Annotated in this window: 51 protein-coding genes and 1 pseudogene (1 of these 52 cut by a window edge); 17 read left to right on the top strand and 35 right to left on the bottom strand. The window is 53.2% G+C overall.

The genetic code is table 11. The annotated features are described in order from the left end of the window. From F3J40_RS20095 to F3J40_RS20085, 3 genes are all read left to right on the top strand, one after another. On the top strand, positions 1 to 92 hold the final stretch of the coding sequence (locus tag F3J40_RS20095) for a GNAT family N-acetyltransferase (protein WP_017348636.1). The gene continues 457 nt to the left of window position 1, outside the view; 92 of the gene's 549 nt are visible here — the last part of the coding sequence; its start codon lies beyond the left edge, outside the window; the stop codon is at positions 90 to 92. A gap of 174 nt (positions 93 to 266) precedes the next feature. Continuing rightward, positions 267 to 905, top strand: a complete 639-nt coding sequence (locus F3J40_RS20090; RefSeq protein WP_167017489.1) for a bifunctional 4-hydroxy-2-oxoglutarate aldolase/2-dehydro-3-deoxy-phosphogluconate aldolase — start codon at positions 267 to 269, stop codon at positions 903 to 905. Between the two features lie 368 nt (positions 906 to 1,273). Further along, complete coding sequence (locus tag F3J40_RS20085) at positions 1,274 to 1,687, top strand: DoxX family protein (RefSeq protein ID WP_167017487.1); 414 nt, start codon at positions 1,274 to 1,276, stop codon at positions 1,685 to 1,687. A 156-nt stretch (positions 1,688 to 1,843) separates the two neighbouring features. Here F3J40_RS20085 and F3J40_RS20080 read toward each other — a convergent pair whose 3' ends face one another. Genes F3J40_RS20080 through F3J40_RS20070 form a run of 3 tightly spaced genes read right to left on the bottom strand, consistent with a single transcriptional unit; the run spans position 1,844 to position 4,409 of the window. Then, positions 1,844 to 2,947: an NADH:flavin oxidoreductase/NADH oxidase gene (locus F3J40_RS20080; RefSeq protein ID WP_167017485.1), complete on the bottom strand. Its 1,104-nt coding sequence runs from the start codon at positions 2,945 to 2,947 to the stop codon at positions 1,844 to 1,846. Between the two features lie 18 nt (positions 2,948 to 2,965). Then, positions 2,966 to 3,916 (bottom strand): alcohol dehydrogenase catalytic domain-containing protein, encoded by a 951-nt coding sequence (locus F3J40_RS20075; protein WP_205297458.1) that lies wholly within the window; start codon positions 3,914 to 3,916, stop codon positions 2,966 to 2,968. Beyond that, positions 3,909 to 4,409: a lactoylglutathione lyase family protein gene (locus F3J40_RS20070; RefSeq protein WP_167017483.1), complete on the bottom strand. Its 501-nt coding sequence runs from the start codon at positions 4,407 to 4,409 to the stop codon at positions 3,909 to 3,911. The genes F3J40_RS20075 and F3J40_RS20070 overlap by 8 nt, the downstream gene beginning before the upstream one ends. Before the next feature lie 93 nt (positions 4,410 to 4,502). Between F3J40_RS20070 and F3J40_RS20065 the strand changes: the two genes are divergently transcribed. Next, complete coding sequence (locus F3J40_RS20065; RefSeq protein WP_167017481.1) at positions 4,503 to 5,369, top strand: LysR family transcriptional regulator; 867 nt, start codon at positions 4,503 to 4,505, stop codon at positions 5,367 to 5,369. A gap of 47 nt (positions 5,370 to 5,416) precedes the next feature. Here the strand turns inward: F3J40_RS20065 and F3J40_RS20060 are convergent, their stop codons facing one another. From F3J40_RS20060 to F3J40_RS20050, 3 genes are all read right to left on the bottom strand, one after another. Further along, positions 5,417 to 6,733, bottom strand: coding sequence for an MFS transporter (locus F3J40_RS20060; protein ID WP_167017479.1), 1,317 nt, complete (start codon positions 6,731 to 6,733; stop codon positions 5,417 to 5,419). 82 nt (positions 6,734 to 6,815) lie between these two features. Beyond that, positions 6,816 to 7,763 (bottom strand): 2-hydroxyacid dehydrogenase, encoded by a 948-nt coding sequence (locus F3J40_RS20055; protein ID WP_167017477.1) that lies wholly within the window; start codon positions 7,761 to 7,763, stop codon positions 6,816 to 6,818. Between the two features lie 153 nt (positions 7,764 to 7,916). Next, on the bottom strand, positions 7,917 to 8,909 hold the full coding sequence (locus F3J40_RS20050; protein ID WP_017348645.1) for a LacI family DNA-binding transcriptional regulator: 993 nt from the start codon (positions 8,907 to 8,909) through the stop codon (positions 7,917 to 7,919). A 260-nt stretch (positions 8,910 to 9,169) separates the two neighbouring features. On the opposite strand from F3J40_RS20050, the gene F3J40_RS20045 reads away from it, so the two are divergent. Further along, positions 9,170 to 9,640, top strand: a complete 471-nt coding sequence (locus tag F3J40_RS20045) for a NanQ anomerase/TabA/YiaL family protein (RefSeq protein WP_167017475.1) — start codon at positions 9,170 to 9,172, stop codon at positions 9,638 to 9,640. A 40-nt stretch (positions 9,641 to 9,680) separates the two neighbouring features. On the opposite strand, the gene F3J40_RS20040 is transcribed toward F3J40_RS20045, so the two are convergent. The 4 genes from F3J40_RS20040 to F3J40_RS20025 form a co-directional block, all read right to left on the bottom strand. After that, positions 9,681 to 11,072 carry a cytochrome c gene (locus F3J40_RS20040; RefSeq protein WP_167017473.1) on the bottom strand — a complete coding sequence of 464 codons (1,392 nt, stop codon included), beginning with the start codon at positions 11,070 to 11,072 and terminating at the stop codon, positions 9,681 to 9,683. Further along, positions 11,069 to 12,727 (bottom strand): GMC family oxidoreductase, encoded by a 1,659-nt coding sequence (locus F3J40_RS20035; RefSeq protein WP_167017471.1) that lies wholly within the window; start codon positions 12,725 to 12,727, stop codon positions 11,069 to 11,071. The genes F3J40_RS20040 and F3J40_RS20035 overlap by 4 nt, the downstream gene beginning before the upstream one ends. Before the next feature lie 16 nt (positions 12,728 to 12,743). Next, positions 12,744 to 13,310, bottom strand: a complete 567-nt coding sequence (locus tag F3J40_RS20030) for a sugar dehydrogenase complex small subunit (protein WP_167017469.1) — start codon at positions 13,308 to 13,310, stop codon at positions 12,744 to 12,746. Between the two features lie 221 nt (positions 13,311 to 13,531). Continuing rightward, positions 13,532 to 14,374: an SDR family oxidoreductase gene (locus F3J40_RS20025; protein WP_167017550.1), complete on the bottom strand. Its 843-nt coding sequence runs from the start codon at positions 14,372 to 14,374 to the stop codon at positions 13,532 to 13,534. A gap of 94 nt (positions 14,375 to 14,468) precedes the next feature. Here F3J40_RS20025 and F3J40_RS20020 point away from each other — a divergent pair, with 94 nt between their 5' ends. Then, on the top strand, positions 14,469 to 14,861 hold the full coding sequence (locus tag F3J40_RS20020; RefSeq protein ID WP_167017467.1) for a winged helix-turn-helix transcriptional regulator: 393 nt from the start codon (positions 14,469 to 14,471) through the stop codon (positions 14,859 to 14,861). A gap of 99 nt (positions 14,862 to 14,960) precedes the next feature. On the opposite strand, the gene F3J40_RS20015 is transcribed toward F3J40_RS20020, so the two are convergent. Beyond that, positions 14,961 to 15,578, bottom strand: coding sequence for a LysE family translocator (locus tag F3J40_RS20015; protein ID WP_167017465.1), 618 nt, complete (start codon positions 15,576 to 15,578; stop codon positions 14,961 to 14,963). An 801-nt stretch (positions 15,579 to 16,379) separates the two neighbouring features. On the opposite strand from F3J40_RS20015, the gene F3J40_RS20010 reads away from it, so the two are divergent. Beyond that, positions 16,380 to 17,075, top strand: a complete 696-nt coding sequence (locus F3J40_RS20010) for a hypothetical protein (protein WP_167017463.1) — start codon at positions 16,380 to 16,382, stop codon at positions 17,073 to 17,075. Positions 17,076 to 17,359: 284 nt separating this feature from the next. Here the strand turns inward: F3J40_RS20010 and F3J40_RS25235 are convergent. From F3J40_RS25235 to F3J40_RS19995, 3 genes and pseudogenes are all read right to left on the bottom strand, one after another. Further along, positions 17,360 to 17,523, bottom strand: a pseudogene (locus F3J40_RS25235) (RHS repeat-associated core domain-containing protein); the annotation flags it as partial. Positions 17,524 to 17,994: 471 nt separating this feature from the next. Then, entirely contained in the window at positions 17,995 to 18,444 is a 450-nt protein-coding gene (locus tag F3J40_RS20000) for a hypothetical protein (protein WP_167017461.1), read from the bottom strand. Beyond that, on the bottom strand, positions 18,444 to 22,943 hold the full coding sequence (locus F3J40_RS19995) for a toxin C-terminal domain-containing protein (protein ID WP_167017459.1): 4,500 nt from the start codon (positions 22,941 to 22,943) through the stop codon (positions 18,444 to 18,446). Before F3J40_RS19995 ends, F3J40_RS20000 begins: the two co-directional genes overlap by 1 nt. 491 nt (positions 22,944 to 23,434) lie before the next feature. Between F3J40_RS19995 and F3J40_RS19990 the strand changes: the two genes are divergently transcribed. Beyond that, positions 23,435 to 23,905: a GNAT family N-acetyltransferase gene (locus F3J40_RS19990; RefSeq protein WP_167017457.1), complete on the top strand. Its 471-nt coding sequence runs from the start codon at positions 23,435 to 23,437 to the stop codon at positions 23,903 to 23,905. Positions 23,906 to 24,287: 382 nt separating this feature from the next. Continuing rightward, positions 24,288 to 25,610, top strand: coding sequence for a hypothetical protein (locus tag F3J40_RS19985; protein WP_240155545.1), 1,323 nt, complete (start codon positions 24,288 to 24,290; stop codon positions 25,608 to 25,610). A gap of 45 nt (positions 25,611 to 25,655) precedes the next feature. On the opposite strand, the gene F3J40_RS19980 is transcribed toward F3J40_RS19985, so the two are convergent. After that, positions 25,656 to 26,015: a cupin domain-containing protein gene (locus F3J40_RS19980; RefSeq protein WP_167017455.1), complete on the bottom strand. Its 360-nt coding sequence runs from the start codon at positions 26,013 to 26,015 to the stop codon at positions 25,656 to 25,658. A 242-nt stretch (positions 26,016 to 26,257) separates the two neighbouring features. Here F3J40_RS19980 and F3J40_RS19975 point away from each other — a divergent pair, with 242 nt between their 5' ends. Continuing rightward, positions 26,258 to 27,316 carry a YeiH family protein gene (locus tag F3J40_RS19975; RefSeq protein WP_167017453.1) on the top strand — a complete coding sequence of 353 codons (1,059 nt, stop codon included), beginning with the start codon at positions 26,258 to 26,260 and terminating at the stop codon, positions 27,314 to 27,316. A gap of 40 nt (positions 27,317 to 27,356) precedes the next feature. Here the strand turns inward: F3J40_RS19975 and F3J40_RS19970 are convergent, their stop codons facing one another. From F3J40_RS19970 to nac, 6 genes are all read right to left on the bottom strand, one after another. Further along, entirely contained in the window at positions 27,357 to 28,094 is a 738-nt protein-coding gene (locus F3J40_RS19970) for an amino acid ABC transporter ATP-binding protein (protein WP_304623119.1), read from the bottom strand. Between the two features lie 9 nt (positions 28,095 to 28,103). Beyond that, positions 28,104 to 28,859: an amino acid ABC transporter permease gene (locus F3J40_RS19965; RefSeq protein ID WP_167017451.1), complete on the bottom strand. Its 756-nt coding sequence runs from the start codon at positions 28,857 to 28,859 to the stop codon at positions 28,104 to 28,106. 6 nt (positions 28,860 to 28,865) lie between these two features. Continuing rightward, positions 28,866 to 29,561, bottom strand: coding sequence for an amino acid ABC transporter permease (locus tag F3J40_RS19960; RefSeq protein ID WP_167017449.1), 696 nt, complete (start codon positions 29,559 to 29,561; stop codon positions 28,866 to 28,868). 17 nt (positions 29,562 to 29,578) lie between these two features. Next, positions 29,579 to 30,331, bottom strand: a complete 753-nt coding sequence (locus F3J40_RS19955; protein WP_167017447.1) for an SDR family oxidoreductase — start codon at positions 30,329 to 30,331, stop codon at positions 29,579 to 29,581. A 130-nt stretch (positions 30,332 to 30,461) separates the two neighbouring features. Further along, positions 30,462 to 30,878 carry an acetyl-CoA carboxylase biotin carboxyl carrier protein gene (locus F3J40_RS19950; protein WP_167017445.1) on the bottom strand — a complete coding sequence of 139 codons (417 nt, stop codon included), beginning with the start codon at positions 30,876 to 30,878 and terminating at the stop codon, positions 30,462 to 30,464. A 123-nt stretch (positions 30,879 to 31,001) separates the two neighbouring features. Then, positions 31,002 to 31,925, bottom strand: coding sequence for a nitrogen assimilation transcriptional regulator NAC (gene nac / locus F3J40_RS19945; protein ID WP_167017443.1), 924 nt, complete (start codon positions 31,923 to 31,925; stop codon positions 31,002 to 31,004). A gap of 292 nt (positions 31,926 to 32,217) precedes the next feature. Between nac and F3J40_RS19940 the strand changes: the two genes are divergently transcribed. Then, a complete protein-coding gene (locus F3J40_RS19940) occupies positions 32,218 to 33,420 on the top strand; it encodes a pyridoxal phosphate-dependent aminotransferase (RefSeq protein WP_167017441.1) in 1,203 nt (400 codons plus the stop codon). Between the two features lie 31 nt (positions 33,421 to 33,451). Here the strand turns inward: F3J40_RS19940 and F3J40_RS19935 are convergent, their stop codons facing one another. Continuing rightward, positions 33,452 to 34,459, bottom strand: a complete 1,008-nt coding sequence (locus tag F3J40_RS19935; protein WP_167017439.1) for a LacI family DNA-binding transcriptional regulator — start codon at positions 34,457 to 34,459, stop codon at positions 33,452 to 33,454. Positions 34,460 to 34,834: 375 nt separating this feature from the next. On the opposite strand from F3J40_RS19935, the gene F3J40_RS19930 reads away from it, so the two are divergent. Then, positions 34,835 to 37,228 (top strand): membrane-bound PQQ-dependent dehydrogenase, glucose/quinate/shikimate family, encoded by a 2,394-nt coding sequence (locus F3J40_RS19930; protein ID WP_167017437.1) that lies wholly within the window; start codon positions 34,835 to 34,837, stop codon positions 37,226 to 37,228. A gap of 63 nt (positions 37,229 to 37,291) precedes the next feature. Here F3J40_RS19930 and F3J40_RS19925 read toward each other — a convergent pair whose 3' ends face one another. From F3J40_RS19925 to F3J40_RS19880, 10 genes are all read right to left on the bottom strand, one after another. Then, complete coding sequence (locus F3J40_RS19925; RefSeq protein WP_167017435.1) at positions 37,292 to 38,437, bottom strand: phytanoyl-CoA dioxygenase family protein; 1,146 nt, start codon at positions 38,435 to 38,437, stop codon at positions 37,292 to 37,294. A 184-nt stretch (positions 38,438 to 38,621) separates the two neighbouring features. Next, on the bottom strand, positions 38,622 to 40,079 hold the full coding sequence (locus F3J40_RS19920) for a sugar porter family MFS transporter (protein ID WP_167017433.1): 1,458 nt from the start codon (positions 40,077 to 40,079) through the stop codon (positions 38,622 to 38,624). 80 nt (positions 40,080 to 40,159) lie between these two features. After that, on the bottom strand, positions 40,160 to 41,329 hold the full coding sequence (locus tag F3J40_RS19915; protein WP_205297457.1) for a Gfo/Idh/MocA family protein: 1,170 nt from the start codon (positions 41,327 to 41,329) through the stop codon (positions 40,160 to 40,162). A gap of 10 nt (positions 41,330 to 41,339) precedes the next feature. Then, entirely contained in the window at positions 41,340 to 42,392 is a 1,053-nt protein-coding gene (locus F3J40_RS19910; protein ID WP_167017431.1) for a sugar phosphate isomerase/epimerase family protein, read from the bottom strand. 69 nt (positions 42,393 to 42,461) lie between these two features. Beyond that, entirely contained in the window at positions 42,462 to 43,388 is a 927-nt protein-coding gene (locus tag F3J40_RS19905) for a substrate-binding domain-containing protein (RefSeq protein ID WP_167017429.1), read from the bottom strand. Positions 43,389 to 43,584: 196 nt separating this feature from the next. Beyond that, positions 43,585 to 44,700 (bottom strand): Gfo/Idh/MocA family protein, encoded by a 1,116-nt coding sequence (locus F3J40_RS19900; RefSeq protein WP_167017427.1) that lies wholly within the window; start codon positions 44,698 to 44,700, stop codon positions 43,585 to 43,587. Beyond that, positions 44,693 to 45,706, bottom strand: a complete 1,014-nt coding sequence (gene iolG, locus F3J40_RS19895; RefSeq protein WP_167017425.1) for an inositol 2-dehydrogenase — start codon at positions 45,704 to 45,706, stop codon at positions 44,693 to 44,695. The genes F3J40_RS19900 and iolG overlap by 8 nt, the downstream gene beginning before the upstream one ends. Before the next feature lie 31 nt (positions 45,707 to 45,737). Beyond that, positions 45,738 to 46,730: a hydroxyacid dehydrogenase gene (locus F3J40_RS19890; protein ID WP_167017423.1), complete on the bottom strand. Its 993-nt coding sequence runs from the start codon at positions 46,728 to 46,730 to the stop codon at positions 45,738 to 45,740. A 1-nt stretch (position 46,731) separates the two neighbouring features. Beyond that, positions 46,732 to 47,550, bottom strand: a complete 819-nt coding sequence (locus F3J40_RS19885) for an HpcH/HpaI aldolase family protein (protein WP_167017421.1) — start codon at positions 47,548 to 47,550, stop codon at positions 46,732 to 46,734. Positions 47,551 to 47,559: 9 nt separating this feature from the next. After that, positions 47,560 to 48,996, bottom strand: a complete 1,437-nt coding sequence (locus F3J40_RS19880) for an NAD-dependent succinate-semialdehyde dehydrogenase (RefSeq protein ID WP_167017419.1) — start codon at positions 48,994 to 48,996, stop codon at positions 47,560 to 47,562. Positions 48,997 to 49,408: 412 nt separating this feature from the next. Between F3J40_RS19880 and F3J40_RS19875 the strand changes: the two genes are divergently transcribed. From F3J40_RS19875 to F3J40_RS19855, 5 genes are all read left to right on the top strand, one after another. Then, positions 49,409 to 50,347, top strand: a complete 939-nt coding sequence (locus F3J40_RS19875; RefSeq protein ID WP_167017417.1) for a MurR/RpiR family transcriptional regulator — start codon at positions 49,409 to 49,411, stop codon at positions 50,345 to 50,347. A gap of 148 nt (positions 50,348 to 50,495) precedes the next feature. After that, the gene (gene iolD, locus F3J40_RS19870; protein ID WP_167017415.1) at positions 50,496 to 52,340 is read left to right on the top strand and encodes a 3D-(3,5/4)-trihydroxycyclohexane-1,2-dione acylhydrolase (decyclizing); all 1,845 of its coding nucleotides are present in this window, start codon (positions 50,496 to 50,498) and stop codon (positions 52,338 to 52,340) included. A gap of 14 nt (positions 52,341 to 52,354) precedes the next feature. Then, positions 52,355 to 53,269 carry a myo-inosose-2 dehydratase gene (iolE, locus tag F3J40_RS19865; RefSeq protein WP_167017413.1) on the top strand — a complete coding sequence of 305 codons (915 nt, stop codon included), beginning with the start codon at positions 52,355 to 52,357 and terminating at the stop codon, positions 53,267 to 53,269. Beyond that, a complete protein-coding gene (locus F3J40_RS19860) occupies positions 53,266 to 54,075 on the top strand; it encodes an SDR family oxidoreductase (protein WP_167017411.1) in 810 nt (269 codons plus the stop codon). Before iolE ends, F3J40_RS19860 begins: the two co-directional genes overlap by 4 nt. Positions 54,076 to 54,151: 76 nt before the next feature. Continuing rightward, positions 54,152 to 54,499, top strand: coding sequence for a hypothetical protein (locus F3J40_RS19855; protein ID WP_167017409.1), 348 nt, complete (start codon positions 54,152 to 54,154; stop codon positions 54,497 to 54,499). A 160-nt stretch (positions 54,500 to 54,659) separates the two neighbouring features. Here the strand turns inward: F3J40_RS19855 and F3J40_RS19850 are convergent, their stop codons facing one another. The 3 genes from F3J40_RS19850 to F3J40_RS19840 all read right to left on the bottom strand — a co-directional run bounded on the left by F3J40_RS19850 (position 54,660) and on the right by F3J40_RS19840 (position 57,655). After that, positions 54,660 to 55,016 carry a cupin domain-containing protein gene (locus F3J40_RS19850; protein WP_167017406.1) on the bottom strand — a complete coding sequence of 119 codons (357 nt, stop codon included), beginning with the start codon at positions 55,014 to 55,016 and terminating at the stop codon, positions 54,660 to 54,662. A 105-nt stretch (positions 55,017 to 55,121) separates the two neighbouring features. Next, positions 55,122 to 56,246, bottom strand: a complete 1,125-nt coding sequence (locus F3J40_RS19845; RefSeq protein ID WP_167017404.1) for a M20 aminoacylase family protein — start codon at positions 56,244 to 56,246, stop codon at positions 55,122 to 55,124. Between the two features lie 77 nt (positions 56,247 to 56,323). Further along, positions 56,324 to 57,655, bottom strand: a complete 1,332-nt coding sequence (locus F3J40_RS19840; RefSeq protein WP_167017402.1) for an NAD(P)/FAD-dependent oxidoreductase — start codon at positions 57,653 to 57,655, stop codon at positions 56,324 to 56,326. Between the last annotated feature and the right edge of the window lie 16 nt (positions 57,656 to 57,671).

Raw genomic sequence — 57,671 nt, 5'->3', positions numbered from 1 at the left:
CCAATCTTTACTATGAAATTGATGTTCCGGTGATGGTGACAGATTTCTATAAAGATAATCATAAGTATATCGATCAGCCGACGCAGTCATAATTAGCGTCAGGTTTACGCTTCCGGGCGTGATTGCAGTCGCCTGGGGTTGTGATTCAGTGAGTTCGCCTCCCCTCTCTTTATGCGAAGGACTTGCAGGCCGCGACATGATTCCACATCATGATGCTACCTTATCGTTACTGCTGATGAGAGGTATATCCACTTTGGGAGCAATTCATGGCTGTCACCGCCTATACACCATTACAAATAATGCAGCTCAGCCCGGTGATTCCGGTACTGGTGATTGACGATGTTGAAACTGCACTGCCCATGGCGAAAGCGCTTCTGGATGGTGGGATCAACGTTTTAGAAGTCACGTTAAGAACAGCGGGAGCACTTGATGTCATCAAACTGCTTGCAGAGACATATCCTGAAGCAGTAGTGGGTGCCGGTACCGTCCTCAATCCCGCTCAATTTGAGGCAGCTCAAACTGCGGGGGCAAAATTCATCATTAGCCCCGGATTAACGGATTCGCTGCTGAATCATGCTAAGGGCGCCGACCTGCCGTTTATCCCAGGGATTAGCACGGTTTCAGAACTGATGTCAGGTTATGAAGCTGGCTTAAACGCCTTTAAATTCTTCCCGGCGGAAGCGAATGGTGGCACGGCAGCATTAAAAGCGATCGGCGGTCCCTTCCCTGATGTGCGCTTTTGTCCTACTGGCGGTATCAGCCCGCAGAATGCCGCCAGCTATCTTGCGCTCCCTAACGTAGCGTGTGTCGGAGGATCGTGGCTGGTCACCCCTGAGATTTTACAATCCGGTCATTACAGCCGAATCACTGAGTTGGCTGAAGCTGCCCTGGTTCAGTTCCGTTAAGCAAACCGAGACTCCCGCTGCAAACTTTGTGGCGGTACGTATAAAAGCCAGGGAGGCCCCTCACCCTCTGGCGACTTCACATTTAAATCACTTCCCTTCATTAATACCGCACCTCCTCACTGCTGCAAGGCCACCCAGCGCTTACTGTCAACCAAAATGAGACAGTGATAGGCAAAACTGTAAATTGTTTAACTAATAAGTTTACGTATAATCAGTTTCAGGTCAGGCAGCAAGGTTGCAGATAAGCAATCAACGATGGCTTCAGATAAAGATTTATTCACTGATGAGATGATTGTGATAATGCTCAACAAGCAACGCACATCAGGCAACTAAAATTAACGTTAACCTATTTTTTTAAGGAAATTCACATGCGCTACTTTTCATTAGATAATCAAAAAGACGGTATTATCCTGGTTGCCCGTATTGCTCTGATGGTGCTGTTTATTATTTTCGGATGGCAAAAGCTGATGGCATTTAGTTACACCGCAGGCTATATGGCTTCATTAGGCGTACCGGTGCCAGCGGTGGCTACAGCAGTCGCTGTTGCGATGGAATTTGGCGTAGGGTTGCTGATAGCACTGGGTTTTTACACTCGCCCACTGGCAGTGATCATGGCGGTGTACGTACTGGCAACCTCATTCATTGGTCACCCATACTGGCACATGACCGGCATGGATCAATATGCCAACATGATTAACTTCTATAAAAATATCAGCATTATTGGTGGCCTGTTATTGCTGGCTATCACCGGACCAGGTCGTTACTCACTCGACCGTCGTTAATTACGCAGAATAAAACCGGCCATCCATTTCTGGATGGCCGGTTTTACTTTTTAAGGTGGATAACATTCCCACCGGGGAATTTAAACGCTTTGCCAACTAAAAAAGCCCTCCAATAGCGGAAGGCTTTTTTTATTTATGTTTTAACGATGCCGCGAATCAGGACTCACTGACGCGATAACGTTCCAGCCAGTGCGCATATGGGGCTGGCAGCACCCATGACGGGCGATCTTTATTCAGTGCCAACGCGGCCTGATACGGCCAGTTTGGGTTTTGTAAATGCGCGCGGCCTACCATCACCAGGTCGAGCTGCTGTTGCTCAATGGTGGTGTTGGCGATCAGCGGCGAATCAATGCCCCACGCTGATGCCACCGGGATCTGTGCTTCACGACGGACGCGTTCCGCAATCGGTGCCAGGAAAGCCGCACCCCACGGGATATTGGCATCCGGTGTTGAGAAGCCGATGCTCACGCTGAGCAGATCCAGACCGTTTTCACGCCAGTAACGCGTCAGCTCGATCGCTTCTTGCAAGGTTTCTTCATCACGACCATCAAACTCCAGTACGCCAAAACGCGCGGTTAACGGCAGGTTTTCTGGCCATACGGCCCGCACGGCGTCAAAGGTTTCGCGCAGGAAACGACTACGTCCTGCAGCATCACCACCGTATTCGTCGGTACGCTGGTTAGCGTGCACCGAGAAGAAACTTTGCGCCAGATACCCATGGGCAAAGTGCAACTCTAGCCACTCATAACCCGCATCACGGGCGCGCTCAGCCGCACGAACAAAATCTTCCCGAACTCGCTTGATGTCCTCCAGCGTCATCGCTTTAGGGACGCGCGGCAGATTATTGCCAAAGGCTACCGCACTCGGCGAGATTGTTTCCCAACCGGCAGGATCGCCTTCAGCAATGTGATCATCCCCTTCCCAGGGCTTGTTAGCACTGGCTTTACGTCCGGCATGTCCAATCTGAATGCCTGGCACCGCCCCAGAAGCTTTGATTTCACGCGCAATCTGGCCGAGTTTTTCTGCCTGCTCATCATTCCAGATCCCGAGACAGGCTGGAGTGATCCGGCCCTCTGGTGATACCGCGGTCGCTTCCACAATCACCAGTCCCGCACCACCGCGCGCCAGGCTGTTGTAGTGCACGCGATGCCACTCATTACTGACACCGTCAATGGCGCTGTACTGACACATAGGCGGCACTGCGATTCGGTTGCGCAGCGTTAAGGTTTTTAAACGGAACGTATCGAATAATCCTGACATAACAACCTCTTACTCTGTTTACAGCACAATTATTTGTTTGCCGCTGAAGTTGCGATACTGCAACGCCTGAAGCTCTCTGGGGAGCTGCTCATAGGGGAATTGCAGTAGCGTCTCGCTCTGCAATCTCCCGTCAGCCAACTGCGCCAGCAACTGCTCGCCCTGCCGGGTTAATGCCTGCCACTGTTGGGCGCTGCCATAGGTGTGGAGTGCGCCAAGGGCAACCTCGTGCAGTGAAATGGCACGACCAAAGGGGCTACATGGCCACTGTTCCACCCGGCCCTGAATGCAAACCAGATGACCATTGGCGAGCAGTGCATCCGCCAGACTTGCCGCATGTTGCGGACCTACGGCATCGATCGCGGCAAAATAGCGTGGCTCCGCATTATGCTCGGTATCTTCCACGCAGCGCTTCGCACCTAATGCCTTAAGGCGATCCCAGTGTCGTGGGTGGCTGAGCGTGGTCACAACAAAACCACGCACATGCGCCAGCTGTACCAGAAAATGGCCGACTGAACCGCCAGCCCCTGCAATCAGAACCTCGGCCCCTGGCAGCAGTGGCAGCTTAGTGATGGCCTGCCAGGCTGTCAGCGCCGGACAGGGGAAAGCGGCCGCGCTGGCAAAATCCATCGCCTCCGGGACACGCATTAATACTTGCGCCGCTACCGGAGTATATTCAGCAAAGCTACCGTTGCGCCGCAAACTCTGGTGATAGGCAACACGCGCGCCAAGCCATGCGGGATCAACATCCGAGGCAACAGCAACCACCGTCCCGGCCCCATCGACGCCGGGCACCAGACCCACCTGGCTTTCGAGCACTTTCCAGTCCACCGGGTTGAGGCCAATGGCCGCGTTACGCACCAGAACATCGCCGGGTTGGAGCGGTTGTGCCGTCATCACACTGTCTTGCAGATCCCGCGCTGAATCACCCCCCTGCCATTGCCAGCCACGCCACTGTGCGATATCAGGCATAGGCACCCGCCGAATAGGTCAGTTCATAGCTGTGGCTATAGATTTCGATGATATTGCCAAACGGATCTTCCATGTACACCATGCGATAGGGCTTCTCGCCAGGGAAATATTCACGTACTGGCATCCGCTGCTTGCCGCCCGCTGCCACAATCTTCTCGGCCAGACCTTCCACATCCGGGTCCTGAACGCAGAAGTGGAAGACGCCGGTTTTCCAGTACTCAAAATTGTTCTCTGGCTTCTGCGCGGCTTTGAATTCAAAAATTTCTACGCCCACGCGGTCACCGGTGGAGAGGTGCGCAATACGGAACTTCTCCCATCCCTGACCAAAAACGTCGCTGCACATCACACCAATTGCGGATTCATCTTCCTGAATCGCCGTCGGCGGCATGATCAAATACCACCCCATCACTTCGGTATAAAATTCTACTGCGGCATCGAGATCGGTAACGGACAGGCCAATGTGGGAAAACGTGCGTGGATAAGGGGCTGACATGGTAATTCTCCTCTGACAAATTAGCCCCCAGACTAACCAGCACTCTGTATAATGAAAACAGTGATTCAGTTATAGGTTTTATAAAATATCATTATGCTTAATCCACAATGGTTGAAGTCATTTGCCATGTTGGCTGACGTTGGCAGCTTTACACAGAGTGCCGACCGGCTGGGCATTACCCAGGCGGGTGTCAGTCAGCACATCCGCCATCTGGAACAACAGCTTGGTCCGCTGATTTTACGCAGTAAGCGTCCGCTCGAACTTACGCCAGCGGGCCGTGCGCTGCTGGAATATTGTCAACAGGTCGATCGCGCGCAGCGCCACCTTGCCCTGCGCCTCAGTGATGGTGACAGCACCTGTGGTGAAGTCAGCCTGATTTCACCGGGCAGCATTGGCTTGCGGCTTTATCCGTTGTTGCTTTCACTCCAGCAACAGCACCCCGACTTGCTGATTCGTCACCGCTTTGCGCCGGACAGTGAAGTGATTGATGCCGTGCTGCACAACCGCTATGAAATGGGTCTGGTCACGCAAAAACCCGATGATAAGCGTCTGGTGGCGGAGCAATTTGCTGAGGAACCGCTGGAGTTGGTGGTACCCGCTACCGCTACCGTTAGCAGTTGGCAGGATCTGGAGGCACTGGGTTACATCGATCACCCAGATGGTCAGGCCATGGCAACCCGCCTGTTAAGCCGACGTTTTCCCGGCAATCCCGGCGTACGCAACCTGCCGCAGCGGGGATTCAGCAATCAAATCGGTTTAATTCTGGAACCCGTCGCACGTGGGCTGGGCTTCACCGTCATTCCCAAATATGCGCGCCTGGCCTTTGCCAGACCACAGCAAATCAAGGTGGTGTGTAATGAGGTGCTATTGGTGGATACGCTGTGGATGATACATCGTGCGGAATGGCCGCTGTCGACGCGCGCTCAGCGCGCATTAACGTGGCTACAGCAGCAGCTTTAAGGTAATCGCGAACTGGGCTACCTTTTGCTAGCCCAGTCGCAAAGAGCCTACCGTTTCGCCGCGTACAAGCCAGGATTTTCCTTAGCGTCACTGGAGGGAGTCACCTCACCACTGTCACAAGTTTTAGGCAATCTGATGGCCAACAGTGCAGCCACCAGCAGGAAACCGGCCAGAACGCACATTGCCACACTTTGCCCATAAAACATGGTCATCAGCCCGACCAGATAAGGCCCACAGAAACCGCCAAGATTACCGAGGCCGTTAATCACACCGCGCGCGCTCCCGGCCAGTTCAGGGGAAGCGATACGCCCTGGAATCGTCCAGAACGGACTGGTTGCAGCTTTAAGGAAGAAACCACACAGCACCAGGGCAATATAGGCCGCCACAATGTGCTGATGCAGCGCAACCGAAGCCAGCAGTGAAGCGGCGAAACAAGAGAGTGAGATCGTCACCCACAGACGACGTTTGCCCGAGCGATCGCTGAACCACGAAATCACATAGATCCCCAATAGTGTGGCGATAAACGGTAGTGTGGCAAGCAAGCCAATACCCGCCATATTACTGCCTGTCAGGTTTTTCAGAATACTCGGCAGCCACAAGGTATAGCCATAATCCCCGGTCTGGTAGAAAAAGTTCAACAGGACCAGTTTGACCAGCGTTGGGTGACGGAACACCTCTTTGAGTGATGCTTTGCCCTGTGGAGCCTGTGCCTGTACCGCCGCACGATCCCTGGCTAACTCTGTAAGCAGCCAGTTTTTTTCTGCTTCCGGCAGCCATTTCGCCTCTTCTGGCCGGTCACTAATCACCAACCACCACACGACCAGCACGACGGCTGAGAGCAGCCCCTCAATGATGAACAACCAGCGCCAGTCGAGCATGTTAATAATTAACCCTGAAACCGGCGCGGTCAGGATGCCGCCCAACGGGGCAAACATCATCACCAAGGCATTCGCCCGGCCCAGCTCTTTTTCCGGGAACCAATTGCTCACCATGGTCAGCACCACGGGCAACATTCCCCCCTCAGAAACACCGAGGATAAAGCGTAACGCCAGCAGCTCATAGTGGTTGGTCACAAACCCCGTGGCGACGGACACCACCAGCCACGCAACCAGTGACCAGGCAATAAACCGTTTGCCGCTGCCACGAACCGCGATTCTGCCCCCTGGCACCTGCAAGAAGAGATAGCCAATAAAGAAGATCCCGCTGACGACACCTGCCATCTGGCTGGTAATTGCCAGATCTTGATCCATGCCACCAGGTAGCGCAAAACTGATGTTGACCCGGTCCATGAACGAAATAATGCAGGTAATCAAAATCGGCACTATCACGCGATACCATCGCGTGCGAGGAAGAGACTCGCGCATATGCACCTCCGTGCAGATAAACAGGGAGAACGGGACGTGTCAGGCACGTCCTGTTAGAGGGTTTGAGTTGAGCTACGTCGGCTTATAAGCCGTTGGGCAATGGGCGCTGGTGGAAGAAGGCATCCAGGTTGGCAAAGACCACGTCACCCATACGCTGACGGGTTTCATGCGTCGCACTCCCCACGTGCGGTTGTAACACCACGTTATCCAGCGCCAGCAGCGCTTCAGGCACCTGCGGTTCCTCAGCGAACACATCCAGGGCGGCACCGGCAATCTGCTTATTTTGCAGTGCGGTAATCAGCGCCTGTTCATCCACCAACGAACCCCGTGCAACGTTGATTAACCACGCATGTTCAGGCATCGCCGCAATCACATTGGCGTCAATCAGATGGCGAGTCGATGCCCCGCCTGAAGCCGCGATGACGAGAAAATCACTTTGCTCAGCCAGCGCATTGACTGACGTTACGGCACGCCATGGCAGGTCGGTTTTCTCCGTGCGACTCACATAGGCAATATCCATATCAAATGCCGCTGCGCGTCGGGCAATCGCCTGGCCGATATTACCCATTCCGACAATGCCGAGTTTTTTCCCACTGACCTGCACGCCCAGAGAGGGAGCCTGTTTTAACCACTGTTGCTCACGGACGAAACGGTCCCCTGAGCACAGGTTGCGTGCGCCGCTGAGCATCAGTCCCAGCGCCATATCAGCCACGTCATTGGTCAGCACACCGGAAGTAATGCTGATGCGGATGTTTTTCTGACGGGTGTAATCGAGATTGATCGCGTCTGTCCCCACACCGAAGACAGCGATCATCCCAACGTTGGAGAGGTTTTCCAGCACGGCGTCACTCACGCCCACATCACCGCGCGTAACCACCGCCTGAATCTCGTGGCCGGTTTGCGCCAGAAACGCCAACGGTTCGGTCTGTTCATACAGTTTGTACAGGGTGTAAGTCGCGTTGAGACGCTGGATTAGCGCATCAGGTACGCTGGCAATCAACAATACTGCTGGACGGTTAGAATCAGTCACTGGAACACTCCCTTTAAAAGTCTTAGCCCGATGGCTATCTATTAAAGAGAGTCTGGTAACTATTTGTGAGATCTGCCTCACGCTAAAGCGTGTTAAAAAAAGCTGTTACTGACAGCGTGATCGTACAGACAAATCAATAAGATGCCGCTGGGTTTACAGGCTGGCTCCCATCGACAAACGATAATGCAGATTGACCCGTTCGATCGTCGGACGTTGCTGAATTTTTTTGATCAGGATTTCGGTCGCCACTTTGCCCATTTCAAAACGCGGCGTCACTACACTGGCGAGCTGTGGCGTAGTCACCTGGCCGATGTCCAGGCCGTGGAAACCGGCAATGGCCATCTGTTCCGGCACGCGTATCCCTGAAGCACGGCACTCCTGTAACACGCCCACAGCCAGATCATCGTTGGTGCAGAGAATACCGTCAATCTCAGGATACATCTGCCTGGCCAGCGTCATCATACCGGTGCCAATCGACACCGAGGAGACCTTATTCGGTACAATGCGCCCTTCCGGTAAATTGGCCGCCAGCATGGCATCGCGATAGCCTTGATAGCGCTGTTCATCACGTACATCCGACATGGAACCAAAATAAATAATGCAACGCCGGTTACTGGCAATCAGCATGTTGGTCATATCATATCCGGCCTGATAATTATCAAAGCCGACATTAATACGGTTCAGATTAGTGCTGATCCCCATCACTTCCGCGACGGGAATATTGGCAGCATTAAGGTATTTTTCCGCGCGCAGCGTATGCACTGTTTCAGTTAATAACAGTGCTTTCACGTTAAACGCTAAAACGGTGGCGATCTGTTCCTCTTCACGTTGCAAATCATAATCATAATTGACCACCACGGTCTGAAAACCTTGCGCTGTAGTGACCGATTCAATCCCGGCCAGCAAATCGGCAAATATTTGATTATTGAAGGAAGGGATCAACACACCGATGCGCGGCAGTGAATTACTGGCGACAATCGGATTATCCGCATCCGGCTCATAGCCGAGCTCATCAATCACGCTGGCGATACGGGCGGCGGTCTCTTGCGAAACCTTGTGCGGCATACGCAGATAGCGGCTGACGGTCATTTTTGTTACGCCGGAGAGCGTGGCTATATCATGCAGTGTAATACGTTGCATTTTCATCAGAGAATTCCGCCAGACGGCAATAACATCGCGCTATTATGCGCGGGATTGGGTGAAAAATAAATTATTGAAATCGCGGGATTCTGTGCAGTCTTATGCTGACGGGTGCAGTCGATCACAGCAGAAGTAACGCTGTGAAGTAACATGGCAATAAGTGACATGCGTCACATTTTTCCCGGCACAAAATTTGTCAGAGTGTACCCATCCTTCAGCGTTTTTAAGCGCAATGTATCTGCGCAGCGGTTTAACATGGAGACATTATGATTATTGATGCCTTACAGCATGCACTGGAAAACCCTCTTTATCCGGCAATTATTCGCCAAACATTGCAGCAAATTCAGCTCAGACAGCCCGATGAACTTCCGCCTGGTAAATATCTGATTGATGGTGATGAGATATTTTTCAGCGTGATGGAAGCTGAAACACGGGATATCAATCTGCAACTGCCCGAATTTCATCGTAAGTACATCGACATCCATCTGGTATTAACCGGTGAAGAGATCATTGGCACCGGCACTTCCGCCCTTACCCGCAGCTTGATCGAACCCTTTGATGAGAGCAAAGACTTAGGCTTTTGCCACAGCATTGATAGCGAAACGCTGGTGCATCTGCAACGGGGTGAGCTGGCCATTATCTTCCCGTTAGAACTGCATCGTCCCATGTGTACCCTGAGCGTGGCCCAGCCGCTGCGTAAAATCGTGGTGAAAATCAATCAGGCGCTGCTGAAATAGCGCCTGACCTGGCCCCGCAGTCCACGCGGGGCCGGTTTCATTATCTTACGCGACGACGTCGCAGCCAGAATCCAGCCACCAGTAACACAATCACCAGTGCCGCAATGCCGCCCGGCAAGATCCACGGTTGCGCCTGCGCCAGCAGCGGTGGATGCCCCCCTTTACGCACCCAGGCCACATCCCCGGCTTGTACCTTGACATCAGGATTGCCGTAATGGGCCAGAACAAAGTTACTGATGTCCGCCACTTGCTGATCGGTCAGTTGCCCGACATAAGAAGGTGAACTGAACCCAGGCATCAATACCTGATGGTCGGCCGTATCGCGCTGCACGCCAAACAGAATCGTCGCAATCAGGTTATTGGGATTACGCATCCCGGTAGCCGTGTTATGGAACAACGACGGATAGGCCTGGTTCGCACTGCCAGATCCATCCGGCTGGTGACAGCTGGCGCAGTTACCGCTGAATAACGCCGCGCCGTTGGTCAACGACTGATTGGCATTATTCGGATTTCTGCCGCGCACGCTGTTTTCCACATCCATTGGCGCACCGTAATTAAAGGCTGGCTGCGTCTCTCCCTCGGTACGGATCGGCTTAGTGCTTTTCAGGTAGACGGCAATCGCACGCAGATCGCTTTCTGGCAAATACTGCAAACTGTGCTCTACCGCTTCTGCCATGCCCCCGGCCGCCTGATTTTTACCTTCGGCTCGGCCAGTTTTCAGATACTGCACCAGCTCATCATCGCTCCAGCCACCAATCCCACTCACTTTGTCGGAGGTGATGTTTGGCGCGTACCAACTGCCCAGCGGGCTACCCGCCAGCGGCTGATCGCTTTTCTCCTGCATCAACAGACCACGTGGCGTATGGCAGGTATTACAGTGAGCCAATCCATTGACCAGATAATTGCCTCGGTTCCACTCGGCGCTTTGGCTGGCATCGTTTTGATATACCGTGCTGTCCGCAAACATCACATTCCACATCCCCATGCTAAAGCGCAGGTTGAACGGGAATGGCAAGTCGGTTTGCTGATTTGCCTCATCAACCGGCTTTACCCCATGCATGAAGTAGTAATAGAGCGCATGGAGATCGGCATCGGTCATTTTGCTGTAGGAGGTATACGGCATCGCCGGGTAAAGGTTCGCGCCGTCTGCACGCACGCCGTGGCGCACGGCGGCAGAAAACTCCGCTTCACTGTAGCGCCCGATCCCTGCCGCAGCGGGAGTGATGTTGGTTGAGTAAATCACCCCCATCGGCGAGGCGATGCCATAGCCCCCGCTGAAGGCGCTTTTGCTGCCCGGCGCGGTATGGCATGCCTGACAGTCCGAAGCGATGGCCACCGCTTCCCCTTGTTGTAACAGGTGGCTGTCTACCGCTTCCGCCTGCACACCGAATGTCAGCGTGGCGGCTACGAAGCCCGCAAGTAGATTTTTCATGCGAGCTCCTTCATACGCAGGCTCATATCATGTGCCGCTTTTAATGCCAGCGCAGCCATGGTCAGCGTACTGTTCACCACGCTCGCCGAGGGGATTGCGCCACCGCCCGGCAGCCACAGATTTTCATGGTCGAAGGCACGACAATTGCCATCCACTACCGCATCTTTACCGCTTTTGCCCATGATCACGCCGCCCATAATGTGGTTATTGGCGTTGAGCGCCGTGGTGATGTTGAACTCTTTGGCATTAAAGAGCTGACCGATGTGTTCCAGCTGCGTGTGGCAGGCTTCCGCACCTTTACGCACGTAGTCACCCACGTCGTAGTGAATATCCGGGCAAGGTAAACCGTGGGGATCTTTACGGGTACTGCTTAAGGTCAGGCGGTTTTCCGGGTCTGGCAGGGGTTCAAGACTGATGGAGAGATCCACGCCGTGGGTGGCGCGATAACGAATCTCTTCATCCAGCGCTTTGCCCACCAGACCTTTTTTCAGCGCCTGTTGTGTGGCAGGCACCACGCGGGAAATATTGTTCAGTATCACTTTGTTCGCAGAGTAGTCGCGGCGGAAATCACCGTCACGGAAGCCGACCATGCAACTGCTTTGTGCCGGCCCGCGTCCCAGCCATACTGGCTCTTCGGTCAGGAATGAGCAGTGGAAGCCAGAGTGATCCATCATGTTACGGCCAACCATATCCGAGCCGTTGGCAATCCCGTTCGGGTTGGCTTTATTCGCTGCCATCAGCAGCAAACGTGGCGTTTCGATACCGTTGCAGGCCAGCGCAAAGGCTTTCGCCGTCGCCTTGTGTGATGCGCCAGAACTGTCGAGCCAGTGAACTGAGGTGATACGGTTGTTGTCATCCGTATCCATTTTGTAGACCACCGCTTCTGCCAGTACCACCGCACCTGCGCGTTCCGCACGCTCAACATGGTGGATGCCGTTATACATGGCGCCAATCGGGCAAATGGGCTGGCAGTTATTGTTGCCGCAACAAGTGGGGCGACCTTCCCATGGACGCGTGCTGCGGCCCTGTGGGATCGGCACCAGGTTGTAACCATGGGGATTCACTACGCTGGCAAAATAGTTATCGCCATGACCGAACGGCACCATGTCCATTGGATATGGCTGACTGCGCTGGGCAGGAGATTGACGAGCAGGATCGTTTGGCCCGGCGACACCAATTTCATTTTCAGCACGGCAGTACCAGGGTTCCAGCTCCTCATAGGCGATAGGCCAGTCGCGTCCCACGCCGTATTTCGACTGCATGACGAAATCACTGGGGTGATGACGCCAGCAGGAGGCCGCCCAGTGCCAGGTGGTCCCTCCTACCGTGCGCAAGTAACCCTGCTGGAAACTCCCGGCACTTGGCCCGGTGACGTTGACATAGTTATTCGGTGGGAAGTAAAGCGGTGCTGGGGCGAATTTCGACTGAGGATAAAGCCCCTGGAAATCCGACCCCGCGCGATTGGCAAACGGCATGTTACGCCAGTTTTCTACCGCCTGAGCGCGCTCAATACGCAAGCCCGCTTCCAGAACCAGCACCGAATAGCCCTGGCTCACCAGTTCATTTGCCACCATACCGCCGACAATGCCCGAACCGACGACCACAATATCTGCCTCAGCATCACCCTGAGCAGTAAAAACAGGTTGTTTATTCATTATTAGTATCTGTGTGTTAGAGAGAGGAAATCAGCGAGTTGTTGTCATCAGGCAGCGGTTGTGTCCACCACAAAGGGCCGTTGCCGCAGTAGGTCGGAACGATGAGTCCGTCACTGACCGGCTGATACATCAATGCCTGCTTATAGGCGATGAGCTTGCCGTGATAATCATTGCCAATCGTGCCGGTATACCAGGCGGTGACAATGGCATAGAGAAAATCACCCAACCCTGCCGCGCGAGCACGATCCATCAGCTGCTCGGCGCTATCGCCGGATTGGATCAGACGTGCTAACTGGCCTACGCGCTCAGCGAAATATGCATCACTCTCGGTAAAAGCAGTGAAGAAACGCGCACCCAGTTCAACATCCAGGTGCTGATGTTCAGTGACGGAGTGTGATACGGCAATAAAGTCGCGAAGCGCATCTCGACCGCTGGTGACGCTGGCGGCAAAAGCGCGGCCCGGCAGCGCAGTGAGTGCGCCAGACAGCGTTAATCCGGCAGCAGCAAGCAGGAACTCTCTCCGGGTGGAACCGGTTCCATTTTTTGATGCAGCAGTAGAATTTGTCGTTATTCGTTGTTTCATCGGGAGCCTGGTGTGAGAAGTTGGAGGTTATTACGTGATTAACCTCACAAATGATACCGGTAACAAAACATTTTTGTTAATAAATATCGTTACTTTTGTGTGGTTTTCGCAGAAAAAGCGCAAAATGATAAAACAGTACAAATATCAACCAGAACTGGTTCTTCATACATTAGAATGAATAAAGCCCCCTTGCGGAGGCTTTGTTATGCTACCCGTGTTGGCTACAGTGCCGCCTTCACGCTCTCTTTCAATGGTGTAGTGGGACGGCCAATCAGTCGGGAAAGCTGATGACCTTCATCGAACAGGGCATTGTGTGAAGCGCCGGTATCCCATGAAGCAATCGCCTCGGCGAAGAAGTCAGGCAAACCTGCCTGCTTCAAGGCTGCGGCATAATCCGCTTCCGGGAGATTGGTGTAGGGGATCGTTTTACCACTCTGCGCCGAGATTTCTGCTGCCAGCTCGCTTAAGTTATAGGACGCATCGCCCGCCAGTTCATAGGTTTTCCCCTGATGGCCCGCGCTGGTGAGAACCACGGCTGCCGCTTCCGCATAGTCAGCGCGCGCTGCGGATGAAATCTTACCCTCCCCTGCGCTGCCATAGAGCGCACCTAATCCCAGCGCGGCTCCCACTGAACCGGTATAGTTCTCGGTGTACCAGCCATTTCTGAGAATGGTGTAGTCCAGACCAGAGGCTTTAATGGCCTGTTCGGTTTGCGCATGTTCCGGTGCCAGGCTCAGAGGAGAGCTGTCCGCACGTAACAGGCTGGTATAAACGAAATGCTTTACACCGGCTTTTTTGGCCGCTTCGATCACGTTGGCGTGTTGCACCGCACGCTGACCAATCTCATTGCCCGAAATCAGTAACAGGGTATCAACCCCTTGCAGCGCCACATCCAGCCCCTCAGCTTTACTGTAGTCAAATGCACGCGCCGCCACACCCAGATCCGCAGCTTTTGCCGGATCGCGCACTAACGCGACGATCTCATCACTCGCCACTTTCTGTTTCAGTTTTTCCACAACCAGACGGCCCAGTTGGCCAGTCGCACCGGTAATTGCAATTGTCATCATCCGATCCTCGTAATGTTGTTTCGACGGGTTTCAGTTACTATAGTTGTCTAAATTACTTTTAGTAAGTACTTACAAAAAGGTTAGTGATTGAATGACTACAACAAAAAAACTGAATAACAGTGCTGAAGGCGTAGCACAATTCGAACGCTGTAATGTGCTGGCAGCAGGTTGTCCTTCCCGGAAAGTCTTACAACACCTCAGCAGCCGCTGGGGTGTGCTGATCATGTTAGTGCTCCTCTCTGGCAAACACCGTTTTAGTGAAATTCGCCGGGAAATAGAGGGGGTCAGTGAGCGTATGCTGTCGCAAACGTTGCAGTCACTGGAAGGCGATGGCATGTTGATTCGCAAATCGATGCACACCGTGCCGCCCCATGTGGAGTATTCACTTACCGAGTTGGGTACGGAGGCAGCGTTGAAAATTCAGGGGCTGGTCGCACTGATTGAAGAGAGCCAAATGGCAAAACTGTTGGCGGAGCAAGCTTAGTTTCATAGCATCAGTCGGAGAGATCCTGCATTGCACAGCGGCCATTAATGCTCTGCAAGTGCAGGGCTATCCCCTGTTTACTGCGTCTTCCTTGCTGTTTCAGAGGAACATTTTTCCAATAGTGATCGCGGCAATGATCACAAACAGAACCGGTGGAACATAGTCAAACCAACCTGCCCGGTTCAGCAGGGATTTCATCTTTAAGCCAAGCATTCCAACCGCAGAATTCACGATGATCCCACCAAGATTAAACACCAGCCCATACGCCAGCAAATACAGCCAGGCTGGGCTGGCATGCGCAGGGATAAACTGGGGCAGCAAACTCACGAAGAACAGACCAATTTTTGGGTTGGTTAAATTAATCAGTAAGCCTTTGCTGAATACATGCCTTGCATCCAGATCGATTTTTGCTTCTTCTGTTGTCATCGCCTTATTTGATTTTTTCGGCCAGGCCGTTACAGCCAGCCAGATCAGATACACAGCACCGACTATTTTTATTGCCTGAAAAACCAGTGGGAAGTGGCTAAAAAACACCACTAAACCAAAGCTTACGCAGATCACATAAAAAAATACGCCAGCTTCTACACCAGCCGCCGCCTTCAGGCCTTTGCCTATGCCAAATTTGACCGACTGGTTTAACACATAGAGCATTGCTGGCCCTGGCGCTAGATTGATAATAATCACGGTGAGTAAGAAATAATAAAAAACGCCATCCATATTGCGATCCAGAACAAGTCTGTTGATTCCACATCCTCAACAGGAAAACTTAAAAATGCAGCCAGAACTGACATAAAAACGGAATCTGCCAACCTGTCCTTGTAGAAAGGTAAATTAAGCACCAAGAATATAATCATCAATTTAATTAAAGTAAATCAATAAATTAAAAATTGCATTTATTACTTAATGCATGTCAATTAATTGGGTTGTTTTGGAAACTAATGCGATCCATAAATATATTTATTTTACAGTAACTTGAATTTTTATTGCGTTACATATAAGATATTATTTATTTTAAATACTTACTTTAAGAAAAAGATAAAAATGACAAACTGGAGACAGTGTAATACAGCAACATTACTGCAATATGGTGCATGCTTGCAAAAAAATCATAACAAGTAATGGTAATAAACTACTAAGGCTCGGTGGTAAGGATACCAACTACCCGGATCTTCAGTATGTGATATACCTCAGAGAAGGTACACATTGCCTTTTATTTGCAACAGAAGCTATACTTTCACCGTTGATAGTGGGCGTGTAACACATTGAATAATGTCATAGTAAAAATATTTATTATCTACACCCGTTTCAAAATCAATGTATTTCCTTGAGGGAATAAGCCTATCTATAGTGAGATCATTCTATTAACTGCGGGAATTCTCCAACACTATCATTCACTACTAAATAAATGACTCACAGTTGGCTTTACTCATTCAATAATTATGTGTAGATATCTTACCACATTTAGTTTAGAATATGGGCTTTCAAGGAAGTGGTAAATATTAGAATGGAGCCATCATTGTGTCTTACAACAGAGAAATCATCAGTTACCTACAATCCAATAACATCCTCGCTTTAAAACTTGATAACGCCTTATCTGGCGTTGGCAAAGCATTCGTGGATCAGATCGGAGCGATAGGCTCTGGCGCACAACGCGTATTGTTCTACACTTCCTGCTTTACTGATGAATATATGGATGTTTGCCGCAAGCAAAGTAGCGAAGATATTCGATTCACGAAATCTATATATCACCTCTTGCAGCATATAGATGTCGTATATGAGATGTTAAAAATATATTTTGACGAAATACTCAAGCATAAAACTTCTGAGCAACTAGAGCATATTAAAGAAAAATTAATGGCGGTAAACATACACATCGCTACCAGCTCGCTAACAAACCATGGCTTCGCATTGGCTATAGCAGCGTCTGTTGCCACTGGCCTTAATGTAAGCCTTGAGGTAAGTGCTCTCGTTGGCAAAAGAGCTGCTGGTGTTGTAGCTGGACTTGGAATGTATGGTGTTGTTCAAAAAGCTGCAGATAGCGCAGACAGGCTTCGCTTAACTCACCCTAAATATTATGCTGCATTATATGCTAAAGAACTTGAAATGATGTTTTTTTTAGTAGAGCCTGTATTTAAACGTGCTGGAGTTCTTGATTCCAGCTGGTTATCTAATGACGATATTTCAAACGTAATTGAACGAATGATTCGGTGGTAATTATGAATTATGTAATCCGATTTTTTAAACGCCTATTTAAGTCTTATTTTTCAATATATGGCCCTGCGCTGCTAACCATTGTGTTTGCCGTAACACTATTCCAGATCTTACCGAACAGCCCACTTTGGCCGGTTCCGTTGTTTTTTGTGATAGTTATTGTATTGTTTTATCGATACGTGAAATGGTAACGGTTTAATCGACACATACCGAATACATAAGAAAACAACATGTGCACTTCAGTTCGTACTGGTAAGGGTTGATCCCGCCCACCGCATCAACGAAACAACCCAGCTCAGCGCATTCGGCGCGTTCTGGTATGTATTGATCCCGCCCACCCTATGGGGTCTGGCTGGGTAAAGCGGGCGGTCAGCGGGCAGTAGTAGCGGTACAGGTTATAGTGCAGCCCCGTTTTCTGGTCAACATACTGGCCCTGCAGCGCGAGGCTCTGATGCGACCACAGCGTATCATCGCGGTCATAGCTGCCAATTGGCGCGCATTAGAAACACTGATATCTTCATGCCACTGTACATGCCTACTTTATATAAGTTGAATTCGGCTGATTTCCTTAATCACTATGATTTAGATTATTAAAAGGCCCATCTCTTTTTAAGCTGCCGTAACATTAATCCTCTATACCATTTTCAAAATGAAAATGGTACTAAAAATGCCTTTCGTTTCATTCCATGCATTTACATGAGAACCAGCACCAATTTCAGGATGACCAAAACATCATCACGCCATCCCGCTGTCCCATCAGAGTTTTTTACGCCTATACACCCTTTTGGATCTTTCCAGGTATATGGTCACCCTCTAAAATCTGACTGTCTTGTTATATTTCATCAGAAATAATAATTCCATATTTTGGAGTTAGACTTATGTTTATCACGCTTGCATAATCTCTGATTAAAAATATAACTAATCACACATATGGAGATTTAAAAACCTCAACATTTAAACTCGTGTTTATTTTTGATTTTATAAAATCATATGATTCCGAAAAAACAACGTACATGTAGAAGTCATAGCCAAAATGTATTTCTAAATCATCAGAAATTAATTTGCACCATTTACTCTCTCTTAACACATCCCTTACTACTAAAGGTAGCTCAAGCATTGTTACCAAATCATGATTTTCAAAAGATTCATCTTCATCAAAAATCTCTAATTCGGATATCGTTAAGTATTCAACACTGAATAACTCACATAAGGAAATTATAAAATCGATGTACTCATTTTCAACTAAAATATAATCTTCAATACTGACTTTCACTCCCACATCGAAGTAGCTAGTCCATTCTAGCCCCGAAGAAATTAAATTACCTTCAATATTATAACTATGATATTTTGTTACTCTTAATGAATTACCCATTAGTCACCAATCCTATTCATGCCCATATCAAACGTCCCAGACCTTGTCCTACGACTACCTAAATTTCTCACGCTATCAGCAGCTTTCCAGAAACCTCCATTATGCTGATCAACGTCTGGAGTTATATATCTAATTTTATTTGGTGCTTTTTTGTTGAAAAATACGGGCTGTCCATGAGACCTCTCATTTGTTTTTGAGTAACCAAGCTCAAATGCATATTCCGTATGCCCACATTTTTTTGTCAACCCCAACGGATCAATCCAGCTCAGCGCATTCGGCGCGTACTGGTACGGATTGATCCCGCCCGCCAGTCCTATCGGGTCTGGCTGGGTAAAGCGGGCGGTCAGCGGGCAGTAGTAGCGGTACAGGTTATAGTGCAGACCGGTTTCCTGGTCAACATACTGGCCCTGCAGCGCGAGGCTCTGATGCGACCACAGCGTATCATCGCGATCATAACTGCCGATCTGGGTGCCGTAGCTGCCCCAGCCGAGCGGGATACCGCGCCAGATAAGCTTGCCCTGCTCATCCGTCAGCATTTCGGGCTGGCCGTTCAGGGCACAGTGATACCACTCGATTTTGCTGCCGCTGCCTTCACACAGCACGCGCGCCAGCGGCACGTGACTCCCTTCGTGGTAGAGGTATTTCAGCGCCTGGCCGGGATACCGGCTGCTGCGCTCTTCCGCCAGCCGCATGCCCCGCCACAAAAAGGTCACGACTTCCGGTGCAATCGGATCTTTCCCCACCGGCCTGTGACGATACAGCACCTTGCGGCTGCGGCGGCCCAACGCATCATAGCCATATTCGACGTGGCTGAAGCGCGCATCGCCGCTGAACTCCACCCGGCTCAGCTGCTGTTCCGAATTATAAAAGAGCCGCTGCGTGACCCCGCTGGCCAGCCTGCGCTCGCAGACCCGGCCAAAGCCGTCGAAGCGCTGGGTGGTTTGTCCCAGCCGCGTGAGCAGATTCCGCCAGACACGCTGGTCTGCGCGATCCACACGATTACCCGCGACATCGTAGCTGAAATAATCGTCCGTCAGCGAGCGGTGGTGCAGCAAATCCCCGTCCGCACTGTAACTATAGCGGCGCTGATGATGCTGGCCGAACGTAATCACCGATTCACCGCTCAGGCGATCGTCGGGCTGCCAGTCACAGCCACGCTGCTCGATCTCGCTGTCGCGACGAATAATGTGGCCTTCTACGTCATAGCCGGTGCGCAGGGTCAGCGGCCCCATGCTACGTTCCACCTCCCGTTCCAGCTTGTCGCGCTGGAACGCCGCCAGTTCGGTGATTCTTCCCCCGAACTGCACGTGGTGGTGGAGCAGCGCACCACGGCCATAGCGCATAAAGTTTTCACGACCGCCGTCGGGATGATGCAGGTGCGTAAGGTTGCCCAGCACATCGCGCTCCATGTGCCACGCCCCCTGTGGGCCGGACTCTTCGATCAGCTGACCCGCGGCGTCATGGCGAAGCCACAGCGTCTCCTGCCACGCGACCGCCTCTGCGTCCGCCTGAAGATCAGCCTGCGCACAGCGCTGAATGCACACATCCCCCTGCTGCCAGCGATAGCGGGTATGGTGCTCAGCGGTGTCACGCGTCACCAGGCGATCGTCCGCATCATACCCGTAGCGCACCGTCCGGGGTGCCATGTCCGGCTCCTGCGGCCATTTGGGTGAATCGGGCGGCAGGGGCTTGCCTGAGCTCATCCCGTCCACCCACGCCCAGGGGTCCGGGTTCGCCTCCGTACCGGCCTGGGCGGCGTCGGCAGAGGGCAGATCGGTGATTTCTGTCACCCGGCCGCGTGCGTCGTAGACACGCTGCTGGCGGACGCCGGCATAATCCTGCTGCCCGCTGAGCCGCCCGGCCGGATCATAGTCCAGCTGCCAGCGTTCCCCCGCCGGGTTGATCACGGCAGTCAGATTGCCGCTGTCGTCATACTGCCAGCGGGTGATGCGACCGGCGGGGCTGGTATGGGTAACCACCTGGTCGCGCGCGTTGTACGTCAGCGCGCTCACCGCCAGCCAGGTTTCCTCGCCACAGTAGCGTCCCGCTCGGTCATAGCGGTAACGCGTTTCCACGTGCGCGGGGGTAAAAGAGGCGTTGAGTCGCCCCGCCGGGCTCCATTCCGCCCGACTGAGATTGTCGCCGAAGTCGCTGACGTCGGTCAGCCTGCCGCGCGCGTCATAGCGCCACCAGGCACTGTTGCCGGAACAGTTGGTGCTGCGTATCAGCCTGCCGCAGCTGTCGTAGCGATAGTCACGGCTGTTGCCTGCGGCATCCGTCTCCCTGATCACGTCACCCAGCGCATTCACCTGGTAACGGGCCACGGCACCGCTGGCCTCCGTCGTGCTGATGATATCCCCTACCCCGTTACGCTCGCAGCGCCAGACGCCACCCTGCTCGTCCACCTGCTGCATCGGCAGCGCCCAGTAATCATGCCAGCGGGTGGTGCGCGTGCGGCCTTCCGGGCTGGTCACATCCTCCAGCCGCCCGCGGGCGTCATAGCCGTACTGCCAGCGGCCGCCGTCTGGCAACTGCGTGGCCAGCAGTTGCTCTTCATGCTCTGCCCAGTGGTAGTGCCACTCCTGCTGCCAGGGATCCACGTAGCGGGTGATGCGCTGCTGCGCATCCCAGTCATGCCGGGTGACCGCGCCCTCACGCTGACTGACGGTGGCACTGCGCCCCGTCTCATCCACCACGATGTGCCACTGCTCCAGCAGCCGGGCCTCCGGCTGGCTGTCGTCACAGACCTGATAGCCACAGACGCGTGCCGTGCCGTCCGCAGCCTCCGTCCAGTCGTAGCCGATGCGCAGCCCACCGGCATAGCGGTGCGTGGCTAGCAGGCCGTTCGCGTGCCAGCTGAAACGGCGGGTGACCACGCCATCCGCATCGGTCACGCTGACCAGTTCCCCGCTGGCGGTGTAGTCATACGCCACCAGCAGATGCTCGGCGTTATCCTCCACCGTCACCTGGCAGACGCGGCTCAGCCGCCCGTGCTGCGCGTGATAGTACAGCCGGACGTTAAGTGCTTCGTTATCGCCGCAGATGGCGGACAAGCGCCCGTTCTCACCCCAGTCGAGGTACTGCACGTTGCCGCGCCGGTCGTGGATATCCACCATGCGCCATTCGCCGGGTCTGACGGGGTCAGGCTCGTAGCGCTGGTTCTCCCCGCTGGCGAACTGCAACACCAGCACACCGTTCAGCCCGCAGCACAGCGTCACGCCGTCGATGGGAAACTGCACCACATCACCCGGCTGCACCGCGCCCAGCACACACTCCCGCCCGACCGGATCGCGCCAGGTAAGCACCAGTTGCCCCTGCGCGTCAAACGCCCCCAGCAGGCGGGTTTCCCACGGCAGCATCCAGCCGCGCCCCAGCACGCCCTCCGCCCCATTGAGGCTGTGATACACACGCTGCCACACCAGCGGCACGCGGTCCTCAAGGGTAAAGTCACACTCTTCTGTGCCCGCCAGCAGCTTGGCCCCGGTGGCGATATTGACCGGATGCGCCGTCTGCACCGCTCTGGCGGGGAGTTGCGCTATGCCCGCCGCAGCCCGCGCACTGGCCGCCGCGGTATTGAGGGGACAGGGGATCCGTTTGAGCATTCTGCCTAAGCGCACGCGCAGATAGAGTTTTTGCGCCAGTTCAGACGCCCGCTGAAGCGCCTTGCCCCCGGCCAGCGAGCCGATAAACCACGCCAAGGCATTTTTTCCGCTGCGGATATCGCGCACCACTACCGTGCCGCCGCCGATGCGCACCCGGTGATCCTCCGTTACACTGATTTTCGCCTCACAGGTACTGCGATCGCCGTGGCGGGCGGCGGGCTGGCCATTGATAAAGACTTTGGTGGAGCCTTCTGCCAGAAACAGGGGACCGGGTGCGAGGTGCCATTTACTGCACGCAATCTGGTCCTGCGGAGCCGGTGACGTGTGCGGCGCAGCGCTGGCCTCCACCGGTTGCACCATATCCATAAACAGGTGGGTGACGGCGTTGCCAATATCGGCGTCAGCCGCGCTGCGCAGGCCATTGCGCATCGCCTCCAGCAGCGGCTGAGGGGGCATGACCACCGCGCTGAGGGTGGCAGCCAGCGCCAGCGCGCGCTGTAAGCCACTTTCCTGCGCTTCAGAAGCAGGCAGATTGAGATACGCCGGATCGGCCTTACCTGCCGCGCGCGCCGCCGGTTTGCCGCCAATCATCACATTGAGTGAGCCGGTGGTGATCACCGCATCGGGCGGCCCCTGCCACCCCAGCATATCCAGCAGGCTGTCCACCGCGTCACCGGCCGCATTTCCCCAGCGGCCCGGAAAGCCCTCCACCGTCGCCCCCACCACCAGCGCCACGCCGATGGCAACGCCAACCCCGCTTGCCGCCAGGGCCGTGCCGCCCACATAGACCGCCGTATAGAGTGCGCCTTCGGCAATCCCGCCAATCGCATCAGCCAACAGTGAGGGGTGGTGCAGTACATCACCGCTACGCGCGGCAAGCTGGCCGTTATCAGACATTGTTCACTCCATGAGCTAAAAATACCGGCTGTCAGCGCCCCTTTCCCAATAGGGAAATAATGCAAAGAGGCCGCCTGAATGACGGGCAAAGAGAAGCCATCACGCAGGAATAATTCGCGTGATAAAGATTTATGCTTTAAATAACCGGCGCAGATACTGGCAGAATTAAATAACCACCACCAGTGGCGTTTCCATGAAAAAAAGATATAGCCGTTATGCTAATAAACTCAGGACAGATAACAAGCTGGCGGGCAGGTAAGCAGGTGTTTACTTATTCATACCAGGACAGGGATTGAAAATATAATTACGCGTATCGCTAACGCCAAATAACAAAGTTCACCGTGACGGGAAATATTTATTGCGAGAAAGCGCGCATTAAACCGCATCAATGCACCATCCGGCAAAGCAAATGCCTTTTTCTCACTTCTCTTCTCAGTGGGATCTCATAGCTTAGGGCGATCAGGTTGAAACGACGTACCACAGGAGTAAGCATGGCCCCCACAACGGTAGTGAAACAAGTAACCTACGAAGATGCAGATGCACAAAGGCTGCGAAACCAGATGGTCGAAGAGATTGGCCCACGTTATGCCGATCGAGAATCAAACACACAGCCGCTGCCGGAAGGGTTTTACGTAAAACCGCAGAGTGTCGAATTTGTTGCACTGGCTTTGTTAGAGGGCGAGCCCGTAGGCCACATCCTGGTTCGCAGGCTGGATAACGAGCTGGAGATTAAAAATTTCTTTGTTACGCCAGAAGTCAGAGGCAAGAACGTAGCGAGCCAGCTTATTCAGGCGGCTGAAGCCTTTGCGATTCAAAAACAAGCAAGAAGAATTATTCTTCAAACCGGCGATCGTCAGCCTGAAGCGGTAAAATTTTATTTTAAACAGGGCTATTCCCGCATCGCGATTTATCCGCCATATACCACTATGCTATATTCTCACTGCTTCGAAAAAGCGTTTTAAAAACGACTTTCAGCATGACCTGCCTGCGAAGTCAGGTCATCACCCTCGTGACGATAACTCGCTGCACCATCCACCCTTGCAGGGTAAAAAAGTTCAATATTTCTGCGTAAGCTTTGTCGTTATTTTTCGATAATATGTTGCTGAACGGTATATGTCTGTTATGCAATAACTTTAATTCATTTTCATTATCCCATCCGGTTATTTTTTTCATCAAGGCTGCCCGACGTCTTAAGAAAAACTTAATCTCTGCGCGATAACATTCGTTTCCTGACTCAACCATTATTCAACAAGAGAAAAAATCCCCACAGTGGCAAGAACTTCTACCGGGGGGTGACATATCTAACAGCAACGTTGGGTTTTAATCTTCGTCGGGGTATTTCAATTGCTGAGATTGTTATTTCTGTTAATAGGTGGTACTGCACTGCGGGCGAAATGGCCATGGCTGATGCTGGCTGCGCTCGGTTGTATGGCGGGTGCCGGTGGGATCGTCGCTGATCTTATCCGCCATGGTACGCTCTCCGCCCCCATTACCCTGACCGGACTTTTCATCCTTATGCAGGGTGTGATCGAAGGGTTGCCTGCACTGTCGGGCACTAACCGGCTGACGCTGGGCAAATCCCTGTTATTAATCACGGCGGGTGCGGGCATTTTGTTCCTGCCCCACTTTGGCAGGCCGAGCGCCGCCTGGCTGTTAAGCCTGCTTTTGCTCCTGGATGGTGGATTCAGAGTGATTTCCAGCGGGCTGATGCGCTGCCGTCGCTGGCAGATAAAAATGTCTATCGGCTGCGGTGAGTTCCTGCTCTGCGCGATGATCATCACTGACTGGCCGGTGCCGCATCACATTTTGATTCCGGTGATGTTTATTTTCCTCCTGCTGGGATGGAGCCTGAATCTGACCAAAGTCGCGTGGCAAATCCACCGGCTGCCGGTGCAAAGCAGTGTCGCCACTCTGGAACTGTTTACCAGCAAGGGGTTACGTGAACCCCATGGCCTCGATTATTGCCATCCGGATGTCAACGACAGCACACCGCAACAGCCGCTCAATCTGTATATCTGGACACCCACCGGCTCCGGGAATGTCGCAGGGAGCCGCCCGTGGTTTGATCGTTGGGTTGCCGCCATCGATCACCGGGGCGTGGTGTCTACCGGCCATACCTCGCTCGCCATGGGCAACGAAATCTATATCAGCCTCTATCCTGAAGATGATATTGAGCTGGATTTAAAAGGTTTTTTACAGACCCTGCGTGCAAGACAGGAGTTTGATGTTGCTGGCCGCTTGCAGCCTTCACTGGAACAGGAGATCCGTTCCTGGTGTGTCCCCGATCGCCGTATTAGCCTGAGCCACTACAATCAGGCAGCACTGCGTAACTACTGGGAGAAATACGCCACGGATACCCACTACAACCTGACTTCAAGAAACTGTTCCACCAGTGTGATTCAGGCGCTGGATGTGGCAACCGAAGGCTTGCTGGGCAAGCGCGGACTCTACGGCTTCCTGACCGTGTTCAATCCCGATTTTTGGTTATTAAGTCTGATACGCAGTCGTGCAGAAGGAATGACCTGGACCCCAGGTCTGGTGATGGATTACTGCCAGACACTTCAGCGTTTACTGGAATGCCCACAGCGTGCTGCCGCAAGAAAACAGGCTTCCGGATGGTTACGTTCACTGCGCCAGGTAAGGCGTGCGCCCCGGGGAATCCATTGATTTCATCTGGCTACCCGGCACGCTTCACCGGGTAGCCGGGGGAATTTACACCGGCTGATCGCCCATAATAAAGAACGCTTTGCGGACCGTCTCCCGCACATCCCAGGTGCCGTGCGTCTGCTGTGGGAAAAAGATGCTATCCCCCGCTTTGATTTCGAGAGTTTCACCACCGTCAGGCGTAAAGAAACAGTGGCCTGACAGGAAATAGCAGTATTCGCGCTGCATCAAACCCCGCCGCCAAATACCTGGTGTACAGTCCCAGATCCCCATTGAGGTACCCGGATACTGCGCGATCTCCGTTTCGGCCGCACGGTGCATGGAACAAGGTTCGCTCAACGGTGAGGCGATCGGTTCCCACGGGGATAAATCCTGCTGTTGCTGGGCAGTAAATAAAACGGGCTTCATCACTTTCTCTCTCAATCGGGTCAGTAGGATGGTGAATTAACGGTTCAACTTGTTGATTCACCAGACACTTTTACTGTGCCAGAAAGTGTCAGCAGAAAGCGTGCAGTTTGCTACGGCTCTACAGCATAATGCTCCGTCCTGTCGCCCTCATTTACCGGTTATAACGATTAGTCATAACTATATAATCAGTTTTTCTTTTAAAGGGAAAAGCGGCATTCTCCTTGTCAACCAAGGGGGCTTTTATGGCTGACATCACTTATCCGCGTCACACCCATTCCGTGACGACTTTCTTACCCGGTATTTTGCTGACTCTCGCGATTGCCACTCTGGCGGCAGGCGCAGGAAACATCCCGTGGATTGCCAACCTGGGTCTTGGCGCACTGACGTTAGCGATTGTCGTCGGCATCGTATTAGGTAACAGCGTTTACCCACGCTTCGAGCCGCAATGTCATAGTGGCGTTATTTTCGCCAAACAGAAGCTGTTGCGTCTTGGCATCATTTTATACGGCTTTCGCCTGACCTTTCAGCAGGTGCTGGATGTGGGCATCAGCGGCATCCTTATTGATGTCCTGACGCTGAGCAGTACTTTTATGCTGGCTTGCTGGGTGGGTCGCCGCTGGTTAAAGCTGGATCGCGATACCGTGTGGCTGATTGGCGCAGGCAGCAGCATTTGTGGTGCCGCTGCGGTATTGGCAACCGAACCGGTGATTAAAGCCGCTCCTGCCAAGGTCGCCGTGGCCGTTGCCACCGTTGTACTGTTCGGTACTGCGGCTATCTTCCTTTACCCACTGATCTGGCATGAGGTTGCACAGGTGTATCCGGCAATGAGTGCTGCGCAGTTTGGTGTCTATACCGGTTCCACCATGCATGAAGTGGCGCAAGTCGTCGCCGCTGGGCACGCTATCAGTCCTGAAGCGGAGAATACCGCCGTGATTGCCAAGATGTTGCGGGTGATGATGCTGGCACCTTTCCTGCTGTTTATTGGTATGCAGATTAGCCGGACAGCGCCACAGGGGAGCGGAAAGAAAACGCCGGTGACTTTCCCGTGGTTTGCCCTGCTGTTTATTCTGGTCGCCCTGTTCAACTCATTCAACTTGCTGCCTGCGCACTGGTTGAGCTACATCAATCAGGCCGACAACATTATTCTGGCGATGGCAATGGCTGCACTGGGACTGACAACCCGCTTTAGTCAGCTAAAACAGGCCGGGGTTCGCCCACTGCTGCTTGGGCTGATATTGTTTATCTGGCTGATTGCCGGGGGTGGAGCCATCAATCTGGCCGTTCATCAGTTGGGGATTTAATGTGAACAACGGGAAAGGCACTGCCTTTCCCGTTTTGGTTTTAATGCGCTAACAGATCATTGAGGAACTGACGCGAACGCGCATGTTGCGGTCGCGTGAAGAAGTTTTCCGGCGATGCTTTCTCCAGAATTTGTCCCTTATCCATAAACCAGATGGTGTCCGCCACTTCCCGGGCAAAGTTCATCTCGTGGGTCACACACATCATGGTCATCCCCTCCTGAGCCAAACCGCGCATCACATTCAGCACTTCACCCACCATTTCAGGGTCCAGCGCGGAGGTCGGCTCATCAAACAGCATCACCGGCGGTTTCATGGCCAAAGCGCGCGCAATAGCAACACGCTGCTGCTGGCCACCCGATAACTGCGAGGGATAGGCATTCGCCTTGTGGGACAAGCCGACACGCTCCAGTAACTCTCCCGCGTGCTGCCGGGCTTCACTGCGTTTGATACCCAACACTTTGACCGGTGACATCATGATGTTTTCCAGCACAGAAACATGCGGGAACAGATTAAAGTTCTGGAAAACAAAACCAATGCGGGTACGCAGTTGATTCAGGCGCGTGCTGCTTCCGTGGATATCCATGCCGTCGAACAGAATTTCGCCCTGCTCAATCGGTTCTAGTCGGTTTACCGTACGAATCAGCGTCGATTTCCCCGAACCGGAAGGACCGCATACCACCACGACCTCGCCGCTTTTGATCTCCGCGCTGACGCCGGTCAGTGCCTGGTATTCGCCATACCATTTATTCACCTGGTTAAACAGAATCATCGGGCGCATGGTGGCTCCTTATTGTGATTGTGATTTAGTGAGCACCAGCGGTGCGGTGACATTCGCCTCATCAGTACGTTGATTAAGACGTTTATTGGCGATGTTTCTTTCAAGCCGGTTCGCAAACCAGGTCAAACTACTGTTGATGATGTAATACCCCAGCGCGACAATCGCAAACACCTGGAATGGCTTGGTCAGCAGTTGGTTATTGACCTGATTCGCCGCAAAGGTCAGTTCCGGTACATTAATCACATACCCTAGCGTGCTGTCTTTGATGATTGAAACCAGTTGGCTCACCAGGCTGGGTAAGGTGTTGTAGAGCGCCTGGGGCAAAATCACTAACCGCAGCGCCTTAATATGCCCCATACCCAATGCACGGGAGGCTTCATATTGCCCCGAAGGTAACGACTGAATACCACCACGCACGATTTCCGCGATATAGGCACTCTCATAGATCACCAGCGTGCATAACATGGTGCTGAACCCGCTAATGTTATGTCCGATCAACAAAGGCACACAGAAGTAGGTCCAGAACACCACCATCATCAGCGGAACACCGCGCACCAGGTAAACCCAGCAGGCAGCAAATATGCGTAACCAGCGCCAGGAGGCGAGACGGGCTAACCCCAGTAACAGTCCAACCGGAAAAGCAAACACAATGCCGAGGAGAGAAATCACCAGCGTACACAGCAATCCGCCCAACGGTCCGTTAGGGTATTGCCCCATCAGTAACAGCATGCCGTTGTCATGCAAAATCGTGAAGAAGTCGAGCATGTTCTATTACCTCGCGTAAGCGCGCTGAAAGCGCCGAGCCAGTACCGCACCCACGGCCATCAGGAACAATGAGCAGGCCAGGTATCCCACCGTCGCCACCGCATAAGACTCAAAGGTGCGGAAGGTCTGGTTTTCAATATCGCGCGTGACATAAGTCAGTTCTGCCACGCCAATCGCCATCGCAAGGCTGGTATTTTTGAACAGCAACACGGTGTGATTGATCAACGCAGGCCACGCATTACGAATGCCCTGCGGCAAAATCACCGACCACATTGCGCGCAGATAGCTCATTCCAAGGGCGCGTGCGCCTTCAGTTTGCCCGGCAGGAATGGCCCGCAAACCACTGCGAATATCCTCAGAGAAATAGGCGGACTGGCAAAGCCCAAGTGCAATCATTGAAAAGATGAACTCAGCATTACGATCGTTGATCCACATCTGGAGCGATTCCGGCAGCAGGGTTGGCAGCGCGAAATACCACATCATGAGCTGAATCAACGTCGGCACATTACGGTGATAAGAAACCCATGCCGCAACGAAAAAAGTCAGGATGCGATGATTAGTCAGACGCATCACCACCAGTACCAACGCAATGACCATGGCGGATAGCCAGGCACCCACCGCCAGCTCCAGGGTCACTTCCATACCCTGAACGATCATCTGGCCATAATTGCCGCTTAAAACTGCGCTGAAATCGAGTGCCATGGCATCTTCTCCGGTGTTCAGGAAACGCGGTCGCCGGGACGCATGGTGGATAATCCGCCTGGTACCTGCAACGTGGGTGTAATCTCAATATTGCCGATGTTCACGGCAATTGGCGCAGAGACCGCAAACGCTACGCAGTCAGCGATATCTTTCGCTTCCGGTAACTCAAAACCGTCAATAAATTGACGCTGTGCTTCTTCATGATTCCCCGACACATTGCCGAAGATATCGGTCGCGACGCGGCCAGGGCAGATTTCAGTAATGCGCACGCGCTTACCGTAGCAATCCACGCGCAGTTGGCGCGAAAGCGCATGAACAGCCGCTTTAGTGGCGTGATAGACCGAGTTGCCATTGAAGTTGTAAATGGCCGCAATCGACGTGATGTTGATGACATGGCCACGATCGCGCTCAACCATACCCGGCACCAGTAAACGGCACAGGTGCAGCACAGCACGTAAATTCACGTTAATTTGAGTATCAACAACGTTTTCATCCGCTTGCAGAATCGACCCCGGATGAGAAACACCGGCGTTATTCACTAAAATATCAACCTGCAAATCACGACACAGTTCGGTCAGCGCCGCGAGGTCAGCCACATCCACCGCATGGGGGATGCAACCGGTACGGTCGGCCAGAGCCGCCAGTTGTTCTTTACGGCGGGCAACCGCGTGAACCGTAATACCTTCCTGGCACAAACGTTCAACAATCGCTTCGCCCATGCCTGCTGAAGCCCCGGTCACTAACGCCACTTTATAATCTGAAAAAGGCATCGCATTTCTCCTGTTCGGGCAGCTTAACTGCCATTTTTTGTCTGTGGTTTGACTGTAAGCAGTAATGCAATCTGGGTATAAGACATAAAAGATTTGAGGCAATAAGGGCCACTTATAACACCGTGCGCACTCAATCGGCTCCGCTTAACTGCATGATTTCGCTGCCATACTCAACAATCTGGCCCGACTCCACCAGCACATCGATTACCCTCCCTTCCGCCGGGCTGTGCACCGGTAAATAGAGTGGTCCGACTTTAAGTAAGGCCAGCAGCTGGTGCTGCTTAACCCGCTGTCCGGGCTGCACCAGTGGTTCACCTGCGCTGGGGTGTGCCAGCACGACCTGACCCGGTAATGTCGCCACAACGGCGGTCAGTGCAGCAGGTTTACTTTCTGGCTCGGGGAGCACCGGGGTTGGCACTGCTGCGGGCGCAAAACGCAAACGCACCGAGGTGTTTTCGTCTTGCCACTGAATTTCTCCCAGGCCCGCACGGCGCATTTTTTGTGCCATCAGGCGTATGTGTGTTAAGGCAATGCCGTTTCTTTCCATAACTTTTCCGTTGCAGCTACATTATTTGCGCGTGCCGAAGCCACACGCGGTGTAGATCACTGTAGCGTGCGGATCGATCGGCCAGATAAGAGGGTTTTGCTTTGCGCCAATAAGGCTGGCTTATTACATCACCAGCGTCAGTGGGCGGTTATCAGCTGTGCGTTTTGCCATTAATGACAGGAGAATATCCTTCACCGCTTCTGCCGGTTGCGAAAGCGGCAAATGGTCTGACATACAGAAAGAGAGCGAGGCCTGAACATCCGGCTCAATAATTTTTGCCATCCAGGCATCGGCGTGATCCAGCATGGCCCGCGCGGCAGATTCCGGCATGATGGTGCACCCCATCCCCGCCATCAGTGCGGCATTCAGCGTGGTTTGCGATTCAATTTCGCACGTCACCCGATAATGAATGCCTTGTTGGGCAAAGGCATCGTCCATGACTTTGCGCATGATGTTGTAGATACGCGGCAAGAACAGTTCAAACTGGGCAACTTGTTGCAGGGTAATTTCTTTCAGCGGTTTTGACAGTTTGCGTGGACAAACAAAACAGAGGTTCTCTTTCATTAAGGGGAGAAAACGCAGACCATGAATATTGCGGTTATCATAAATGACCGCCATATCCATGCGGCCATTCATGATGAGCTCACTTAATGTGGTGCCAAAGTTTTCATTAAAGTAGAGCACAATCCCCGGATGTTGACGCTGCACTTCCGCCATCAGGGGTAAAGCTAACTGCTGCGCAGCCGTGCCTGGTGCCAGGCCTACTGACACATTCCCCGTTAACTCGCGCCCTGCACCATCCACCGCACTTTGTGCCTGATCGCACTGACGCAAAATCGCCTGAGCATGGGTATAGAGGATTTTGCCTGCTTCCGTGGGCGTAACGCCACGTTTGGTACGAATCAAGAGCTGCTGATTAACCTCCCCCTCCAGGGTAGCCAGTTGTTGGCTCAATGCTGGCTGAGCAATGTGTAAGACATCTGCGGCCTGAGTCAGGCTGCCTACATCCACAATTTTAATAAAGTACTTCAGGCGACGAAGGTTCATAGCACACTCCTGCGGTAATACGTTCCCTTTATCATAAGCAAGAATTATGCCAACGCATTTGCAACCCTCAGCGACCTTTTGACCGACGATGAATAGCGGAAACGCCCCCTTTTGCACCATCACGGTGCGGATGCACCAGCCATCGGGTTGGGTTATGTCACCACAACAAAGCACTATTACAGCCGCGACGCCCAGCGCTCTATGCTTTTCCCACGTCACTGCTGCTCAACGTTGCTCTCCTGGCGTTGCCATGCGGCTTGTTTGCTGATCAACCAACCTGGACCTGTTTTCTATGCCTGATATTGCAGATCGCCTAAAGAACGTTACTGTTTCCGCCTCTGTCGCCATGACGCAAAAAGCGCGCGATCTTGCCGCACAGGGTATTGATGTCGTGACACTCTCGACCGGAGAGCCGGATTTCCCTACACCAGACCATGCAATTGAAGCCGCTTATGCCGCAGCACGCGCAGGCGACACCCGTTACCCGCCAACCGACGGTACGCCTGCGCTGCGCGCTGCGATCCAACGTAAGTTCCTGCGGGATAATGAGTTGCGCTACGACGTTAGCCAGATCCTGACAGCAGGTGGTGCTAAGCAGATCATCTTCAATGCGATGATGGCGACCATTAATCCTGGTGATGAAGTGGTGATCCCGGCTCCGTCATGGATCAGCTATGCCGATATCGTCAAATTTGCCGGTGGTGTGCCCGTCCTGGTGAACTGCCTGGAAGAGAACGGTTTCAAACCGCTGCCAGAAGATATTGAAGCCGCTATTACGCCTAAAACCAAATGGCTGTTGATTAACTACCCTGGCAACCCTACCGGTGCCGTGGCCACCCAGGCGGAATTGCAGGCGGTGGCGGATGTGCTGTTACGCCACCCGCAGGTCTGGATACTGTCTGATGATATTTATGAGCACCTGTTATATGACGGCGTGACCTTCTGGACCATCGCGCAGGTCGAGCCACGCCTGCTTGACCGCACGTTGACGGTAAATGGGGTTTCCAAAGCGTATTCAATGACCGGTTGGCGACTGGGCTTTTGTGGCGGCCCCGCTCCCCTGATCAAAGCCATGAGCAATGTGAATACGCAGAACAGCGGCGGTATCACCACCCTGACGCAGGCAGCGGCGATCGCGGTACTGGATGGCCCACAAGATCTGTTGCAGGAACGCGCCGGGATTTACTGCCAGCGTCGTGACTATGTACTGGATCGCCTGAAAGACATTCCGGGTCTGCGTTGTCATCAGCCACAAGGGGCATTCTACCTGTTCATCAATGTTGCGGCTTTCATCGGCAAAACCAGTGCGGGCGGGCAAAAAATCCAGAATGATACGGACTTTGTCATGGCCCTGATTGAAGAACAGCATGTCGTCACCGTTCAGGGTGCCGCTTACGGTATGAGCCCTTACTTCCGCATCTCTTATGCCACCAGCATGGAGCGGCTGGAAACGGGCTGCGATCGTCTTGCTGCCTTCTGCGCGGGCTGCCACTAACCACCGCACTCAGAGCAGGCAAGCTGCCTGCTCATAGATTATAGGGCGTGACCACATTCACTTTTGAGAAGGTCTCTGTGTGCAGCGTTACAGGTAGAAAACCGTGGAAGGTCAGTAGGGTACGAAAGACCACACGGGCATCACTTTGTAAGTCGTGTTGAATGACCGCATTTAATTTTTGATCGCTGAGGAGAAAACGATTCTCCTCATCGACATCGTGGCCAATATAACTAATGATTTCACGCTCTGCCTGGTGAAACGCGCGCAGAATAGCGGCATTGCCACCGCCAACGCAATAAACCGCTTTCAGGTTGGGATAGGTTTTTAATGCCTTAAGCATGACGTCAAATGTCATTCCATCCACACCATAACCTTCACTGACCCAAACAGGATTTATTGACGGCATCATCTGCTTAATTCCCTGGCAGAATCCATCTACCCGTTCTTTTTCTCCCAGAAAGTTTTGACTGCTCAGCACCACTGCAACATCCAGCTTGGTATTTTTTACCCATTGGGACATCAAATAGGCGGCGGTCATCCCTGCGGAAATATTATCCATACCCACATAACGGAGTCGCGCGCTGTCCGGTACATCTGTGACTATTGTCACCACCGGCACACGATATTTTTGCAACTCTTCAATCGTTTTCCCGATCGCTGCATTATTTTCCGCTTTGAGGATAATGCCATAGCTGTCATTTGCGCACTTCAGCATAAGCTTTCGCATTTCACTGGTGCTAATGGTTTCAACGCAGTGAAAACGTAGCCGTAGTTGGAAAGAAGCGAAGTGACTCATTTCATCGATCAGCGCATCGCACACTAAACGACTGAAACGTTCCGGAGTATGTAAAATGACATCAAACGGAATTGTTCTGCCCGTCGCCAGGCTGGTTCGCTCTTGCAGCTCAAGGTCTCTAATTGCCTGATTTATTCGGCGTTGTGTCTGCGCATGTACCGAACCTCGCCCATGCAAGGCACGGTCAATGGTCGCTTTACTTACGCCCGCCTGCGCGGCAATTTGTTTGATGGTGAACTTCATTTTGAGGTCTTTTTGATGTCTTTAAAGTCTTTTGTTATTTAAATGTACATGATAATGTTTTGCGGTGTAACTGGATTTAATAAAAATTTATAAATGACCACCTAAATTTAAGTCGTAGTTTGCAAACACCCAGGTTGCAGACTTTAAAATCAGGGAAACCGGCATGTAGCTAATACAGGCCCGACACCTCATCAGAGTAGAATTTCCGCCTTGAAATTCGCTTAATTAATCACTCCTTAATTAATTTTTAAGGAGCGGCCAGCTATGGATTTTTTACAGGTTATTCAATTTTAATTATTTTCGGGGGAAATAAAAAACGATTCCAGACGAAACATCAACCAACGGGACTGTAATTTTATCGCAAGGGTTATAAAAATGAACAAGGGTATATCGATATTCACAAAGTTAGTGGGGATTTTTCTCACGCTCCTCGGGTTGGCTTTAGCCGCAGGTGGGATCTACTTAATCAGTCTTGGCGGATCGTGGTTTTATTTACCCGCCGGGTTGGCAATGGCGGGCTGTGGTGCCGGTTTTATTCGCACCAAAGCCTGGACGCTTTATTTATCTTTTGTCCTGCTGATTGCCAGTGTTATTTGGGCTCTCTCAGAGGTAGGCACTGATTTCTGGCAGCTCGTTCCACGCACTGTCGCTTTCCTCGTGATCTTTATGCTGGCGGCGCTCTGCTCTCCGGTACTCACCAATAACGCGGGACGTGCTGCGCTGCCAAAAATCGCTTCCGTGGTGGTTTCTCTCGTTGCGGTGGTTTCCCTGGTCACCGTCTTTGCCAACATGTTCCGCGTGCATCCTGAAGTCGAGCCTGACGCCACTGCCGCCCCCGCGAAAGTGATCGATCAAACAGCGAAAGATAACAGCGGTGATGACTGGACGGCCTGGGGCCGTAATACGCTGGGCCAGCGTTTCGCTCAGTTTAAACAGATCAACACCAATAACGTGAAAGATCTTAAAGTCGCCTGGACTTACCGTACCGGCGATCTGGCGATTGATGGTGCGGAGTATCAAACCACGCCACTGAAAGTGGGTGACACGATGTATATGTGCACCCCTTTCAACAAAATTATCGCCATTGACCCCGAAACCGGCAAAGAAAAGTGGCGCTACGATCCCCACGTGAAAATTGGCGGCGCGAACGCCACCTGGAAACGCTGTCGCGGGATCGGTTATGCCGATTTAACCACGCTGCCAGCGAGTGCGGACGGTCAGGACCTGCCATCGGCAACCACCGCCTGTCGCAAGCGTATTGTAGGCACGACCATTGATGCTCGTCTTTTCACGGTGGATGCAGAAACCGGCAAACTGTGCGAAGACTTTGGCGATCATGGCTTTGTTGACCTGCTGAAAGGCCTCGGCCCACGCGCGCCTGGCGATTTCTATCCAACCTCAGCACCGCTGGTGGCTGAAGGAATTGTTATGGTAGGTGGCCACCTTAACGATAACCTCGAGGTGGGTGAACCTTCCGGTGTTGTGCGTGGCTTTGATGTCCGTACCGGTAAATTAGTCTGGGCCTGGGACCCGGCGCGTGGCGCAAAAGACAGTTCTCCGCTGCCGGAAGGCCAGGTCTATGCTGAAGAGTCGCCAAACTTCTGGGGCACCGCCTCTTACGATCCTAAACTGGGGCTGGCCTATTTCCCGACCGGTAACCAAACGCCTGACTTCTGGAACGGCAACCGTCACGGTTATTCTGAAGAATACAATGACTCAATTGTTGCAGTAGAGATGAAAACCGGTAAAGAGCGTTGGCATTTCCGTACTGCTAATGCTGACCAGTTTGACTATGACGTTTCATCACAGCCGATTCTCTACGACCTGCCGGGCAAAGAGGGCCAGACAACGCCAGTGGTTATTCAGTTAACCAAGCGCGGTGAAGTCTTCGTGCTGGATCGCCGCACCGGTAAACCGGTGGTGCCGGTTGAGTATCGCAAAGTCGCCACCGATGCGATGCCAGGCATGAAGGTCGCGGACACCCAGCCCTTCTCCGCCATCTCAGTGGGTACAGCGCCGCTGAAAGAGAGTGACATGTGGGGCGCGTCAATTTTCGATCAGCTGTACTGCCGAATTCAATTCAAGCAAATGCGTTGGGAAGGTCCATTTACGCCGCTTTCAGATAAACAACGTACCCTGATCCATCCGGGTTATTACGGTGGCTTTAACTGGGGTGGCGGTGCGCTGGATATGTCGACCGGCACGCTGATTGTGAACGATATTCGCATGGCGCAGTGGGGCCAGTTTATTAAGCGGGAAGATGCTGAACGTCGTGGTCTGAAAGCCAGCACCGAAGGCGAATACTCTGAGCAGCTTGGGACACCGTGGGGCGTTGAGCGTTCCATGTTCATGTCGCCACTGGGCGTACCCTGCTTTAAACCGCCATTTGGTTCAATGACCGCAATCGACCTGACCACCGGGAAAACGCGCTGGCAGGTGCCGGTAGGCAGTATTCAGGATGCACCGATTCATGGTGTCGCACCGGGCATGTATATCCCGTTAGGAATGCCAACCATGGGCGGCCCGCTGGTGACTAAAGGCGGCTTGACCTTCTTCCACGGTTCTCTGGACTACTATGTGCGTGCCTTTGACAACAACACCGGTCACGAACTGTGGCGCGGTCGCCTGCCAGTGGGCGGTCAGGGTGCACCAATGACCTACATGGGCAAAGACGGTAAACAGTATGTGGTGGTGGTTGCAGGAGGAGCGACACGTACCGGAACCAATAACAACCGGGGTGATTACGTGATTGCGTATGCACTGCCTTGATGGCGAGAGGAATGGTTAAACCTTAACGGACACCGGGCGCGTTCAAGCGCCCGGTGTTGTTCTTTACGCCTTGCGCTTCAGGGTTTGCGCATTCAATTCTGCATTAAATGTCTCAACACTCCACTCTCCAGCCAAGGCTTCTGCCACTAACTGCTGCTGTGTTTTCGGCACCATGCCGCCCACTGGCGGATCGGTATCGAGATTTGTCGGGAACGAATAGCCTCTGGCGGCCACCTCGATCAGCGCTTTGAGCTCGTCTGGGGATTTCCGCTTTTCGCGCATCATCGGGTAGACCAGCTTGAGCAGTTGCTCATGATTAACCTCTTCCATCGGCACACCAAACGCAGAAGAGATTTGCAGCAGGTTAGCGGTTCTGATGTGATTCTCCGTCGTATTATTGCCTGCTGCGTGGAACAGTGCCGGATTGAAAAAGAGGCCATCACCCTTCCTCAGGGGCAACTGCACAAAATGCTTCAAGAAATATTTTACAAACTCAGGACGGCGGTAGGCGATATACCCCAACTCATACTGATGAGACCACGGCAACAGTTGCGTGGGACCAGACGCTAGCGGCATGTCCGTATGCGCAACTGCACCCTGTAAAGTCAGATACTGCGAGAGGATCTGTGCCGGGACCGGAAATTCCGCCGCAAAGGCGCTTTGCTGGAAGCCCAGATGATAATCGCGGTGCGGTTGTTGCGCCGCGCCACCAGGGCGAACCTGATTGACCTGTGAGGTCATACGCCAGGCGGGCCCCAGCCACGCGGTGCAAATAAGGTTTAATAGCGGATTGGCGTAATAATCGACAAAAACGTCCGGGCGGGTTTCCGCCAGTTTTTGCAGTGCGTTCCAGATCCTGCCGTTGTTACCGGCTTTGGAAAAGTGATCGGCCTGTACTTTGGTAGCGGCTTCCTCTGCCATCACCTGCTCAAAGGCTGCGGATGCCTGGTCAATCACCGTGGAATCCGCAAAAAGGTTACGTACCACAAACACGCCGGGGCCGTAGGATAAGGCCTTATGCAGTTCACTCAGCACTGCGCGTTTATGGTTGGCAGCGGCACCTTCCAGTACTGACCGATCATAGATAATGACATCAGAGACAACTTCAGAAGCGAGGGGGTAATCGGCAACATCTACGCGTTGGGTGCAAAACGTTTTGAAATCATCCACAGAAACCTGATCTTCAGTGGCAAAATATTCTGGAGACATAGGGACCTCGTTTATTGTAATCATTGCAGGGTATTCCTCATGCATCTTCAGCACGGCAGCAGGTTCGCTACCCAACAAGCTAGCAGCAACCTTTACTGAACAGAACAGCAAAAAGACCTCAATAAAACCTCAAAGATCATTTTTGCTGTTATTCCCGGCGCTGAGGAATTCCCGCAATCATTCACTACGAAATCGTATTCACCGCCTGTTCCCGTTCCTGCTCGCCAAACCGTTCGCGCATCTCTTTTTCAATGGTCTCCAGCGATTTACCCCGGGTTTCAGGTAACATCGTAAGCACCATGATCAGCGACGCCACATTGATAAAAGCAAAAATAAAGAATGTCTGATTTCCTGCCACAGACAACAATGGCGGGAAGGCAAACGCCACGATGGCATTACAGATCCACTGAAAAGAGACCGCAGCACCGGTCAGCACTCCACGCACTTTCATCGGGAACAGTTCGGACATCAGCAGCCAGTAAACCGGCGCGATGCACATTTGCATAAAGAACAAGAAAATCAGAATACAGCCCAGTGCGAGAAAGCTTTGCGCCAGCCCGGAAGGCACAAACATCAACACCGATCCCAATGCGACCTGCATAACGATCACCACCAACAGCCCGGTGGTCAGCATGTTTCGCCGCCCATAGCGGTCAATAATGCGAATGCCCGCGATCGCCGCTAATACCGAGACAACCCCATTACCGATCGTTGCAGCAATCGCGGCGCTGGTTCCCATCCCGGTGGTTTTCAGGATGATTGGCGTGTAATACATAAACGCATTCACTCCGGTGAATTGCAGAGCGATACCCAATACCGAGCCGATAAGCAGTAACCTGATCACCCATTTTTGCTTGAGCAACTCACGGGCTGGCGGCCCCTCACGCGTCTCACGGGCGTGATTGAGCATTTCATCAATTTCAGTTTTAACCTCTAACGATGTCTCACGCAGTTTTTCCAGGATCTTCCGGGCTTCCTTATGCCGGCCTTCCGCCACCAGCCAGTGTGGGGACGCCGGGACAAAAAACGTGCCCAGAAACAGTAACGCACCTGGAATAAAAGCCAGCGCCAGCATATAGCGCCAGATGTGAGGATCGTGGAGCACCACGCTCATGATGGTGCTGACAACGTAGGCCAGCAGTTGCCCCGATACAATCATCAGTTCATTGCGGCTCACCAAAGGGGCGCGCCGTTTAGGTCCGGCGATTTCCGCAATGAAAATCGGCACGGTGGAGGAACCGCCACCCACCGCAATACCTAAGACAAAGCGCATGGCGACCATAACCTCAGTATTCGGTGAGATGGCCGTTCCCACTGATCCTAAAACAAAAATAAGGGCCAGAAAGCGCAAGGTCACTCGCCTGCCGTAATGGTCCGTAATGTAGCCAGTTAAAAATGCCCCGACCGCTGCACCGAAAATTAAGGAAGACGAGACTAAACCTTCGCTGTAGGGATTGAGGCCCAGTCCACCCTGAACGGCGGGTAATCCCATGTAGGGAAGTGCGCCAGAAATAATGCCTGTGTCATAGCCAAATGCCAGTGACCCCATGGTGGCGACCAGCACGACAAAATAGAGCCTTTGCGTGACCGTTAACCGCGCTGGAGAATTTTCGTACGCAGAATCTTGCAGATACTTCTTCATAATCAATTATCCAATTCATTCAGGGTGAACCATCACTCTTTAACCCGCACCATTGCACACGCCCAACGTGACGTATGAAGTTAACGGTATTTCGGCGTGATCCACACGCTGCCCTGTTCATGGCTGTCAACCACGGCATCCACAAAGGCCACCCCCTTTAGCCCCTCATAGATCTGGGGAACCGCCGCGCCGATGCCACTGATTTCACGCTGGCGGTCGCGGTCGCGTAGCGCCGCAGCAAAACCGCTATAGAGATTAGTGAAGGCTTCGATATACCCTTCTGGGTGCCCTGGCGGCGTGCGGGTGCGCGCTTTGGTCAGGTCGAACAGGTCATCACGCCCACGTTTGATGGTTTGGGTGTACCCTGCCAGCGGCGTGTAGATCAGCTCATTAGGCTGCTCCTGGAACCAGCACAAACTCCCGGTTTCGCCAAAGACCCGCAGGCGCAGGGAATTTGAGCAACCGATCGCCACCTGTGAAGACCACAACAGACCGCGTGCACCCCCTTCATAACGCATCATGACGTGGGCGTTGTCGTCCAGCGCCCGACCTTCCACAAAGGTTGCCAGATCGGCCATGACGCTTTCGACTTTCAGCCCGGAGACATACCCCGCGAGGTGATAGGCGTGCGTACCAATATCACCAATCGAGCCTCCCCGGCCATTTTTCTTTGGATCAACACGCCATGCCGCTTGTTGGTTGTTCAACTCGACGCCGGTTGCCATCCACTCAAGGGGATATTCCACCTGCACCGTGCGGACTTTCCCGATTAAGCCTTCCGCCACCCGATTACGGGCTTCCATAATCATCGGGTAGCCCGAATAGGTGTAAGTCACTCCAAGGAAGCCCCCCGTACTGCGCACCACTTCATTCAGGGCTTCGGCGTCATCCAGCGTTGTCGTCAGCGGTTTTTCACAGATGACGTCAATGCCCGCTTCCAGAAAAGCGCGGGCAATCGGGAAGTGAGTAAAATTCGGCGTACAGATCGCCACCACATCAACGCCATCTTCACGCGCCGTTTCCCCGGCAATCATCGCCTGATAATCGTTATACGAGCGATCCGCCGCGATGTAGTTCTGCGCCGCAAAGGCGTGACCGCGCTCAGCGTTGACATCAAATGCACCCGCAACCAGCTCATATTCATTATCCAGACGCGCGGCAAACCGGTGTATTCCGCCAATGTAAGCGCCTTCTCCCCCGCCGATCATCCCTAAACGAATCCGACGTCCCTGCAATGATGACTTGACCATGATCCTCTCCTTATATACCCAGAATTTTTTTGTTCAGTGAACGATCGGCGTAGGACTTACAGAAATCATCAAATGACTTTCCGGTCACCCGAATAATGTGTTCATCAATAAACTGCGCACCTTCGCGCGCGCCATCTTCCGCATTTTTAAAGCAGCACTCCCACTCCAGCACCGCCCAGCCATCAAAGCCGTAGCCGGTAAGCTTCGAGAAAATAGCGCCAAAGTCAGTCTGACCATCGCCAGGTGAACGGAAGCGGCCTGCGCGGCGAGTCCAGGGCTGATAACCGCCGTAAGCGCCGGTTTTGCCATCCGGGCGGAACTCGGCGTCCTTGACGTGAAACGCCTTAATACGCTCGTGGTAGTGATCGATGTAGGTCAGATAATCGATGCCCTGAAGCACCAGATGGCTGGGGTCATACATCATGTTGCAGCGCGCGTGATTGCCGCTTTTCTCCAGGAAACGCTCAAAAGTCAGGCCATCATGCAGATCCTCCGTCGGGTGGATTTCGTAGCACAGGTCGATACCCTGCTCATCAAAGGCGTTCAAAATCGGTGTCCAGCGGCGAGCCAGCTCGTCAAACCCCTCTTCAATCAGCCCTTCCGGCCATTGCGGGTAGGGATAAAGGTAGGGCCACAGCAGCGTCCCGGAGAACGTCACGTGTTTCGTCAGACCCAATCTGCGTGAGGCTTTTGCGGCCAGATAGAGCTGTTCCGTCGCCCAGGCCTGGCGCGCCTCGGGATGACTGCGCACTTCTGCCGGGGCAAAGCTATCCGCCGGGAGATCAAAAGCCGGATGCAGTGCAACCAGTTGCCCTTGCAGATGGCTGGCAAGGTCAGTCAGAGTGAGATCGTGTTCACTCAGCACCCCCAAAACCTCATCTGCATAGGTTTGGCTCTCTGCCGCTTTACGCAGATCGATAAGTCGGGTGTCCCAGCTGGGGATCTCCACCCCTTTAAACCCTTTTTCTGCCGCCCAACCCGCCATCCCTGCCAGAGTGTTAAAAGGCGCACTGTCTCCAGCAAACTGGGCCAGAAAAACGCCAGGTCCTTTAATTGTCTTCATAACTTCTCCAGATTGAAAAAAATGCACCTGCTACTTCACAGGTGCGAAGGACACAGATAAAAAACGGTTTTAGGGAGTCATAAATTTCTGGTAATTCTGCGGGGTCACTAACTGGAACGGAATAAAGTTAATATCTTTCAACTTTTCGCCTTTCGCCGCTTGCTCAGCCATATCCACTGCGTCAAAGGCCTGAGACTTCGCATCCTGGAATACTGTCACCGTCAATAAACCGGTTTTAATTGCCTGCAAGCCATTAGGCCCACCATCAGTGCCGCCGACCAGAATATCTTTACCTACGGTCAATCCATTACTTTTAATCGCCATCGCCGCGCCAATGGCCATTTCGTCAGCATTCGCGGAAAGAATGTCAATTTTATCCCCCGTCAGAATCCAGTTATTCATCAGGTTCATTCCGTCTTCACGCATCCATTTGGCGGTGTCTTCCAGAATCACATGCATATTGGGATGTTGGGCAATGACCTCTTTAGCACCCTGCGTTCTGAAGCGGGTCGCATCATTGCTGAGCAGACCTTTCATAATCGCAACGTTGACGCTTTTACGGTCTTTCACCATTTCGGCGAGATAGCCCATTTGTAAGCGCCCGGCTTCAATTTCATCACTGCCGATATAGCTGACACCGTCGCCCATTTTTGAGTCAGAGGGCATCCGGTTCAGATAGATAAGCGGTATTTTGGCCTTGCGTGCCGCGTCAGACATATTTTTCGTTCCCTGAGTGTCAACAGGGTTAACAATAATGACATCCACTTTGGCATTAATAAAACTTTGCACCTGGCTTAACTGTTTATCCACCGCACCTTGTCCATCTTCAAATTGCAGTTTCATATCCGGGTATTGTTTAGCATGCTCAATTAAGTATCCCCGAAGGCGAGAAAGGAAAACATCATCCATTTGTGCAATGCTGACCCCCACCTGGGTGGCAAACACAGAGGGACTTAACGATATTAACGTCAAACAGAGTAAGATTAACTTCTTCATGATAGCCTTCCACAATAGTCGTGAGTATCAGCGTTACGCTGAGTAAGTAATTTTATTATTTACTGCTATTACGTAGGGTTTACTGCTATTGCCAATATGGCAGCGCTTCGATGTTATTAAACATAGAAAGCGCTGCTTTATATTGTTTCGTTAATAATGTCGAAGAACTCAATAAATGTTTTACATCAACGCCGTGTTACAACCTGATCCAACTCCGCTCACGCGATGACACCAAAGCGGCATCCACCAGCCGCTGAATTTCATAGGCTTCTTTGAAGTCCGGTCCAGCGGCTTTGCCGCTCGCGATAGACTGAATAAACTCCAGCATCTCAATGGTTTTGAGATCGTTAAAGCCAATCTGGTGCCCTGCCGCCGGACAAAACAGGTTATAGGGGGCATGCTCCGGGCCTGCGACGATGGTGCGGAAACCGTTCAAATCTTCTCTGTCACCCGCCTGATACCACTGCAATTCGTTGAAACGTTCCTGATTGAAAATCAACGAACCGCGAGTCCCCGTAATTTCAAACCCAAGCTGCATCTTATGGCCTGATGCCACCCAGTTAGCCTCAATCTGCCCGGCACAACCCCGCGCAAACTTGACGGTAAGGCGGGCAATATCATCCACCTCGACGGCTTTCAGCTGCGTAGCACCGGCACTTTCAGGACGGGCTTTTACCACGGTATCCAGATCGGCAAAAATCTCACTGATGGGGCCGAGCATAAAACGCGCCATGCCCAGAATATGGCTCCCCAGATCGGCCACCGCGCCAGCGCCCCCAGAAGGATCCAGTCGCCAGGACCAGGGGACTTGAGGGCTGGTCATAAAGTCTTCTGCATGGATGCCGCGAAAACCGGTTATGTCGCCAAGTTCTCCGTCCGCAATCATCTGCTTAGCCCGCTTAAGCAACGGATTTTTGATGTAGTTAAACCCGACCTGGGTGATGACCCCGGCTTTTTCTGCGGCCCGATACATCTGCTCGGCAATCTCCCCATTGGGTGCCAGCGGTTTTTCACAGTGCACGTGTTTACCCGCCGCAATCGCCGCCAGTGATTGCTCCGCATGGAAGCGATTGGGTGATGTAATGGAAATCACATCAATTTCGGGGTCTTCAATCAGGTCCTGCCAGCGGGTAGCCCAGCGCTGAAACCCAAACTGGCTCGCGGCATTCTCAGCCGCTTCGCCATTGATATCCGCCACACTCACTAATACCGGCTGAATCTCACCGGAAAATGAAGCGGCAGCTCGCCACGCCATGGCGTGGGATTTGCCCATAAAACCTGTACCTATCAGTCCAATCCCCAGCTTACGCATCCTTCGCTCCTTCATTCAGTTTCACTACCGCGTGAGTATCAGCCGACAGCTGTGCGGCATCCGCCAGACGCAACGCCTGGCAACCATCAAACACCGTGGTCGGCAGCGCTACGCCTTCCTTAATTGCAGAGATAAAGGCTTCCATTTCCAGGCGATAGGCGTCGGTATAACGCTGCATAAAGAAGTTGAGCAACGGACCGCGCGTTTCCGTTTCCTGCGCGCTGTAATGACGTACCGTGGTTTCGCGCAGGTTGTCATTCAGTAACATACCGGCTGAACCAAATACCTCCAGACGTTGGTCATAGCCATAGACAGCCTGACGACTACAGTTGATCTGGCATTGCTTGCCGGATGCGGTACGCATTTGCACCATGACGGTGTCGTAGTCACCAAGTGCTTCAAGTTCGGGTTCAAACAGACGGCTGCCCACGGCAAAGACTTCGGTTGGCTCTTCGCCAAGGATCCAGCGCGCCAGGTCAAAATCATGGATCACCATATCGCGGAAGATCCCCCCAGAGGTTTCCAGATAGCCCATCGGTGCCAGCCCCGGATCACGACTGGTAATAATGACCTGATGCAGATCGCCAATATCGCCGCGCTGAATGCGCTGTTTGATCTCGGCAAAGCCCGGATCGAAGCGGCGATTAAAACCGAGCATCACTTTTTTACGTTGCTCGCCCAGCGCCTTATCTGCGGCGAGCGCTTTATGAATATCGAGATCCACTGGTTTTTCGCACAGCACCGCTTTACCTGCTTTGGCCGCAGCCAGCATCAGTTCAACGTGGGTGTGCGTGGGTGTGCCAATGACTACCGCATCAATATCCGGATGATTAATGGCTTCCAGCGGGTCGGCAATTGCCGTACCACCCCAGGTAGCCGCGAGCGCTTGCGCGTTGCTGATAAAAGGATCGGCAATAGTGACAAGCGTAGCATCTTTATGTCGTGCCACGTTTGCCGCGTGCACGTGACCGATACGACCGGCACCAAGAATGGCGACTCTGATCATGACTCTCTCCAGGTAACAGGGGTTCTTATTTTTAGGGTAGTTGGCTCATCAGGTTCTGGAGTGCCAGCACCTGCTTATTCACCACCAGCGTGTCGTCGAGCTGGCCATTAAAGTAATCCACAATATTGGTCGCGGCGGAGACGGACATCCGCATCGCTGCCTCTTCCGTTAACCCTGCCGAGTGCGGGCTAAGAATCAGTCGGTCGCTCTGCGCGAGCAGTGCATCACTCAGATTTGCTGGCTCTGCCTTGAGCACATCAAGACCGGCCCCACCCAGCTGATTGTTCGCCAGCGCCTGTGCCAGCGCATCTTCATCAACAATGCCGCCACGCGCGGTATTAATTAAGAACGCGCCAGGTTTCATCATGGCTAACTCCGTTTTGCCAATCAGCGGCTTCTCCCCGCTCAGTGGCAGATGTACCGTGACGGCATCCGCTGCTGCCAGCCCCTGATGAATATCGATAACGCGTTCAACGCTCTGCGCGTTAAACACGTCATCAGGCAGATACGGATCATAGGCCATCACTTGCATACGGAAGCTCTGCGCCAGCCGCGCGACTTCACGCCCGATACGACCAAAGCCCAAAATGAACAGCTTGCGATGCGCAATCTCAACCGCCGAAAAGGTATTGCGACGGTTCCACTCATTGGCCCGGATGCCGTTATCAAACCAGGTCACACGCTTTGCCAGGGCCAGCAGCAGCGTTAGCGTGTGCTCCGCCACCGAGAGTGAATTAACATCGCCCACAATGGTCAGCGGGATGTTGCGCTCGTTCAGCGCGTTAATATCCACCGAGTCATAGCCCACACCATGGCGGGAAACGATCTTAAGCTGCGTTGCGCTGGCAATCTCTTTTGCCGTCATCGGCTGTGTGCGGATCAGCAGTGCGTCAGCCTGGGGTAAATGCGGTGCATAGCTTTCAACGCTGACTTCGGGAACCAGAGTCACGTTAAAGCCCGGCGCGTTGCGAAGGATCTCCAGCCCCGCCGCATGAATCTTTCCAGCCACCAGTACATTTGGCATATCAGTAGCCCCCGGTCTGTGCTGCGTGTTTTTCCGCGGATTTCCCCTCACTCAGCGCGCGGAATTGTTGCACGCTGGCGGACGCCGACTGACGTAACAGCTGCACGTCATTAGACACGGTGACTAAATCAAAGCCCCACTCCACCGCATTAGCCGCATAAGTGGCCGTACCGTTGTGCAGTCCGGCTTTTTTTCCCGCGCGATGTGCCACCGTCACGATGTGTTTAATCGCTTCAACCATTTCCGGTTCATCACGGTCAAAACCGGTGCGGTATTTGCGTCCGGTCAGGCCTAAGGTCAGATCGGCGGGACCGATATAAACGCCGTCCAGGCCCGGCGTGGCGACAATCGCTTCCAGATTGTCAAACGCTTCAGCGGTTTCAATCATGGCGAAACACACCACATGGTCATCGGCGTATTGCCCATAATCGGCCCCTTCAGCAACAGAAACGCGGGTTGGCCCAAAACTCCGACTGCCGGTCGGCGGGTAGCGCACACAGGAGACTAACTGCTGCGCCTGCTCTGCCGTGTTCACCATCGGGCAGATCACGCCCCATGCCCCGGCATCCAGAGCCTTCATGATAATGCCCGGCTCCAGCCAGGGTACGCGCACCATCGGTGCAACGCCGCTGGCGCGCATCGCCTGCAACATGCTTTTTGCCTCGTCGTAGCCCACAAACCCGTGCTGTAAATCAATGGTCAGCGAGTCATAACCCTGCTGGGCCATGATTTCTGCGCTAAAAGCGTTTGCAATACTGAGCCAGCCGTTCAGCACCGGTTTGCCCGCCTGCCAGCATGATTTAATGTTGTTGAGTTTCATCCCTGCTCCTTACACCACAATCTGGGCCAGTTTGACGTTCATATAGTCGTGAAGGCCTTCACTGCCGCCCTCACGCCCCATGCCACTCGCCTTGATGCCACCGAAAGGCACTTCCGCTGCCGCCAGCGCATAGCTGTTGATGCCGACCATGCCCGCTTCAAGTTTTGTCACGGTTTCACGAATCCGGGCGGGATCGCGCGTAAAGGCATACGCCGAGAGCGCAAAGGCGGAGTTATTCACGCGAGCCCAGAGGTCTTCATGGTCAGAAAACGAGGTAATGGCCGCAATCGGACCAAAATTTTCTTCGGCAATCGCCAGCGCATCATCGGGAACATCGGCCAGTACGGTAGGGGCATAGAAATAGCCCCCGTGGAGGTCAATACGATGTCCACCACTGACGACTTTCGCGCCTTTAGCTCGCGCATCAGCCACAATCGTTTCAATCGCCTGTAAGCGGCGTGGGTTGATGAGGGGTCCCATGGTAACGCCATCATCCTGCCCATAACCCACGGTTATCTGGCGCGCGCGCTGGGCAAATCCTTCGACGAACGCCGCATAAAGGGATTCATGAACATAGAAGCGATCGCAAGTTACGCAGACCTGTCCGCAGTTGGCGAATTTGGTGGCGACCGAGAGATCGAGCGCTTTTTCCACATCGGCATCCTCGTAAACAATCACCGGTGCGTTACCACCTAGCTCCATACTGAGCCGTTTAACGGTGTCGGCAGAATCGCGGATCATTTGCTGGCCTAGCTGTGTAGAGCCAGTGAGCGACACTTTTTTCACCACCGGTGAGCTGATTAACGGTTCGTAAGTCTCCGCCGTTGGGCCCACCACCAGATTTGCTACCCCTGCCGGAATGCCCGCTTTGCGCAGGCATTCAAATACCATCATCGCCGAGCCTGGTACCTCACTGGAGGGGCGAAGGACCACGGTACAGCCTGCTGCAAGGGCCGGTGCAAGTTTACGTGCGACCAAAACCACCGGGAAATTCCAGGCGGTGAAGGCCGCAACCACCCCTACTGCCTCATGCGTCACTTCAAAGCGCCCCCCCGGCACACGACTCTCGACGACACGGCCATAAATGCGGCGTGCCTCTTCGGCATACCAGACGAACTGATCAACCGAGAGTTCCCATTCACGCTTTGCCTGTGCCAGCGGCTTTCCGCTCTCTTGAGAAATCACCACTGCCGCTTCGGCACTGGCAGCAACCATCTCACGGGCCACCGCCTGCAATAAGTCAGCACGGGCCCAGGCTTGAGTATGTTTCCAGCTCTCCAGTGCTGTTTCTGCTGCGCTCAGTGCGGCTAGCGTATCTTCAGTGGAAGCCGATGGGATCGATCCCAGCAGTTTGCCATTGCCTGGATCGCTGACATGAATGGGCTCCTTACCCTTACCGTGGCACCACTTGCCACCAATGAACTGTCCAAAATTGTCGTAGATCATGTATTACCCCTTTGGCATCTGTGTCTGGCCAGGCGCTTAATCCCTGACCTGCATGACAACGGCTTGCGACCCTTTTCGTTCAGACTAAAAAGTCATCGCATCGCACTGATGTTTGCAATATTAGGATCACAGCAATAAAAATTGCAATCAGAGAACTTTTCACCAAACCCAGAAAGGGAGAGCTAATAAGTTTGATTAATTTCAACAAGTTAAATTGCAATGACGTGCAACAATCCCCTTGAAGGGAAAAATTTAAAATGAAATTCTTCGAGTCGAATCACAAAAATCGTGAAGAAATTTTCCTCTGGTACGTCGAATGCGTTAGAACTAATTGCATTACAGAGTTGGCTGCAATTTTTATTGCGGATACTATCTGAGACCGATACAGGGATTGCTTTAGGGGTATGTCGACATGACGAAAGAGAGCAAAGCTAAGCCAACCGAGAAACCATTGCCGCACGACACCTATGAGCAGGTGGTGGATGAAATTACCAAACACTACCCAAAACTCTCAGAGCGTCACAAACAGGCCGCGCGCTATATCACCCAGAACCCCAACACCGTGGCGCTGGAGTCCATCAACGCAGTGGCAGCGAAGTGTGGTTTACATCCTTCCGTGCTGGTGCGGTTTGCTCAGGTGTTTGGATACAGCGGGTTCAAGCAGATGCAAAGCGTGTTTCAGTCACGTCTGGCGACCGCAGCACCGGGCTACAACGAACGGATCAATGCCCTCGAAGCGGATTTGCAGAAAAACGAAGAGAAAGGCAGTGCGGGCTTCTTGCAGAGTCTGGTGATTCGCGATATCGCCACGTTGCAAGAGCTGCTGCAGAATATTACCGGTGCCGAGCTGGATCAGGCCGCAGAACTCCTCAAAGCCGCCGATACCATCTACATCATTGGTCAGCTGCGCTCTGAGCCCGTGGCGATGCTACTGCGTTACCTCTTTACCATGTTGAATCGCCGTGTCGTGCTGCTGGATGCTGCCGGTGGCCTGGCACCGCAAATGGCAAAAAATATGCGTGATAACGATATGCTGTTCGCCATTTCGTTCCGCCATTATGCCAAAGAGGTGATTGCCATTGCCGATGAAGTACATGCCCGGGGATTACCGATCATTGCCATCACCGACAGCAATCTGTCGCCTTTGGCGAAACACGCTCAGGTGCTGTTTACCGTGCCAGAAGAAGAGTACAGCTTCTCCCGTTCCCTCGCGGCACCGGTTTGCCTGGCACAGAGTATTGCGATGGCGTTAGCAGCCGCACTGCATCCAGAAAAAGCACCGCCGCGCATTGAAACCCTGACAGAGCGAGAACAACGCACAGAGACTTCGCGTAAACGTGTTCGCGCCTGATTAAAAGGTGGTTATTTTTCCCCTCACGGGGAGGGATAACTGCAAGCAAAATTTGCAACTTTTATTGCCATAACAATTTATTGGCAAATAACGTTGTAGATTGAAACCCAGATGCTGTTATTGGCGTCCCGTGAAAGTGAGTGACATTATGGCTACGATTCGTTGCACAACCGCTCAGGCAATTGTTCGCTACCTGAGCAATCAATTTACGGAAGTTGACGGGAACAGGGTTCCACTGTTTCCCGGGGTCTATGGAATTTTTGGCCACGGCAACGTGACCTGTCTGGGCGAAGCACTGGAAGCCGCACAGGATACCTTGCCCACATGGCGTGGTCAGAATGAACAGTCAATGGCGTTTGCGGCGGTGGGTTTTGCCAAAGCGATGGTACGACGTCAAATCATGGTGGTTACCGCTTCCATCGGACCCGGCACCACCAACTTACTCACCGCTGCGGGTGTCGCGCACACCAGCCGCCTTCCTGTTCTGATGATTTGTGGCGACAGTTTTGCCCGCCGGGTGCCAGACCCGGTCATGCAACAGGTTGAACATTTCAACGATCCAACGCAGACCGTCAATGATGCCTTCAAGTCGGTTTCACGCTATTGGGATCGCATCACCTGGCCTGAACAGATCCTCTCGTCATTGCCACAGGCAGTGGCTACCCTGCTCGATCCAGGTGACTGCGGCCCGGCCTTTATTGGCGTGTGCCAGGATGTGCAAGAGATGGCGTACGATTACCCGGAAGCCTTCTTCCAACCGCGTCTGCACACCATGCCGCGCCCTCGCCCGGATGTGCAGTTGTTGGAGCGAGCGAAAGAGTGCCTGCTGCGTGCGAAGCGCCCACTGATTATTTCTGGTGGCGGCGTGCGTTATTCGCAAGCTGAAGCCGCGCTGGAACAGTTTGCCCAGGCACACGGCATCCCCGTAGTGGAAACCATCGCTGGCAAAGGGGCCTTTACCCACGATCACCCTCTGCACATGGGGCCGATCGGTATTCTGGGCTCAACCTCCGCGAATGAACTGGCGGGCAACGCCGACGTCATTATCGCCGTCGGGACGCGTCTGATGGATTTCGTCACCGGCTCATGGACGGTGTTTAGTGAGAACGCACAGTTTATTGCCCTGAATGCCGCACGCTTCGATGCCCACAAACATCGTGCTATTCCACTGGTGTGTGACGCGCGAGAAGGGCTTAACGAACTCAACCGCGTGCTGGGCAACTGGCAAGCCGATTACGCCTGGCTAGAGCGGGGGCGCAAAGCCTTTGCGGGCTGGAATGAACTGATAGCAACCCGCCAGGAGAGAACCTCGACAGATGGCGCGCCAACCTATGCGCAGGTGATTGGCGTGGTCAATGCGCAGGCTGCACCAGAAGATTACATCATCAGCGCGGCGGGCGGTTTACCGGGTGAGCTGGTAAAAGGCTGGAAGGTCAAAAATCCAGGCACCTTTGATTGTGAATTTGGCTTCTCCTGTATGGGCTATGAGCTTTCGGCTGGATGGGGCGTTGCCATGGCAGAACAAGACCGTGATGTCTTTGTCATGATCGGTGACGGCACCTACATGATGATGAATTCCGACATTTACTCCAGCGTCCTTTCGGGACACAAATTCATCTTACTGGTGTGTGATAACGGCGGTTATGCCGTTATCAACCGCCTGCAAAATGCCAAAGGCGGAGCATCATTTAACAACCTGCTGAAAGACTGCCGCGTCAAAGAGCCTTTCCACGTTGATTTTGTCGCAAACGCGCAATCCATGGGCGCACTGGCACGTAAAGTCGCCTCTCTTGACGAACTTCAGGACGCCATTGTCTGGGCGAAAGGCAATGATCGCACCACGGTAATTTGTATCGATACCCATCCGTTTGACTGGACGCCGGGGGATGCCTGGTGGGATGTGGGCGTACCGGAAGTCAGTGCGCGTGAGAGTGTCAATCAGGCCCGCGAAGAACACATCGCCGGGCGTAAAAATCAGCGTGTCGGTATTTAACAGGAGTGACAAAGATGCTTAAGGCCAAACTCGGTATTGCACCTATTGCCTGGTCCAACGATGACCTGCCACAACTGGGGGGAGACACCCCGTTATCCATTTGCCTGTCGGAGAGCCATCAGGCGGGATTTCAGGGGGTCGAGACCGGCGGTAAATTTCCCAAAACCAGTGAAGCGCTCAAACCTTTGCTGAAAGAGTACCAGCTGGAGCTGGTTTCCGGCTGGTACTCCGGCACCCTGCTGGATAACACCCTTGAGGATGAGATCAACCAGGCACTGCCGCAATTGCAGTTGTTTAAAGCGTGCGGAGCGGCATGTCTGGTTTACGGTGAGACTGCGGGGACGATCCAGAACCAACAACAGATCCCATTATCTCAGCGTCGCCGGTTAACCGATGAACAGGTCCGGGCCTACGGTGAGAAACTGTCACAGTTCGGCAAGTTCTGCGCAGATTATGGCGTGCCTCTCGCCTTTCACCACCATATGGGCACGGCAATCGAAGATGAACATGATATTGACCGGTTGATGGCGGTCACCACCAAAGAGGTGGGATTGCTGTTTGATGCGGGACATCTGGTGTTTGCCGGGGTCGATCCCCTCAGCATCCTGAAAAAGCACGGTGCGCGCATTAACCACGTACACACCAAAGATGTCAGGAGAGAGGTGCTGTCATCGTTAGACTGGAATAAAGACAGCTTCCTCGATGCGGTACTCAAAGGCGTGTATACCGTGCCAGGGGATGGGATGATCGACTTTGAAGAAATCACCAGAACGCTGGCTGCATTAGAGTATCAAGGCTGGTTTGTTGTCGAAGCTGAGCAAGACCCCGCCAAAGCACCGCCACTTAAATATGCCCGTATTGGTCATAGCACGCTGCAAAAAGCGCTGAAAGCCGCGGGATACACACTTGTAGAAGGAAGGTTGTCATGAGTCAGTTCGCAGGAAAAGTCGCCGTTGTCACCGGCGGAACGCAGGGGCTGGGTGCCGCTATTGCACGTCATTTTGCGCAAAATGGCGCAGCGGGTGTGGTCATTTGTGGTCGTAACGCCGCTAAAGGTAAAGCGATTACCGCGCAGTTAAATGCTGAGGGTGCTGCGCGCGTTGAATTTGTTCAGGCAGACCTGTCCTCAGTAGAGGATTGCCGTAATGTCATCGCCACCACCGATGAGATCTTCAAACGGGTCGATATTCTGGTGAATGCCGGGGGGATGACCGATCGCGGAACGATTCTGGATACCGAGCCCGAACTGTTCGACCAAATGTTCGCCACCAACGTACGCGGCCCCTTTTTCCTGATGCAGGAGACCATCAAAGTGATGCGCCGCGAGAACATTGAGGGCAGCATCGTCAATATCTGTTCGATGTCAGCCCTCGCGGGTCAGCCTTTTATTGCCGCATATTGCTCTTCCAAAGGGGCATTAGCCACCCTGACGCGCAATACGGCTTATGCCCTGCTGCGCAACCGCATTCGGGTCAATGGACTCAATATTGGCTGGATGGCCTCGGAAGGCGAAGATCGTATTATGCGCACCTATCACGGTGCAGAAGAGAACTGGCTGGAAAAAGCCGCAGCGGAACAGCCGTTTGGGCGACTGATCTCGCCGGAAGAGGTCGCTCGCGCAGTCGCGTTTCTTGCCAGCACAGAGTCCGGCCTGATGACTGGCTCCATCGTCAATTATGATCAGACCATCTGGGGTGCTTACGACCAGGCTGATACACCGGATGCGCCACTGTAATTAAAACTGCCCGCAACCGGCCTGCTGTTGCAAGCGGGTTGCGGTATGTTCACTCACTTGCTGTGATGAGGACAGGATGAATATTCAACAACTCAGTGAGATACACTATTTCTATACGTGCTTTTTAGCCAAAATACGCAAAGTCGAGACCCTGTACATTTATCGGGATAAATCAGAAGAAGAGAAAAAAACGGAGCTATTGAACTGGTTAATACGTCACAAAACCTTAAAAACGTTTGGTGACAGCGTTCGCCATGAAATTTTCCACATGCTCGAACTGGTCTCATCAGAGAATACGCACGCGCTGGAAACCAAAATTGGCAACTTAGAGCATAACTGTAAAAGAATCCATGTTGAGCTGGAAAGAGAAGCCCTACGCGAGCGCCCCATGTTCATTAAAAATACCCTAATCCAGTCCCTTTAAAAGAAAGGCAATCAGAGCACGCTAGCGCCAAATTAATCCCGACTTTCTCTCCCTCCAGGTAAAACACCACGAGGCACCATGCTCAGACGAATAATTCAGCATAAATACATTATGCTGAATTTATTTCAGTCGGCAGCAATGCGTGTGCGGATTCAGTTAATCAGTTGGCATCCACAATGACATAGACTTTACGCATAATACTCTCTATCACCCACAGCCCTTCGGTATTTTCGGCAAAGAACAGGGCGTCTCCGGGACGGAAGTAGACAGGTTCCTCACCATCCGGCGTGAAGCTGCCTTCCCCTTGCAGAATATGCATGATCTCTGCCTGTTTGATAACACGGCGATAGCTTCCTGCTGTACATTCAAATATCCCGGTATTGACACTTTCTTTGCCCGGAATAACCACTTTCTTACCTGAAAGTGCAATGACCGGTGAGCCAGATACCCCCTCCATATCCCCGCGAGCGTCGATCTGATCGGTGGTTGCAGCCTGTGCAATTTTCTGTACTTTCATTGACATTATCCCAATATTTACGCGAGTAGGCCTGGCTATGGAAATTAGCCAGGATTGTTTGTGCATCAAAAAACAAGTGTCGAGCGCCAGAGGGCGTTATTGAAATTAACCTAACTCTCTGGCCACAACGCCACTGAACCACTTAATCCCGTAAGGGATCAGGTCATCATTAAAATCAAAACGAGGATGATGCAGTGGATAGCCAGGCGCAGAACCTAGCCATAAATAAGCGCCGGGTTTTTCCTGCAACATAAAGGCGAAATCTTCGGATGTCATCGCCGGATAAGGAGCAATTGCCGCTTTCAGACCGGCATCACTGGCGGCCTGGAGCGCCAGATGGGCTTCAGCCTCACTGTTGATAGTTGCGGGGTAATAGCGCGTGTATTTCACCTCGGCGGCTAACCCATGTGCCGCCGTGATGTGCTCTGCTAGTTGTTTCACCCGACCTTCAATCAGGTCCTGCACTTGCGGACTGAATGTGCGCACTGTGCCGGTTATCTCCGCTTTTGCCGGGATCATGTTATGTGAAGAGCCACCCTGAATGCGGGCGACAGTCAGCGTAGCCGCTTCGCAAGGATGAATGGCTCTCGCCACTATGGTATTCAATTGCACCACCAGCTCACTGGTCGCCAGTAAAGTATCGCGCGAGAGATGGGGCTGTGCAGCATGGCCACCCCCCCCTGAGACGGTGATATCAAAACGATCGCCCGCAGCCATAATGGCTCCGGCACGGGTTTGCGCCTCACCCAGCGGTAATTCCGGCCAGTTATGCACGGCATAAACAGCATCACAGGGGAAGCGATGAAATAGCCCGTCGTCAATCATCGCCTTCGCCCCGGCAATCCCCTCTTCCGCTGGCTGGAAGATGAAACAGACCGTACCATCAAACTGGCCTTCACGAGCCAGATACTCCGCCGCTCCCAGCAGCATCACCGTATGGCCATCATGACCACAGGCATGTGCCGCGCCAGCGTGCTGACTGCGCCAGGGCTGCTCGCTTTCATCTGCCATCGGTAAAGCATCCATATCGGCACGCAGACCAATCACGCGAGTGCCATTTCCACGTTTCAGTACGCCGACCACACCGGTTTTACCGATCCCGGTGTGAACTTCAATCCCGCAGCGGTTGAGAAACCCGGCGATGATCTCCGCCGTTCTGAACTCGTGGTAGCCCAACTCCGGATGCGCATGTAAGTCGCGACGTAGTTCAATCAAAGAGGTCAATGCCATCTTCATTCCTTGCGATAATCAGTAAGTTGCTCAGAGCAGCCGGCTTAGCTGCTCGCGAGTTCCGCCGTCACCAGGGGTTACAGCATGCCTGGCACATTCAGTGCACTGCCATCAACCAACCGGCTGTAGCGATAAGGGGTTGGGTCTACAATCGGGTTGTCTTCAACGGCCAGATCGGCAGCCAACCGCCCTGCGCCAGGGCCAATACCAAAACCATGGGCGCTGTAGCCCGCCGACAAAATCAAACCGGGCAGCGCGTCAACTTTAGAGATCACCGGAATGGCATCTGGCGTACTGTCGATCATGCCGCCCCACGCCTGCGAGACCTTCAGTCCCGCCAGCGCCGGGTACTCTTTCTGCATTTCGGCTAAGCCCTGCTGCACGATGCGCGGGTCTGCATCCGGGTCCAGAATACGGCTCTGCTCGAAGGGGGAAACCTTGTCAAAGTCCCAGCGGGCAAAAGCTTCCGGACCTTTGAAAAAGGGTTTCAGCCCCAGATTCACCTCAAGGTTTGCCCGCCGACTTTTGAACGTTGGATAAAACTGACGTGCATAACGCAGCCCCTGAGCACCAGGTTCAACCCTGCCTTTTCCAGTGACCGAGACGGTATAGCTGCCGTCCATCTGCGGGCGACAGGCGAATTTTTTGGTGAAGAGTGGAACAGCAATAGCCTGCGCGATGGGATGGGTACGGAACGCGGTTCCGATGACGTTGCCCAGCGGCAGCGCAATACCGTGGCGACGGCAGAACATGGATGTCCAGGCGCCAGCGGCACAAATGACACGGTGGGTTTTAATCAGCCCGCGTTCGGTCCAGACACCACTGACTTTACCTGCCGCAATATCCAGGCCACGCACAGCGCACTGCTGAAACACCAATGCACCGTGACGCTGAGCCGCGATCGCCAGACCCGGAGCCGCAAGGCGAGGCTCAGCATGCCCATCCGTCGGGGAGGAAACACCCCCCAGCCATTGGGTTTTTCCTCCGGGCGTCATGGCGCGAATTTGCTCTGCCGTCAGAACATCACTCTGCACACCATACTGGCGCGCCATCTGCTTCCACTTTTCCCAGCTTTCAATATCGCTTTGATCCTGGGTAGCATAGATCAACCCAGTACGACGAAAACCTAGCTCTTCTCCCGTCTCCTCCTTGAGTTCCCCCCAGCGCTCCAGCGCATGAATAATTAACGGCAGTTCACGTTCATCCCGGTTTTGCTTACGGCACCAGCCCCAGTTGCGGCTCGACTGCTCAGCACCCACCAGCCCTTTTTCGAGTAAGACCACTTTATGGCCTTTACGGGTTAACTCCCATGCCGCAGCGGCACCGGCAATACCGGCACCAATAATCACGACATCGGCGGAATCGGGAAAGAATGCACTGTCCTGGACATAGCGAATCGGTGCAGGCATAGCGTTTACCTCAAGT

Origin of the sequence: Candidatus Pantoea multigeneris (assembly GCF_011752615.1) — a bacterium.
GTDB classification, from domain to species: Bacteria; Pseudomonadota; Gammaproteobacteria; order Enterobacterales; family Enterobacteriaceae; genus Pantoea; species Pantoea multigeneris.
Note: the sequence above shows the minus strand (reverse complement) of the source record. Positions and strands in the feature narration are given on the sequence as shown.

Coding starts and splice junctions, on each gene's coding strand:
- F3J40_RS20035 (WP_167017471.1), bottom strand. CDS start 12,727: ATGAATAAACAACCTGTTTTTACTGCTCAGGGTGATGCTGAGGCAGAT.
- F3J40_RS19990 (WP_167017457.1), top strand. CDS start 23,435: ATGGCCCCCACAACGGTAGTGAAACAAGTAACCTACGAAGATGCAGAT.
- F3J40_RS19965 (WP_167017451.1), bottom strand. CDS start 28,859: ATGCTCGACTTCTTCACGATTTTGCATGACAACGGCATGCTGTTACTG.
- F3J40_RS20050 (WP_017348645.1), bottom strand. CDS start 8,909: ATGAAAATGCAACGTATTACACTGCATGATATAGCCACGCTCTCCGGC.
- F3J40_RS19970 (WP_304623119.1), bottom strand. CDS start 28,094: ATGCGCCCGATGATTCTGTTTAACCAGGTGAATAAATGGTATGGCGAA.
- F3J40_RS20090 (WP_167017489.1), top strand. CDS start 267: ATGGCTGTCACCGCCTATACACCATTACAAATAATGCAGCTCAGCCCG.
- F3J40_RS20040 (WP_167017473.1), bottom strand. CDS start 11,072: ATGAAAAATCTACTTGCGGGCTTCGTAGCCGCCACGCTGACATTCGGT.
- F3J40_RS20070 (WP_167017483.1), bottom strand. CDS start 4,409: ATGTCAGCCCCTTATCCACGCACGTTTTCCCACATTGGCCTGTCCGTT.
- F3J40_RS19885 (WP_167017421.1), bottom strand. CDS start 47,550: ATGAAACTCAACAACATTAAATCATGCTGGCAGGCGGGCAAACCGGTG.
- iolE (WP_167017413.1), top strand. CDS start 52,355: ATGCTTAAGGCCAAACTCGGTATTGCACCTATTGCCTGGTCCAACGAT.
- F3J40_RS19920 (WP_167017433.1), bottom strand. CDS start 40,079: ATGAAGAAGTATCTGCAAGATTCTGCGTACGAAAATTCTCCAGCGCGG.
- F3J40_RS19925 (WP_167017435.1), bottom strand. CDS start 38,437: ATGTCTCCAGAATATTTTGCCACTGAAGATCAGGTTTCTGTGGATGAT.
- F3J40_RS19950 (WP_167017445.1), bottom strand. CDS start 30,878: ATGGAAAGAAACGGCATTGCCTTAACACACATACGCCTGATGGCACAA.
- F3J40_RS19905 (WP_167017429.1), bottom strand. CDS start 43,388: ATGAAGAAGTTAATCTTACTCTGTTTGACGTTAATATCGTTAAGTCCC.
- F3J40_RS20045 (WP_167017475.1), top strand. CDS start 9,170: ATGATTATTGATGCCTTACAGCATGCACTGGAAAACCCTCTTTATCCG.
- F3J40_RS19980 (WP_167017455.1), bottom strand. CDS start 26,015: ATGAAGCCCGTTTTATTTACTGCCCAGCAACAGCAGGATTTATCCCCG.
- F3J40_RS19975 (WP_167017453.1), top strand. CDS start 26,258: ATGGCTGACATCACTTATCCGCGTCACACCCATTCCGTGACGACTTTC.
- F3J40_RS19855 (WP_167017409.1), top strand. CDS start 54,152: ATGAATATTCAACAACTCAGTGAGATACACTATTTCTATACGTGCTTT.
- F3J40_RS19935 (WP_167017439.1), bottom strand. CDS start 34,459: ATGAAGTTCACCATCAAACAAATTGCCGCGCAGGCGGGCGTAAGTAAA.
- F3J40_RS20030 (WP_167017469.1), bottom strand. CDS start 13,310: ATGAAACAACGAATAACGACAAATTCTACTGCTGCATCAAAAAATGGA.
- F3J40_RS19845 (WP_167017404.1), bottom strand. CDS start 56,246: ATGGCATTGACCTCTTTGATTGAACTACGTCGCGACTTACATGCGCAT.
- F3J40_RS19900 (WP_167017427.1), bottom strand. CDS start 44,700: ATGCGTAAGCTGGGGATTGGACTGATAGGTACAGGTTTTATGGGCAAA.
- F3J40_RS20000 (WP_167017461.1), bottom strand. CDS start 18,444: ATGGGTAATTCATTAAGAGTAACAAAATATCATAGTTATAATATTGAA.
- F3J40_RS20060 (WP_167017479.1), bottom strand. CDS start 6,733: ATGCGCGAGTCTCTTCCTCGCACGCGATGGTATCGCGTGATAGTGCCG.
- F3J40_RS20020 (WP_167017467.1), top strand. CDS start 14,469: ATGACTACAACAAAAAAACTGAATAACAGTGCTGAAGGCGTAGCACAA.
- F3J40_RS20075 (WP_205297458.1), bottom strand. CDS start 3,916: ATGCCTGATATCGCACAGTGGCGTGGCTGGCAATGGCAGGGGGGTGAT.
- F3J40_RS19890 (WP_167017423.1), bottom strand. CDS start 46,730: ATGCCAAATGTACTGGTGGCTGGAAAGATTCATGCGGCGGGGCTGGAG.
- F3J40_RS19860 (WP_167017411.1), top strand. CDS start 53,266: ATGAGTCAGTTCGCAGGAAAAGTCGCCGTTGTCACCGGCGGAACGCAG.
- F3J40_RS19930 (WP_167017437.1), top strand. CDS start 34,835: ATGAACAAGGGTATATCGATATTCACAAAGTTAGTGGGGATTTTTCTC.
- iolG (WP_167017425.1), bottom strand. CDS start 45,706: ATGATCAGAGTCGCCATTCTTGGTGCCGGTCGTATCGGTCACGTGCAC.
- F3J40_RS19910 (WP_167017431.1), bottom strand. CDS start 42,392: ATGAAGACAATTAAAGGACCTGGCGTTTTTCTGGCCCAGTTTGCTGGA.
- nac (WP_167017443.1), bottom strand. CDS start 31,925: ATGAACCTTCGTCGCCTGAAGTACTTTATTAAAATTGTGGATGTAGGC.
- F3J40_RS20015 (WP_167017465.1), bottom strand. CDS start 15,578: ATGGATGGCGTTTTTTATTATTTCTTACTCACCGTGATTATTATCAAT.
- iolD (WP_167017415.1), top strand. CDS start 50,496: ATGGCTACGATTCGTTGCACAACCGCTCAGGCAATTGTTCGCTACCTG.
- F3J40_RS20065 (WP_167017481.1), top strand. CDS start 4,503: ATGCTTAATCCACAATGGTTGAAGTCATTTGCCATGTTGGCTGACGTT.
- F3J40_RS19880 (WP_167017419.1), bottom strand. CDS start 48,996: ATGATCTACGACAATTTTGGACAGTTCATTGGTGGCAAGTGGTGCCAC.
- F3J40_RS19840 (WP_167017402.1), bottom strand. CDS start 57,655: ATGCCTGCACCGATTCGCTATGTCCAGGACAGTGCATTCTTTCCCGAT.
- F3J40_RS19940 (WP_167017441.1), top strand. CDS start 32,218: ATGCCTGATATTGCAGATCGCCTAAAGAACGTTACTGTTTCCGCCTCT.
- F3J40_RS19875 (WP_167017417.1), top strand. CDS start 49,409: ATGACGAAAGAGAGCAAAGCTAAGCCAACCGAGAAACCATTGCCGCAC.
- F3J40_RS19955 (WP_167017447.1), bottom strand. CDS start 30,331: ATGCCTTTTTCAGATTATAAAGTGGCGTTAGTGACCGGGGCTTCAGCA.
- F3J40_RS20085 (WP_167017487.1), top strand. CDS start 1,274: ATGCGCTACTTTTCATTAGATAATCAAAAAGACGGTATTATCCTGGTT.
- F3J40_RS19915 (WP_205297457.1), bottom strand. CDS start 41,329: ATGGTCAAGTCATCATTGCAGGGACGTCGGATTCGTTTAGGGATGATC.
- F3J40_RS19850 (WP_167017406.1), bottom strand. CDS start 55,016: ATGAAAGTACAGAAAATTGCACAGGCTGCAACCACCGATCAGATCGAC.
- F3J40_RS19995 (WP_167017459.1), bottom strand. CDS start 22,943: ATGTCTGATAACGGCCAGCTTGCCGCGCGTAGCGGTGATGTACTGCAC.
- F3J40_RS20025 (WP_167017550.1), bottom strand. CDS start 14,374: ATGACAATTGCAATTACCGGTGCGACTGGCCAACTGGGCCGTCTGGTT.
- F3J40_RS20080 (WP_167017485.1), bottom strand. CDS start 2,947: ATGTCAGGATTATTCGATACGTTCCGTTTAAAAACCTTAACGCTGCGC.
- F3J40_RS19960 (WP_167017449.1), bottom strand. CDS start 29,561: ATGGCACTCGATTTCAGCGCAGTTTTAAGCGGCAATTATGGCCAGATG.